The following is a 57,671-nucleotide window of genomic DNA, read 5'->3' as shown; positions in this document are numbered from 1 at the left end:
CGGCTGCGGCTCTGAACGTTCCGCAAAGACCCAAAACACATTCCTTTTTAGAGGAGATGCGGCAAATACCGGGGTTTCTGCCACAAAAGGCTTGCCTGCTCTGAAGGGAGAAAAATGGAGTATCAAACTGGACGCGCACTTTCAGAGTTCTCCGGTAATGATGAAGGATACATTGTATTTTGGATCTGAGGAAGGAAGGTTTTACGCGGTGGATGCCAACAACGGGAAAACGGTCTGGCAAACCGATTTTCCGGGAAAGATTAGGTCATCCGCGGCCGTTCTCGAGGACGATCTGTACTTCACGGACACGACCTCCACTTTGTATGCATTGGAACGGGAGACCGGGAAGCTGAAATGGAAGCAAAAACTGGACGATAGTCTTAAAGATGAAGGACTGCCTGACTTATGGGATTATTATATCGGGTCACCGGCGGTGGACGGAGATTATATCTATGTAGGCGGCGAAGGTCCGAGATTCTATGCCTTAGGACGAAAGGACGGCTCCATCCTCTGGGAAACGGAAACAGCCTCGTACGTACATGGCAAAGCGGCTATTGCAGACGGAAAAATATATATCGCGGATATGAGCGGCGAGGTCACGGCCCTGGACCAGCAGACAGGCAAAAAATTGTGGTCGGCTAACTTCGGAACGGTGCAATCCAGCATCACTTATAAAGAGGGAATCATTTATTTCGGTTCACGAGATCAATATGTCTATGCACTTGACGCCAATACAGGTGATATCCGGTGGTCCCACCTCTCACCGGGCGGATCCTGGGTCGTTTCCTCTGCGGCCGCAAGTGAAAAGCATGTCGTCATCGGTGCTTCCGACTCCAAGGTAGTCCACGTGTTTGACCGGGAAGCCGGCGAGCACAAACTGGATTTCAAGCTGGATAGCCGCGTGTTTGCTTCCCCCGTGATTGCGGATAACATCATGTATTTCGGTTCAGCTTATACCGACGGCGGCAAAGCGAGAGATGCTTTTTATGCGGTTGACCTAGACAGCAGCAAAGAGCTATGGAGATTTGAGGGTACGAAGTCTCCGATTCTTTCCACGGCGGTCGTCGCAGATGGGGCCGTTTATTTTGCTACTCTTGACGGGTACTTGTACGCGCTCCATTAGACGTGTGAAATAATATAAAAAAGACGGCGCTTAGGTTTATAATCCTTGCGCCGTCTTTTTTGTTATCCTTACACTTCGATAAATCTTCGTTACTTTAACCCCATCACTTCAAATCCATAAATCCGCGCGGCCGTATCCCCGCCTTGGGTCGGCTTTTCTACGACAAGCCGGGCATAGCGGGCCGAAGTCAAAGCGATAGCATGCTTGCTGACGCCCTTCGCATTGTCGGTCACCTGCACCGAATCGGTCCAGTTTTCCCCGTCCATGCTGAGCTGGATTCGGAAGCTGCGCGTATTGAAAGCCGCAGCTTCTCCACCCGCTTCCGCGTGTTTGATGACGAACTCGCTGATCTTATGTTCAGCGCCCAGATCTACAGTCAGTGTGTGAGGAGCATCGCCCACCGCGCACCATTTCGTCTTGTCGTCACCGTCCAGGGCAAACGGCGGAGCTTCCTTCTCATTCACATAACTCGAGGCCGTCGCTTTCTTGCCAAGGGCCAGATCGGATACCCCGCCGGCAGCTTCCTTAGTGACGGTGATCATTTGCCGCTTCACCACATCTTCGCCGACTTCATTGACAGCCTTCAAGGTTACTTCGAAGCTGCCTTCTTCCTTATAAGTCACCTTAGGGTTTTGCTCCGTGCTGCTTGAGGGTTCCCCGCCAGGGAAGCTCCACACCCAGCCTTCCGTCACTTCCGAGGACTTGTCGGTAAACTGCACGCTTTCGCCCGGAGCGATTAACGTACGGTCCGCTTCAAAAGCGGCGATCGGCTTCGGATAGGCCGGCCAGTTGAAAGTGACCGAGGCCGGTTTTCCCTGTTCATACTGCCGATTTACGGGAATGACGACCATTTTCGTGGCGGTCTCCTTGTTCAACCGCTTCATTTCAGGCACATAGTAGACCGTGTTCCCGGTCATCCCCATCAACTCATAAGCGCCGTCCGGCTTGACGCGGTAAACTTGGTAATACTGCACGTCGCTGCCGTCCTTCGGCGCTTCCCAAGCCAATCGCGCATCGCCGTAGATCCCGTCCCGGAAGTCGTTCTCCGTCACCTTCAGGCCGGTCACAACTTTCGGTTGTTTGGCCTTATCCTGCTTTTGCGTTACCGCAAGTTCTCCAATAAACGCCTCATACCCGGCTACTGGTTTGGAAGAGACAAATTTGAGCGAAATACTGCTAATCGTGCGGCCCTTATACTTATTGAGCTGGACACTTCCCTCTTTCCACGAACCTTCGTCTCCTGCCGTTGTCCATTTTTTCGGTTGGAAAAATACCGTCTCTTCAGGTGCATCCGAGAAAGATACCCCGATTTGAACCGCTCCCTCCACTGCTGCATTATCCTGATAAATCAGCGATAATTCCGTCGTTGCTGCAACCGGAATATTCGTTTTATACAGTTTCACTTGGGTTGGATTGTCAGAGGACAGATCTCCTGTCACTTTCAACGAGCTGCCGCCGTAATAAGACTTGGTGTAATCGAAGTCCGGAGTCAGCGCTTTCCCTGTGCCGCCCGATTCGGAGATCCAGCGCCATGTCGGCAATATATCCTGCAGGCTTCGATTACTCCAGTCCTTCTCCCGCATGACTTTACCGTTGACCGCAAACATGTGGCCGTTGCCGGTATTGAAATGCGTAATAAACTCGGTTCCGGAAATCACGCTCTTATCGGCAATATCATAGGCGATTCCCCGCCAGGCGTAAGGATCTCCGGCTTTCGCTCCGTCCAGATCCGCAGTTGTCCCCACCGACGGATTACCACCAGGTCCGACCCAGAACATCTCCTCTTTGTCCATATACTGTTCATTCGTCTCCGAGCTGTTAAACGCCCAATCCGGGCGATAGATACCAAGCGATGTAGTTGCTTTTTTTCCGTCCGGGAACAGAATCGGCCAATTGTAGCTGCCCTCATACCCGTTTGCCTCTACGTCGATGCCGGCGAATAAATCGTAAGGACTTCTTCCGAGTTCATTCGCTTTCATCGGGGAGTTCAGATACGGAGTTACGTAATCGTATTTTCCGTTCACTTCATCTTTGTATTGCCAGCGGAAATCCAGGAACATCGAGTCAGATACCCGCTGGGTCCCGTTTTGGAAAAACATCTGGTTTTTGTCGGTCAGCGCACCCTGCCACTTGATGTTACCCTCGTTAATCATGGAATCGTACCAGATGATCTCCAGCTCGGAGCCTTTGATTTTCTGTAAATATGCAAGGAAGCGCTGCATGTCCGCGGCATCCTCTTTGGAAGCTCCCTGCGTCTCCTGATTGATGAACCAGCCGTCAAACCCGTAATACCGGGCTGCCTCCACCAACTTATCCGCCACGGGGAATGTACCGTCTTCCCTTTGTTGCAGCAAATCATGCATCCATTCCAGCTTCCCGCCATGCTCGGTCTGCGGCAAGAAAACGGTTCCATAAACCGGTACCCCGTTTTTATGCGCCGCATCGATCACATCCGCGCTTGGGGAAACAATCAATCCTTCGCCGGCCGAACCTCCCCACATGACGAGCTTGTCGATATACTGCCAGAAGCTGAACGTATACGTGTGAAACTTCTCGGACCCTTGGGAAGGAGCCCCGCTCGTGCTCGGAAACATGGAGGACAGCGCGATGGCCTTCGCCTCCGGCTTGGCGTTTGGATTCACGATCTCCCCAAGGAAGCGGTCTTTTTGAAGCTTCACCGTACCCCGGTTAAACGCCGCGTCTTTATCGGTAGCCGGAGACCATTCCAGCAAAGTATCCGGATACCAGTAAGACGAATGCGGCTGAGCCGCTTCCGCTTTTCCGGGGGTTCCGAGTATTACTCCGGCGAGCAGCATAGCTCCGGCTGTAGTCATCAACCTCTTTTTCCACTTCGTCTTCGTAAAATAGTTCAGCTTCACTCTCTTCATCATTCAACCTCCTGTGTTTTGGGCTATGGAAAATAGAGAAACGGTCGTACCAGCCGCCCGTTTCTCCAAATTTCTATTTTTGCTCGGCTTTCCAGGCATCGAACTGCTTTTGAGCTTCCGCAATGACTTTATCGATTCCGGCGTCCTTGAACTTCTGGAGCGCCTTCGGCAAATATTCGTCCGGGTCTACCGATCCGGTGTACAGCGCCGGAATAAACTCTTTGGCCACGTTCGTGACCGCTGCAACTTCCGTCTTCACGGGCGCGGTATCAAAGTTAAAGCCAAATGTAGGCGCTACGATCGCCGACGAGTTGAATTTTTCAAAGGCATCCCATTTGTCCTTCGGCTCGCCTTCATGCAGGTAAGTCAAGAACATGTTGCCCAGCGCAAAGCCCGGCATCGCATAATTTTCATTCATTGCCGGAAGATCCTCGATGTAAGGGTCCTCCACCTTTTTGTAGTGAACGTCTTCAATCCCGTATTGAATCAGGTTGCGCAGATATGCGTCCGTATTCAGCAGGTTCAGGAACATCATCGCCCGCTCCGGATTTTTCGAGTAGGAAGAAATCGCGAGCATGGATCCTGCGGCAGAGCTGGTGTAAATAATCGGATCATGCATCGGTTTGGTCACGATGTCGTAACCTGCGCTTCTAGACCATCCGAGTTCGGCGTAAGGCTGCGTGATTTCGCGGTCAACCAGCCATTTGCCGGTTTTCATATTGTCGATGCCTTCCAAAGTGGCGACATCCTCGCGGACATAACCCGCTTTGTAATATTTACGCATCGTCTGCAAGGCCGCTTTGAGCTCAGGCGATTCAAGAATATTCACATATTTATTGTCTTTGGTATCGATGTACATCCCGATTGGAATCTCATCTCCCAACACAAAATCGAATGGCAGATACGGCTTGAAATTTTTTGGAACGGCCAAAGGTGTAATGTCAGCCGGCTCGTTCTCTTTAATCGTTTTCAAGAGAGGTTCCAAATCTTCCAGCGTCGTTACGTTGGAAATGTCGAGATTGTATTTATCAAGGTACTTTTTGTTAAAACGCCAAACGAATTGTTGTGCCAATTCTTTGTTGGCCGGAATCCCGTAATTGACCCCGTTCACTTTCGTACCTTCAAGGAAACGCGGATCGAGCACTTCCTTGATGCCTTTGCCGTATTGGTCAATCAGATCATTCAACGGCATGAACGCGCCTTTAGCGGCATTCGGCAGATAATCAAAAGCCCAGGAGCTGGTGAAGGCGATATCATAATCTTCGCCGGAGCTGGTTATAACCTGCATCCGCTGGCTATAGTCGCCCCAGTCGATCATCGTAATTTCGAGCTTGGCATTGATTTTTTCGCCTACGTATTTATTGATTTCTTCCTGCACCTTCGGCAGGTCTTTCTGGCTTGGACCGATCAGGTACAGCTTCAGCGTGACCGGGTCCAGCTTGGAGACATCGATAGTTCCGTCGCTTTGGACGGCTGCTTCTTCCTTGGCCGGCTCACTGCTTTTCTTGTTTCCGCCGCAGCCCGCAAGAATTGCGGACAACGCCAGGATCAGCGCCAAAGCCATAAAAAAGGATTTCTTTTTCATTTTGTTTCCCCCTACGTACAAGTTGTATGAAGAGCATCTATTGAAACCGCTATGTGCCCGGCCGGGCAGCTGCGTGATTCTACGGCCGGGATGACGCGGAAACAACCATGAGTATGCGGCCTGTACGGCCTGGAATCAGCCTTTAACCGAACCTACGGTCAAGCCTTGCACAAAGTAACGCTGGAAAAACGGATACGCAAGCACGATTGGAAGAGTTGCGAGCACCACCATCGCCATTCGCACGGTTTCCGTCGGTAAGCCGGCAGCCGCGTTAAAAGTACCGAGATTCTGGGCGTTCTTAATCAAGAAGTCCATGTTCTTCTCGATCTTCATCAGCAAAAACTGCAGCGGCGGCGTCAATTCCGGTTTGTTGTAATAGAGCAGCGCATTGAACCAGTCGTTCCAATAAGCCAGGCAGGCGAACAGCCCGATTGTGGCGATGCCCGGCAGCGACACGGGAAGTACGATTCTTATAAACGTCTTGAGTTCGCCCGCCCCGTCAATTTTGGCGGATTCTATGATTTCATCAGGAACCGTAGTCTGGAAAAACGTACGCATAACGATGATCGAAAAAGCGCTCAAGGATAACGGAAAGATCAAGGACCAAATCGTATTCTGCAGATGCAGGAACTGGGTCATTACGATGTAACCGGGAACCATCCCTCCGGAAAACAGCATCGTGAAAAACGCCAGGAAGCTGAAGAAGCCACGGAATTCAAAGCTCTTTCTGGATACCGCATAGGCATAGGTCGTTACCAGAATCAAGGTGATCAACGTACCCATAATGGTGACAAGCAGCGTGACTCCGAACGATACTAGCAATTCATGTCCCGTCTGAAAAATATAGCTGTAAGCTTCGGTGCTGAATTTGCTGGGCCAAAGGCTGAAGCCTTCGAGCGCCAGCGTCTGTTCATCGGTCAAAGATATAATAATAACGAACAGGAACGGGAATACGCATGAGAAGGAGAACAGGCCGATGAGGATGTTAAAAAGCACATTCCAACCCGGGGTGATCTCATTGAAATCCCGCTGTTTTTTTACGTCTAACTGAGCTGAATTTGATATCATCTGCTAACCCCCCGCGCTCTAAAAGATCGCATGATCTTTTTCAATTTTTCTGACGATGGCATTGGCGACCAGAATGAGCACCAGTCCGACCAATGATTGATACAAGCCCGCAGCGGTACTCATACCGATATCCCCCATATTGATCAAGCCGCGATAAACGAAGGTATCGATGACATTGGTTACAGGGTATAAGGCTCCCGCATCCTTCGGCAACTGGTAAAATAATCCGAAGTCGGACCGGAAAATGCCGCCGATAGCGAGGATCGTCAAAATAATCATGAGCGGTTTGAGCAGCGGTACGGTAATATAGCGGATTTGCTTCCATTTGGTCGCCCCGTCAATGACGGCCGCTTCGTAATAAGACTTGTCGATTCCGGTGATTGCCGCGAGATAGATAACGCTGTTGTATCCAACACTCTTCCAGATCCCGACGAATACGATGATGAACGGCCAATACTTCGGTTCGGAATACCAGCTGATCCGTTCTCCTCCGAAGAAGGTAATGATCTGGTTCAGCGTACCCTTATCCATGCTCAGGAAGGTAAAGGCGAAGTAACTGATAATGACCCAGGACAGGAAGTGCGGGAGAAACATCCCGGTTTGATATACCTTCGCCATCCGTTTGTTGACAAGTTCGCTTAGGATTATCGCTAAACCGACGGAGATCACCAGACCGAGAAAAATAAGGGCCAGGTTGTACAATATCGTATTTCTCGTAATTACATAAGCATCGCTTGTCGTGAACAAATACTCGAAATTTTTGAATCCTACCCACTTGCTGTTGAACACGCTGGCGAAAAATCCGTCGCGGCTGATTCGGAAATCTTTAAATGCTAGGATTGAACCGAACATCGGCAAGTAGGCAAAGATGAGGAACCAGACGGTTCCGGGTATAACCATGAACAGCAGCGCACGATTTCTGATGACTTTTTTCCAAAATGCTGCCACGTTCATTCCTCCTTTGCCTGCTGTCCCCTCTGGAAGGAATTAAAGCGTTTCCAAGGGATGCTGAAATGTTTGCTGGACACGTGATGAAACCGCTTGGTCATGGATCCCCTAAGATCAAAACAAAGCTTCGGCGGCTGAACCGCCCCTTCTGTTTCGCTTGCCCTTAACTAACTCTATTGTGCCAAGTAAGCGCTATCTTCAACAAGTTGAAAAACCCTAGAATTCCATGGATAAATTAAAGACCGACTTTAAAAAAACAACAAGCGCAACCTTTTCGGTTGCGCCTGCCATGCCGATCCTCTCAGGAAATGAGGACTTATTTAGTATACATATGACGCAGTTCCGTCGGCGAAACTCCGGCATATTTCTTGAACTGGCGATAGAAATAGGAGGTGTCCAAATACCCGACGCTAAGCGCGATCTCCGTCGTTTTGCGGTCCGTATGCATCAGGAGCTGGGTCGCTTTTTCGATCCGGTATTGGTTTACAAAGTCGGAGAAACTATGACCCAACTCCTGCTGGAACAGCTGGCCCAAATAATTCGGATGTAAGCCGACTTTCTGGCTTAATGTCTTCAGTGACAATTCATCGGCATAATGCCGGTGGACCTGCTCAACCAAAAAGGCTACGTGCGGGCTATATTCCCCCCGGACGGTGTCTTGCCTTTCCATGCTTTTGCTGACCGTTGCGGTTACATGCCGGATCAAGGAGGGCAAGGTGCTGATCCTGCTTAACGGACCGAACACCTCGCTGTAGTCGGGATTCTCTTCTCTCTCTTTCGCCGCGAGCATTAATTGCAGAGCTGTGTTGACGCAGGCTTCGCGCGGCGTTAAATTCTCCCGGCAGGCGCTCCAAAGCACCTCCCCGATGAAATGCTCCACCGGCTCCGTATTGCCTTCAATCAGCAGTTCCACATACTTCTCGCTGTTCCACTCGATCATCGGGGACGCAGCTGTACCCTGCTCATCTGCATCGGTAAACCGGATTCGATCCGTTCCAGTGATCAGGAAACGGCGGAATACCGATTTTGCCCGTGCATAGCTGAACTGCACGCCTTTAAAGTCGGCCCCCGGACCCCCTTCGGAAATCCAAAAACTCGCCTCCAGGCTGCCCGGCAAAGCTTGAGCCGTAGCCTTCACCTGCCGTTGAACCGCCGCATCGTCTTTTTGACCACAGGAAGCATAAAGAATCACCATATCTCCGTCCGGGTCCATAAAACTAATGACTTCCGTCTCCCTTGGCTTTAAGCGTTCCATTGCCCGGATAAGCTCCCGGCATGGATCGGCCATTATCGCACCGACTTTCTGAATGATATCACAGTTCTCTGTCAGGATCGGCCGTATGACATACAACCGGTACTTTTCACGGTCTAGCGGCAAGCCCAGCAACTGGGCCCGATGTTTGAACTCCTGGCTTTCGATCTCCCCGCTGACCCATCGCTGAAGAATATTGCTGCGCAAAACCTCCCAATCCTCTTCGAATTGGACCTGCTGAATCTCCTCCCGCTCCCAATCCCCGCGGATATGGCGGATCGTTGACTCCAGTTCCTCGAGATTGATCGGTTTTAAAATATAATTTTCGATGCCAAGCTGAATGCCTGCTTTGACATATTCAAATTCTTCATACCCGCTCAGCACGATGAATTTAGTCTTGTTCTCTTCGTTGTCTTTGATCTTCCGGATTAATTCCAGCCCGTTCATACGCGGCATCATAATGTCCGTCACCAGCAAATCTACGGGCTCCTCACGGATCATCTCCAGAGCGCTTAATCCGTCGTTTGCCGTTCCCGCGATCTCGATTCCATATTTGTTCCAGTCCAAAATGGAGCTTAAGCCCTGAGCAATCAGCGGTTCGTCATCTACAAACAATACTTTTTTCATCACATGAACCCCTCCCTGAGCAGCGGTATTTCAATCCGTATCGCCGTTCCTTTGCCCTCTTCGCTGCAAACGGCGATTCCAAAGTCATCCCCATAGTTCATACGTATTCTTTCATGGACATTGATCAGACCGATGGACGCTTGGGCGCCTCCGGCCGGTTGGGACGGAGAAGCAAGCATTCGAGTGATTTCCTCCAGCCTTCCGGCCGGTATCCCCTTACCGTTATCGACTACCGTAATCACGATTCTATCCCGTTCCAGATCCTTTACGGCATGAAGTGAAATAACATTATCGCTCTCCAGTGAACGGAAGCCGTGCACAATGTAATTTTCCACGATCGGTTGGATAAGCAGCTTGATAATCCGGCAGCCGCCGATTTCGTCGTCCATTTCGATATCCACCTTCAAGCGGCCCTCATAACGTATGCGGAACAGGTCCAGATAAATGGAGCACAGCTCGATCTCTTCCTGAATCGTCACGATTGTATCCTTTTTGACCATGCTTCTGAACATGACGGATAAGCTGTAAATCATTTGCCCCACATCTTTGGCTCCGGAAGAATACGCCTTCATCCGGATCGATTCCAAAGTGTTGTACAGAAAATGAGGATGGATTTGCGACTGAAGTGCGACAAGCTCGGCATGCTTCTGCCGGATTTCCGACGTATACATCTTGTCGATATATAACTCCAACCGCTCGCACATATCGTTCACGCGCTGCGAAATCTGCTGAAGCTCATCCTCGCCGGGCATCTGGATCCGAATGGTGAGGTCACCTTCCCCTATCCGGCTCATGGAACGGATGATACGCTGGATTTTCTTGGAGTATTTTCGCATGATCGTACTCGTAATAATAAAGCTGGCGGCGATGAACAGCAGCGTAACGATAATCAGGCTGTTCCTCAAAGAAACCGTACTGGCGTGTATCGATGATTTGGACACAATCCCGACGACCGACAATTCCGCATTTCCGACACTCAGCACATTCACCTTGGACATTTCGTCGAGTTGAATCCATTTTCCCGTATTACCAAGCTTGGCCTGGTACGGATAAGTCTGTCCGAAGTAGCTATCCGTTGTCTGAGAATCATAAATAACCGTTCCCTGAGAACTCATCACCAGGATCCGGCCATGCACTTCAGGCGCACGGGAATTAAGCCAAGCGGATATTTGCCCGGCATCGAATTCAACCATCATCATCCCCATCTTGTCCAGCGTCCAGGGATCCTGAAGCTCACGGGAATAAGAATACCTCATTCGGGACGCGGCAGGATCGACGGTATCCCAAAACCGCCCATACTGATGAATCGTATCCCAGGCATAAACTTTGCGGCGTTCAAACCAGTTTTCCCACTCGCTCTTGGAACCGGTTTCATATTTCAGCTGCTGGCTTTCCGGACGGATTTGCATGTAAAAGTCTAACGGATAGCTATATATCGTAACCCCCGTAGCCCCCGGATTTTGTTCCAGATAAGATTTCAGAAGCGAGCTGAATGAGCGAATACGCTGTTCTCCCGGCCTGCTGAATAAATTCAGGCGATGGCTCAGATAACTTTCGTACCTGTTATTCAAAAAATAGACCAGGTCATCGCTTAACGCGGCATCGCCGTATATTTGCTGCACCGTGTTCTGTATGTTCTCATACTGTCTATTCAAGTAAATGCTGAGCACATGCGCGGTCTTTAAATTGGCGTCGGTCTCCTCCCGGATGATCCGCTGTACTTGGAACTCGTACGCCATTACGGCGGCAATCAGGAACAAGATCATCATAATAGCGGAATACAGCAAAATAATTTTGTTAAACATTTTCCGTTTCAAGTGATTTAGATAAAAACGGCGAAATTTGTTCAAAGCGGGACACTTCCTGTCCTGACGTTTTTTGGTTCGCGTTTCAGTGTATCACCGCCAAGCGCCTGAGTGCAATCCGTATTTTCTGGAAGCCGATACCAGCTATTTTAATATTTGAATTCTTGGCGGCCCCTGACTATAATAGACCTTGATCCCCTAAGATCACCTCAACATAAAGTTACGAAGTCCGTCATGTGGCTTCGCCTTCCTTTCTTTTCTACGCTTGCCCCTAAGATAATTTAAGGGGGTTCTTTCCTGATGTTTCTCACTCAGCAGAAACTGCAATCACGCATCCACGAGATATCGTCCTACCGGTACCGCGACAGCAGACCGATTCCTTACTTCTACCGTCTTGAAGACGAACGCAAAGAAATCAATCCTTCGATCCCAGCCGTTTCGGACACATGGGACATTATGAAGACCGGAGATACCTGGAGCGGCCGCGACTTGTATTTGTGGCTATCTTCTGAAGTTGATATCCCTCAAGAATGGGCGGGACATAAAATACTTGGCCGCTTTGATTTCGGCGAAACCGGGGCAGGTAACAACTCCGGCTTCGAATCCCTGTTTTATTTGCAGGGTAAGCCATATCAGGGCGTGGATTCCAATCATAAAGAAGTATTCCTGCCGGAGACTCTGGCCGGGACGAAGCAGCAAATGCTTTTCCGTCTATGGTCCGGACTTGAAGGCGGCGGGCAGCCGAGAAACCAGACTCACGGCGTCAAGCTGGCGGAGATCTGCTGGCTGGATGAGGCCGTCGACGATTACTACTACACCATTTTGGCAATTTCTGAAACGGTGAATGTGCTGGACGAGAACCTGCCTGAGCGGGCCAAGCTGCTGCAAGCTGCCGACCAGTCTCTGGCTTTGATCGATTGGCGGATACCCGGATCGGATGAGTTTTACGAATCACTCCATGCGGCAAGAGATTTTCTCAACGACAAAATCGCCGGGATGGATAAATCGTCCCTGGTGAACATTACGTGCGTCGGTCACACTCATATCGACGTGGCTTGGCTCTGGCGCCTGAAGCATACCCGCGAAAAATGCGCCCGTTCCTTCTCCACGGTGATGCGATTGATGGAAATGTATCCGGAATATACTTTTTTGCAGACTCAGCCTCAGCTTTACGATTACGTGAAGGAAGACTATCCGGAGCTGTACGAATCCATCCGGGAACGCGTTGCGGAAGGCCGCTGGGAAGCCGGCGGCGGCATGTGGCTGGAAGCCGACTGCAACCTGACCTCCGGCGAATCGCTCGTGCGTCAGCTGCTGGTGGGCACCCGTTTCTTCAAGCAGGAATTCGGAGCCGACTGCGATTATTTGTGGCTGCCCGATGTATTTGGCTACAGCTGGTCACTTCCGCAAATCTTGAAAAAGTCGGGCATCCATACGTTCATGACGACAAAGATCAGCTGGAACCAGTACAACCGGATGCCGCATGATACGTTCAAATGGCGCGGCATCGACGGGACTGAAATTCTGACCCACTTCATCACAACCACCGAGCCATGGTCCCAGCCGGGTTCCTGGTTCTACACGTATAACGGGCAAATCACCCCGAAAACGGTAAAAGGCAGCTGGGACGCCTACCGCGATAAAGAGCTGAACCAGGAGCTCCTGCTTTCTTACGGTTATGGGGACGGCGGCGGCGGCGTCAACCGCGACATGCTGGAGATGCGGCGCCGGCTCGACAAGCTGCCCGGAATGCCGAATCTCGGCACCGGCACAGCCGGCGATTATTTCCGCAAGCTCGGCGAGACGGTCGAAGAAAGCGACAGCTATGTGCATACATGGGACGGTGAGCTGTATCTCGAATATCACCGGGGGACGTATACGAGCCAGGCGCACAATAAGCGGATGAACCGCAAGCTGGAGCTTCTGTATCGTGAAGCGGAATGGCTAAACGCTATGCAAAGCGCGATGAACGGCAACTGGGCGTCCTACCCCGGTGCGAAGCTGCATGAGGGCTGGAAGATCATTTTGCGGAACCAGTTCCATGACATCATCCCGGGCTCTTCGATCCGGGAAGTCTATGAAGACAGCAAAATCGAATATGAAGAAGCGGAGCAGCTCGGAATGCAGGCATGGGAAGCTGCAGTTAGCGCGGCCGTGAGTCTCGGTACAGCGGGAAATCATAATGATGATGCTGACACGGACAAAGTATCCTCCAGAATCTTTACGGTTTGGAACTCCTCGCCTTGGACGGAAACCCGGCTTACGGAAATTCCGGTTCAGCCCGGCATGGAGTCCGGCATTTGGACCGACGAATCCGGCAACCGATTGTCCGTACAACGCGGCGACAACGTTTGGAGTGTGGAAGTGCCGGATATTCCGTCCCTCGGATTCTCCATTATCCGGTTCAACGCTGCCGCTGCAATCCCTGCGGAGCAGTCATCTCCGTTCATTCTGCGAGAACGCGGAATTAGCACTCCATTCTATGAACTCGACTGGAATGAGCATGGTCAGCTTACCCGTCTATTTGACCGGGAGGAACAAAGAGAAGTGCTTGCCGCCGGCCAGCGGGGCAACCTGTTCCAGCTGTTCGAGGATAAGCCGCTCGCCCATGAAGCCTGGGATATCGATATTTTCTATCAGCAAAAATCGCGGGAGCTCGGAGATCTTCAAGACTGCCGTGTGACCGAATCCGGTCCAATCCGCACCGTGGTTCACTTTAGCTGGACCTACGGACAGTCCAAGATCGAACAGGACATGATCCTGTACGCTGCTAGCCGCCGAATCGACTTCGTCACCGAAGCCGATTGGCATGAACGCCAGCAACTGCTCAAAGTGGCCTTCCCTGTCGACATCCGTTCCACGGAAGCGACTTATGATGTGCAGTACGGCAACGTGAAACGGCCGACTCACTGGAATACGAGCTGGGATGCGGCCCGATTCGAAACCGTCGGCCACCAGTGGGCGGATCTGTCCGACAAAGGCTACGGCGTGAGTCTCATGAACGACTGCAAATACGGATACGACATTAAGGATAATGTGCTTCGGCTGTCGTTGATCAAATGCGCGATTCACCCGGATATCGAAGCCGATCAAGGTTACCACCGGTTCACCTACTCGCTGTTCCCGCATCAAGGGGACTGGCTGCAGGGCGATACCGTACAGGAAGCGTGGCATTTGAACAATCCGCTGCGCGTGTCGGAAGGCGCTGCCGCTTCGACCGCGGCACGCTCCATGTTCAAGCTGTCCGGCCGTACGGCGATGATCTCTGCGGTGAAAAAAACCGAAGACCGCGACACCGTCATCGTCCGCGTGTACGACTTCTCGGGCAGCCGCAAAGCGCTCCAATTGGAGAGCGATCTGACCATCGCCGCTTGGCGAGAATGCGACCTGATGGAACGTTCGGAAGAAGAGTGGCAGTCCACTGCGGCGGTTTCCTTCGTCCTGAACCCTTATGAAATCAAGACGTTCGAAATTGATTTGCGTGCCTAAGTATCGAGTGGCAACGCAAAGAGATTCCTAACACCAGCATGAAAAATCCCCCCTGCGGCATCATTGAAGATGCTGCAGGGGGGATTTGCTATATTGATCATTTGAGAATATGACGGGAACAGCGATTGTAAGAACATTTTACGTACTTGCCCCACATCTATTTGAATAGACCATCTGATATAGCGCCCTACTTATACATTTCCACCGATTGCACGTACTTCCGGCGAACCGTGGCCAGCTCGTTCTCCGTACGCTGCTTAGTCGAAGTCAGTTCGGAGACCAAGCGTCCGATTTCCCGCCGTCTCCCCTGCACTTGCTCCAGTGCATCCTTAATTCTGCCTTGGACCATCCAGTCGGCAATCAAGCCGTCGAAGAAATAGTCCGAGAATTTTAACAACCCGCCTACCTCCAGCCCGGCCGTATTCAAACTGCCGCCCACATCCTGGAGTTCCTTTTCGAACCTCCGCAAATTGGTTTGCGCCGCGTAAATATGATCCATCGCCTCGTCGATCCGGCCGTGTTTAATATGCGTGGAGAGCATACCGCCGCCTAGCATATCGTAAGTTCCCCAATTTCGTGCCGATTGAAGCCCTTCTTCCGCTCGGGCAAGATCGTCCTGAACCGAACGGCCGGCCCGGACAGCCTCGTCCAGTTCCCTGACTTCCACAGTAAGCACAGCTTGACGCTCCGCCAGGTCCATGAGCTCCGGGTCGCTGTCAAGAATCTGCTTCTCCTTGGACTGGAAAATGCGGTCGTAGTCGTTTTTCCAAAACTTGACCTCTTGAAGCTGACGTTCCAACTGCCCGATTTGCTCCTCCGCATCCCGGACCGCCCGATCCGCCTCTTCATATCTTAGCCGGGCCGACACGACCTCCCTCTGCTCCTCATCCAGCTTCTCCATTTTCTTTCCAATCATCGTATACAGCATATTGGACAAAGACATGCCGGTGAGCCGGTCGACGTCCTTTTCTTCCGCTGCCAATCTGTTTCTGGCTTCCTGCCTGGACTTTTCCAAACGGGAAACCTCTTGTTTCAACTGATTCAGACGATTCTCCCACTTTTCCTTCTTGCGTCCCTGTTCCTTCAGTTCGGCCATACGTTCGTTAAGATCTTCGAACAATTGCTTCACATCCTTTCATCTCTTGCTGTCAGCCTGCCAGTTCAATAAACCCAACTTACTAAGTTCCTCCTGTTCCCGCCATTCATACACTTCGCTCAAACGGTACCGACAGCTCCCTGCCGGCACGACGGATCACCAGCATAATCATAAACATGGCGATGAATGTAGCTACGCTGCTAAACAAGACAACCGCTACCTCCTGAGTGTTCAATACGAAAGGATAAGCGATCATGTAAAGAGCGGAACAGCCGAAGTAAAACCGCCAACGAAACCGGATCGAACTGGCCAGGTCCCCTTTTCCCCGGATACTCGCCAGTTTAAAGCTTCCGTCGCAGATACTATAAATGAGAACCCACTGCAAGAGTGTTTCGGCCAGATTGAGAACCAGAAGAAAGTTCAGGGACAATACCGGTTGATTCAAGTGCAACTCATGAGCCTGAAAAAAACTCGGGATCGAGATTACGCTCAGCGCCAACGACGCCCACATCCCAAGAGTAAAGCTGTGTTCTTTTTTTCGTAATTCCGACAAAGCCGACAAGATCATAAGGTACCCAATGACATTAGGGAGCAGGTCCACCACTACTCGAATGTTAAAAATGACAAAAACCATGCCATAACCGATTCGGTAAAATAAAGTCTTCATAGTCCCGACCTCCTGTCTTTCACAAAGTCGGCAACTTCCCGATTGGTCAGATAAGGAGCGAAATCCACGAATATTCGTTCTTTGGACGAAACTCCCTGGTCTGTCTCCAGCTCCATATACAAAAGGAAGCGATATACATCAGTCTTAGCGACCGGGCCGGCGCTATCAGGAAGATCAAGCTGATACGTGACAGTAGCCCATTCCCCGGACTTGAAACTTAGAGGAAAAGGAACCTTCTCCAAGGGGACGCCGCTATAAATACCTTGTGAGGAGAAATTAATCTCCTTTTGCTCCAGATTCCGGATGCTCGCGGCATCCAGGATCACATTTAACCGGTCCGACAACTGCGGCAAATAAGCGGAAGTTATGCCGGTCAACCGGGCATCTTTCGTAAACTTGAACCGCGTATACCCCGCTTTCTCCGATGAAGAGCCCCAGGATGAGCCTTGAAGCGGAGCTTCTCCAGGCTTCGGGTCGGCAGGATGCACCTGGATTTCACCGATTTCCATTTCTTTCGAGGAATTATCGTCAAAATGCGCAACAACCCGATGAATCACCAAAGGTCCATTTTCGGGAAATTCGGGCTGTACCAGATCAAAATCCATAATTTCCACACGCATCGCGCCTTGGGTCTGATGGGTGTAAGTGTTTACTGCCGGGTTCGGCCAAATCTGAACATTGGGAAGCTCGGGAATCTCGATCCAATTTAATTTCGTTTTGGCCGATTTATTCTCCAAATACAGCAGATCAAAGGAGAAGCCCGGTGAATTTTCCACTTCTATATAATGGTTGAAAAAAAACGGCTCCGGCAGCTGGGACTTGTGATAATACCACAAATTACCTCCCCAGCTCCCCGCCACCAATACCAGCACGATAACAAAAATGATTCGTTTCATTGCATTTCCTTTCCTGTTGGAGTCGCAAAAATGCGCGAGGGTATGCAATATAAACGCTTATTGAAGACAAATAGTTGCCCGCTAAATGGATTGGAGCCTGTTACGGCTTAGCGTTTCTCCCAAGGGAATCCGCCGTTTTTCTCCGCATGCTCGACAATGAGATCGCAGATACGGTGACTTTCCAACGCGTCCTTCAGGGAAATGGAAGGCTGTTTATTTTCACGGACACAGGTCAAAAAATGATCGATGATTTGCGTAAATCCCCGGCGGGACAGCACCGGCTCCCAGTCATTGAATTTCTGCCTGGACTCTTCTCCGCCGGCAAAATGGGCCGTCGTGTTCAGACCGTCTACAATCCACTTGTTCCCCGGATTCATGACCTCCAGAATCTCATCATTCGTTCCCGAATCCCGGTTCATAATTCCGGTGCAGACAAAACCGTTCCCTTCCAATTGCAACTGGGCGTGATATAATTTCCCTTCTTGTACGAACGTGGAGATTCGCGGTGCTCCGATAATTTCCCCCGGGGCCATGAACCGGATCGTATCAATAACATGAATGTAATCGTCATACACGAATCTGCGAGCGAAGTCCGGCGAGAAAAGGCGATTTTTTTGCAGCATAACCATGCGACGATCATTCTTCTCCTTCATCGCCGCCACCATCGGGGCAAACCGGCGGTTAAAGCCGACCATGAGAATAACGCCAAGCTGCTCGGCCAGCGCCGTCAGTCTCTCTGCTTCCTCGTAATGATAGGAAATCGGTTTATCCACGTAGACGTGAACCCCGCTGCGCATCAACTGCTCCGCTATGACGACATGCGACTCCGTTGACGAATGAATAAACGCCGCATCAATGCCCGACGCGATCAATTCCTCCACCGTCTGCACCGCTTCCCGGACCCGGAACTTAGCGGACAGCCGCCCCAACGTCTCCCTGTTTCGCGTACAGAACACAAGCTCGATATCCTCCCGCGCCGTAATCACCGGCAAATACGCCTTTTGCGCAATATCTCCTAATCCAATTATCCCGATTCTCATCAAAATTCCTCCTATGAATGTTTGTTATATATGTAGTGATTGAAATACGAGTGTCACTTTGCTGACTCCATTGTGGCATATGGGAGGGTGAGTGTAAACTTAGTAAGAAAATTCGATGAGATAAGTATTACTAATGCTAGTAACACTATTCTATGAGCGTGGACTATACGAAGAGAAATAATCTTGAGCAGATACACCCATAAGGTTCATTTCTATAATCGTTTACACTTACTATGTTCGGTCCCAAGGGTATTTTTAAACAAATTCTATCTATAATAATTAGAGGGCAAGTGACCCAACCTTTACGTTACCTTATGTTAAACTGGCACGTTACCAGAGTGTTCTTGCAAAGTAACATTCGGAACAATTGTTTAGATAGATGCAGAACAAAACTTCTAACACTTTCAATATTTATAGTCAGTACATCTGTCTAAATAGGCGTTACAACTGATCTGCTCACCCACTCTATCGAGACTTGCCTTAATCTGTTGCGATAGTTTCAGAATGTTATTTTTCAGAAAATCCGAGCAAAAACGAAGATGGTAATTCGTAAAAGACATGGCGGTATCTGATGGTTTTAAGGCTATGCTGAGGATGTAGATTAAGAGTAATGGGTTATACTCTCAAGCGTTCTATATGTACTACAGTTATTTCGGAGAAATATCATAACGAGGTGATGAAGGTTAAGTTTTCTCTAACATAGCCGCCCGATTCATTCGGCACTGGGTGGGGTAAAAAAAAGACCCTAAGAATATATCCTCCTTAAGGTCTACAGAGTAGGTTATTCTACCTTTCGGATTATATAGCAGACATTGAACAATACTTTTCCTTTGGCTTGTAAGTCAATGAATTCATCTAATGATAGTACCCCACATACTACTTCTTTATCACCACCTTGATACCTCGACATAAACATAATCGACCTTATTGGAGACTGCTTTATTAAGCCTCTCATCAGATTAAATAAATCGTCCCTGTAAGAATCATTGATTCGCAATGATGTTAAGTTTGATTTGACATCTTCATCATTGACCCAGTAAGGCAAATTACTATCTGTTACAGTTTCAAATTCTGTGTCAAGTATAGGTAACGCACTAAATAAATCATCCTCTTCTACACCTACAATATACCATGTTCCTTTATTCAGGCTCATAAATGGCCAGTATATTGTATTTGAAAGCATTTCATTTGATTCAATTTGTAATTTGAAGGGAGATTCAGTAGGAACAGGCGCAGCAGTCTCTTGTTGTAATACCAAAATGTTTAATTCAAATGACATAGATAACTCCTCTCATTAAGGTAAGAAACTATCAAAACTCCAATCGGTTGGAAGAGTCTTACCAGTCTTAACATCTTTTATTACTATGTTCCCATTCTGATCAATACCAATATCGGGATTATTCCCCATCTTCTTAAAATCTTTACCGTATTTAGAGTCATTCCTTATCTGCTTTAGGATCTCCGGCTTTACTTCTTTATGGAATACCTTTTCGTCTATACCAAATACCTTCTTCATATCTTTGCCAGACTAAGGGAAGGTGAATTTGCATTCGGTATTATGCACCCAAATACCCAAATCCGTTACATAATACGTATGGAAGTCCGCAACCGTAAAGTTGTAAACTGTAACAGGTTCAATCAGTTTTACAAACTCTACCTTATCAATCAACAGATTGCTTCCGTCAGCCTTTTGGAACTTATCCCCCACCTGAAGTTCAGCGGCGAAGACCCAACCTTTTCCTTCCACCAAAAATGGATGGTTGTCGGTCGTTTCGATGACCTGCTCCCCAACGTATAGCTTAATAATATCATCACGTTGGTTGCGGAATAAAGCTGTTACTTCCTTGTAAGCCAACTCCCCATCAGGGTTATTCTCATCCTTGACGAGAACCTTATCTCCGACTTCAATGTCTTCGATATTTTTCTCCCCTTCGTCTGTCATAACTTCAGTTTCAGATGTAAAACAGTTGCATTCAATACGTTTCATTTGTTTCGTGATATTCTTACTTGAATCAAAAATCTTGTCTGTCTTTTTCACCATTTTTACAGCTTTTAGTAATGGGATACTAATAAATAAAATTAAACCCTTATCGGTAAAACTTGTATTCTTATTCATCAGCGCCTTAGCATCATCTTAATATAATTCATCAGTTAATTGCTGACTTACTTTTACTTGAGCATCAATTTTAGTTTCACAATTGCTTATGTCTGTCGCACAGGGTAATGAAGGAGTTGGATAAATAGGCATAATATAATTACCGGATGGATCCATGTATTTCAATGGATTTTTATACACATACGTATACAAATTCAAGCTTAAAGGATTATTAATCTGCCCTTCATACGTATCCTCATTAATAAACCGCCCCTTACTTGGATCGTGCTATCGCGTAAAAATTGAAGATTCGTGGATTTATCCCAATATTCTCCCGAATATCTAAACAGATTGTGTACGGTTTCTGTTGCGGTAAACGTATCTCCCCAAATATCATAGGTGTATTGATTAAGAACATTCCCTGCGCTATCACGTATTTCAACAATATCGCCATGACCATTGGATAAGTAATAGCTTTGTTATCCTGGGCATCTTCGCTCATCATTAATAAATGACCATATAAATAGCTTGTTTTTAAATCCGTGGAACCATCTACCTTTACCGGATGCGGCTTCATTTTCGCTAATTCCAGTGATGTTTCTATTGACGTCATAGCTATAACTGTAGCTTCCCAGCCTCATTCCATTTCACACTGGTTAGGTCATTAATTAAATTATAATCATATGAAACCTCATCCACAAAACTTGAAATCGTTCATTCCGCTCTGGGTAGCTATAAAAAAGACCATAAAGGAATAATCCTCATATGGTCAAAGATATTATTTAGTCATGCAGACTTTTTTCAACTGCTTCTTGAAAATTAATTTTTATATAATTATCAACTTTTAACCTGTATTCCTTGATTTGTACCCATATACCTTTATCTATACTGATTAATGTATTACATCTCTCTGCTATAAATTCAACTGCTTTATACATCGCTCTAAAATCAACAAAACACGCATCTTCATCAATCTCTATTGATAATTGTTGTTCATTATTGATAGTCTCTATTTCAAAATAGAGATATTCTTTGCACTTCGGGTGCCCCCTCCATCTCTCATCATCCAACCATTTATCCCACGATAATGTGAGAGAAGTACCGATTATTAAACTATCTTGTCGTCCCACTCTAGATATATTTACTCCCCTTTTCCACATAATAGCTACTAACTCATCTGCTTCAGGTAGACAATTCTTATCTTTTACTTTTAAGAAAAGTTTCATAATACCCTCCTTAGTTATTTAACCAATCTACAGCTTTTTGTAAATTCTTAAGAAGTTCTTGTTTCTGACCTTTGGTTAAGTTTAATTGCTTTGGCACTTGAGATTCTAATGGTAATTTAGGATCAATTCTTACATCTACTGTTGAATTTTTGCCACCACCTGCTTGTATCTGAATTTTATTACCATCAGGTTCTGCATCAACTCTTAATTTAACCTTTTTACCATTTATCGTTGTTTCTATCGGTTTACCAAAGGTTTTACTTGTTATTTTAATATTACTCCCGCCACCTAAGCCGCCCGCTAGTCCCATACCAAGTAATGCGATATACTCTGCTTCTATTGATTCATAATACGCACTTACTAACTGTTCTCTTGCCCAATCTGATCTACCCTCATTATTTGTATAGGCACTCGTTCCCGTTAACAGACCAAACAAATAATTATACTGATTCGTATCCATATAAGATTCAAAGTCGTAGCGATCCCATATGAAGTCCTTCGCAACCTGATAATACTTACCCTCCTTATCGGAAGCAATCTTATCTCTAGCATCGTTCAGTACATATCTAATCTCCGTAACTTGAGAAGGATCCCATGAGAAGTGTCCTGTCGGATCAATATACTTAAGCGGATTATTCTCCACATACGTATACAAGTTCAAACTCAGCGGATTATTCAATGTCCCTTCATACGTATCCTCACTAATAAACCGAGCATCAACCGGATCATAGTAACGAGCGCGTAAATAATATAACCCAGATTCCTCATCATAATATTCCCCTGTGTAGGTGAAGGGATTGGACATACTCTCTAATTTTGATGTAATTGTGCCCCAGGTGTCATATTCATAGCTGTTTAACAGGTTCCCGGAAGCGTCATTAATTTGTACTACGTCCCCATGACCGTTATACATATAGTATCCAGATTTAGACGAGTTATAATCTTCGCGATGCAGTAATTCGTTGCCCCAAATATTACGAGCTCTAACTCCCGTGACATTTCCTACTTGGTCTAAGGACAGTTCCTCTATGATATTTCCATTTAAATAAACATATCTGGTTCCCTCGTTTCCGCTCGTCTTTGTCGCACGAAGACCATCTCCGTAATAGGTGTAAGAATACTGATTGCCTTCTTGCTGATTTAAATACCCGTTTAACATATTTATTCCATTATAAGAATAAACAGATTGATTCGTTAATGGGACTTCTTCAAATGAAGTATGCTTTTGTTGACGGTTTCCCCGCTCATCATAAACATATTGGATTTGTCCTTGCTTAATATCTTCCTGAATGAGACGATTCAAAGCATCATACTTAAAGCGGTCGACCGAAAAAGATTCTCCCTTACTCGTATTTTTCTCTATAATATTACCTAATCCATCATAAGCGAATGTTTCATTAAATATTGGAGAAGAACCATTTTGATGACTTACCGAAGCCAATTCACCAAAGCCATCCCTTTGAATAATTTGTGAAGTGTTATTGGGATAATTTATTTTGTAACTATTATTGTTCGGTTCGACTAAGTAATCATAAGTAATTAATCCCGAGTTTGCGGATTGAACAGAATCGATTCGGTTCAGATTGTCATAAGAAATGCTTTGGACTTGAGAATCAGGAAAAGTAATACTCGTTAATCGGTCCCAATTATCGTATCCAAGCTGATAGGTTCGCCCAGCAACTGTTTGGCTGTCCATTCGCTTCCACAAATCGTAATTATAACTTATAGATTCAATTTTGTTCTGAACTCCAAATTCAGTTGAAGTAAGGCCGATCAATTCGCGAGTTAAAGTATCGTAAGCGTAAGAAGTCTCATAGATTTTGTTGTTTTTATACGAAGTTTTAACAGTTTCCAGCTCATTTAGATTTGTATAAGTATAGTTAGTAATCTGACCTTTTTTATCAGTGAACTTAGTTCTCAATCCAATGCCATCATATTCATAACTTTCTCTATTATTTGAAGCATCAAGACTGCTCATAAGCCAACCAATTTCATTATAAGTCTTCTCGGTTTGTTTTTTTCCATTAAGATAATAAGTGAGAAGGTTCCCATTATGATCGTAGGCATACTGATGTTGTTGCCCAAGATTATCTTTAAGATAAATCAATTGATGATTGGAGTCGTATCCAAATTCCGTTGTAATGTTCTGATTCGGTAACCCATTATCTTGTGCAATAATTTGTTCTTTGGTTACATCTCCAAATGCAGATACAGTATTTATCGTTGTTCGTATCTGATCCTGCGTTTTTTCGATTAGCTTATTCAACTGACCATATTTATTATAATATTGGGTTTCAATTTTCCCATCAGGGTACTGAATTTCCATAGTTTCCTGCAATTGTGCATCCGCACCTATAGCTATGTTTGCATATAAATACGATGTTGTTTGATTTAAACTATCTGTAACCGTCTTTTTTCTTCCCAACGAGTCATAGGTATATGTTGTTTGTAATGATGACTCGCCGAATGGTTGTTCGGCATCAATCAATTGGCCATCAGAAGTTTGATTTACAAAAGTTACACGAGATGCACCAGACTTTAACTGCTCACCTTTTATAGCTAACCCAAATGGTGTGTAGTGGATAGTTTGAACTTCTCCATCCGGCAGGGTAATTGTTACCTTACGATTTAAATCATCATAGAACAACGATGTGAGTCTACTATTTTTGAAATTTGATGATATTACCCTTCCTAAATGATCATACTTATAATCGTTGTAATCATAAATGGGGTTAGTAATCCGTGTAATGTTTCCCAGAAGATCATACTTAAATTCTGTTGTGAGGTCATATAAGTATGTTCCACTCAATCTTCTTGCTTTAACTATCTCCTTCTCAATCTGTCCTACAGTTGTATACGTGTAATTTCTTTCTGTAATTGGAGGTAAACTTTCGAATTGATCACCGCTTGCTGATTCCATTGTTTGAAGCACATTTCTGTCTTTATCGTATAATTTGTACTCTATAATTTGCGAACCGCTTTTTGTTTGAGAAGGATTTAACGGGTCCTTATATTTCTGGGTAATGATTGTTTTTTTAAGCTGATCCCTTTTATATGTCTCAGGGTCATTACTTGAGTAATAACTTAATTCTTGAACTACTTCCTGTTGTTGATCAACACTCGTTGTTGTTTGTTTTGATAGCTGATGTTGTGGTCCTCCATAGACATAAGTTATTAAATTTCCAATATGGTCAGAATAGGAGTTGACTAATCCCCAATCATCATAGGAATATACTTCTTTAATGCTTGTTTGAGAAGGTGTCGGAGGACGCTGAATATCGTTTACATCGTCAGCATATGACCATACAACACTCGGTTGCTCCGTTCCCTGAACATAGTCATAACTCGTGATAATGTTTTTGCGATTAGAATAATGAACTCCTTGATCAGAAAAATCCAATGGGTTGTAACCTTCCGGGGACACCCATGCAAATTTCAAAACAAAGTTAATGCCTCCAGGTTCATATATATATTGTTTATAACTTAAATTTTGCAAATTACTAACTTGGTTCTGTGTAACGATTGTTTGCTTGTCACCGAATCTTGAGCTATTTAACAAGCGTGGTATATTTTGTTTACTGTTCTTCCAGTATTCATTAAATTGCCAACCATGATCCAGGTGTTTATTAGCATAATAATCCGAAAGCAACTTGGTTCCGTTATTCTCTTGATAGATATAATCCACTCGATCCACTGCATGATAACCAAAATAGGTTAAAGCGTTCGCATCCGTATACAATCTCGTGCTACCTCGATATTGCTCCTTTTGAGTATACTCCTTGTTGGTAGCCCAACTGGCATTATAATTCTGATAATTAAACTTGACAGTCAGTCCATTAAAATAGTTAATGTTCTTTAATAGTAAGTAAGCAATCTCTCCATATTGAAAATTATTTACTTGAACAACACTGTCCGATTCAACGAATTGACCATCCGAGTTCCAGAGCCACTGGTTTGAGTAACATAATTTCGAAGGGTCAGCACATTGATTTGGTTCATATGCTACAGGTGTCCCATCTGCATTTGAGCTATATGCATAATCGTTGGATTTAAAATTAAAATCCGCTAATTTAGTGGAATCAACTGCATAGTAATTATAAGACTCCAAAATTTTAGCGGCAGAAGTTTGATCAATAACACGCTCTAACTGCCAATATCCTAAATTCGGATTTTCAGAGAGTTGGGCAGTTCCTGTAACGTCCGACCACGTTCGGTAGGATATATTTGCGGCTGCACGGGAAACGTCATATTTGATATCTTTTACTACAGATGTCCCGTCCATCACCTTAAAACCTGAAATAATTAAGGGGCTCCCTATGAAGTTAAGATCTCTTTTTCTAAAAATAGTAATCTTACGTTGATAAGAATCCAAAATATTTATATTATCATTCCCGTCTTTTCCATACTCGTTATAGTTAAAGAGCACTATATCCCCATAACGATTTTCTTTGCTGATGATCCTACCAGCTTGATTAAAAGTATATGTAATATCTTCATTAACGGTTAATTTATAGTTGGAATGCTCTTTAGTCATAACAACATTTTGATAAGGATATTGGTATGGAACGCCATCGTGGAACTCGATAGATTCCCCATTTTCCAAAGTGAAAACAATCTTTTCCACTTCGGTAGACTGTAAAGCATATTTTGTTAGAAAACCAGAAATAGGAATGTTCGAATTCGGACTGTCCGCACAAGGATTTTTTATTTCAGAACAGGTAACAATCTCAGGTTTGATCTCCGCTATCTGAGATGCGATCTGCATATTAGGAATATTTAAAGTCCAACCTGTTGCAATGAATCCGTTAATCTCGGCGTTCGAAGGTACTTTCCCAACATTTCCATTACTCACTTCATACTCAGGCGTTAACACTTTACTAAACATAGAATTATATTTTCTGTTCAGAGTAAAGCCTAATCCATGCTTTCCGGTTAACTGGATATCCGTAACGATATGATTTGCAGTTCTGTATAACGGATCAACTAAATTATCTGTTTGAACCGCATAGTTGTATTGGCTATTAAACTCATTAACAAGAAATGGATTCGTAGAACTAATATTATTCTTAAAATATGAATTTGAACTAATAGATTTTTCTGCAAAACTCATTTCAAGTGTTGTATCATATTCTTTTATATAATCTGCTCTATTTTTGACAAAGTTAAAGTTTTGAATCGCAGCAGGAACAATTTTGCCTAATTGGTCTTTTTCTTTCACAGACAACTTGCCAATGATCGTGTTTACATGGTTTTCATCCCATTGAATAACCTCTAACTTTTGCGCATCGGTTAATAAAGCAAATTCTTCCGGTAGGAAATAGGAGAGCAATTGCTTCATTATTGGACTAAAATTCTTTTTAATGTACTGATCCCGCTCTTTGAGGCTTAAGGCTTTGTTCGGATCCTGCTGTTTTGATCTATAATTATTTATTTCCGAGACTTTGTAGGCAATTGACTCGGATTGTCCATCGGATTGATTTATGGAGGATTTTAACTTATTGTCTGTTGATGAAAGATTAGAATCCGCATACACAAATATTCCAGGATCAATAGATGCAAAAAGAACGACTGCAATTAACATTTTTATTAAAGTTTTCATTCAAGACCTCCAAAATACAATATTCAACTAAAATGGCCACTTTCCATTATCTCCTTGAAAGTGGCCATTCTCGTTGGTGTTATGAAATTTCGAATCAAAAAATCTAATTCGTAAATAGATTTACTGAATCAAGGAATATGGATACTGCTGCATCAGATTCCAATGAAGTAACTATAATTTTTACGTTTGCAAAAAAGGTTCCATCTGGGACTATTCCTGATTGTTTAAGGGAAACAAAAGATTCAGTTGGGTTTAATTGTTCAATTGCAGCATTGTCTATGACTTCTCTGTTCTCGTTCATAAATTGAATCGAGAGTTCTATTTTAGCTTTTTGAAGAAATTCTGCTTTTATCAAACTATCAAGATAGTAATTCGCCCCTGTAGTTATTGGAATTTCTTGCGAAATGGAGATATAATCTTCCGAATTTTGAAATGAAGCCGTTATTTTCTGTGACATGGTTTCAGATTTATTGAGTATTCTTTCTCCTTTCAATTCTGTTATTGTTCCGGTTGACTTCTCATTCTTCCACCCATCTGCAATTCCAGAAGAATCTGAGGTGTAATTTTCAAACTCAGGGTTCATTAGTAAATTATGATCTTCGTTCTCCATCTCTTCTGGATTATCTTCAGTAGAAATAATAAATACTTCACTTGGAGCAGATATATTCCCGGAGCTATCTTTTGCAGTAACTCTATAGGTATAAGAAGTTCCAGACTTCAATCCTAAATCCTGAAATTCGCTTATACTGGAAGTCCCCACAAGAATATCATCCCGGTAAATCTGGTATTCAACGATACCTACGTTATCTGTAGAGACCTCCCAAATGAGTTTAATACTGTTTGTATATATTTCAGTACTTGATAAGTGTGTGGGAGCAGACGGATTTTCAATATCCGGTATAATAGTTACAACTAAAGGCATACTAGCGCTTGATTTATTTCCGGCTTCATCCCTTGCTACTATTGTAAAGCGATATGGCGTATTCGGGAGCAGATTAATAGCCCCTCCGCTAGGCATTGTTACACTTGCTGCTAGATTTGTCCCTTCATATATATCATACGCCACTACACCTACATTATCTGTAGACTCATTCCATTTCAGTGTAACCGAAGAGTTGGTTGTACCGACCAGGATCAAATTGGTTGGCGTGCTAGGTTTAGTTGTATCGACCTTAGTTGTAAGTTTAACTACATTGCTACCCTCGGACTGATTGCCTGCATTATCCCTGGCTGTTACATAAAAACTATAAGTTGTATTTGGCTTTAGACTATTAAGCGTATAAGAATTGGTTGTACTAGATGCAATTATTTCAGAACCTGAATCGGAAATTTGGTAAATATCATATCCGATAATACCAATAGTATCAGTTGATTTCGTCCATGATAGTCTTGCACCTGTTACAGTAATTGATGATCCCGCCAAATTCGTTGGAGTTGTAGGTGCAGTATTATCAGAAGATAAAGTAACCGCTAAAGGAGTGCTAAACTCTGATACATTCCCTGCCGCATCCTTTGCTCGAACTGTAAAAATATAAGTTCCTCCCGCAGATAAACCATTCATAGTAGCGGTAAGTTGAGTTGTTACGGCTATTTGTTCCCCATCCTTAAATACTTCATATTCTGTAACGCCAACATTGTCCTTCGAAGCTTCCCATTTCAAAGTCACAGTATCTAGGGTGGATGATGACTTAGTTAGTTTAGCAGGGATACTTGGAGGTTCAATATCCTGACTAGTTTGAACGATTACAGAATTGCTTGGTTCAGAGATATTTCCTGATAAATCAACCGCTTTAACAGTAAATGAATAGTTCTTATTCGGTACAAGTTTCTCTATTAATACTTTGTTAGTTCTCGATCGTAAAAGTTTTGTATCGTAATTGTAAATGTCATAACCAGTTATTCCCGAATTATCGTTGGAAGGTTCCCACTCTAAAGCAATTGTGGCGTCGGTCTGATTTGAAATAACTAGATTGTTAGGTTGAGTTGGGGGTACGGATTCGTACCCTCTTGTCCAAACGGGAATTGGTATAAGACTGTCCTTACCATCTCCAGTTCCAATTTGACCAGATAAATTGTCACCCCAAACCCAAAGAGAACCGTCTGATTTTTGTGCAATAGAGTGTTTATCGCCTGCTGCAATAGATTCTACACCAGTAAGACCGAAAACACTGGTTGGTGTCAATTGCTCCCGAAGGCTCCCATCTAGGCCACTTCCAATTTCTCCATTCCAATTCATTCCCCAAGCCATCACAGTACCGTCAGGTTTTAATGCTAGGGAATGATTTCCGCCAGCGGAAATTGCAGTTGCTTCAAGCCCTGAAACCTGAACTGGAGAGGTTACAGATATAGTAGTTCCATTGCCCAATTGCCCATAACTATTCCTTCCATATCCCCAAACCGTTCGGTCCTCTTTAAGTACAAGTGCATGATCGTACCCAGCAGTAATCGCCTTAACACCATTTAAATTAGTATTTTGAGTGGGTAATAATAATTTTCGAAGACCTGATCCTCCTATATCACTTCCCCATTCCCAAACTGTTCCATCACTTTTTAATGCAACTGAAAAGTTATCTCCTGCTGCTACTGCAATAACATGATCTATATTAACTTGTACAGGAGTACTTTTACTGGTCGTTGTACCGTCCCCTAATTGCCCCACTACATTATCTCCCCAAGCCCAGACAGTCCCGTCATTTTTTAGAGCTAAAGTAAACCCCCTACCAACAGCTATTGAAATAATATCAGTTAGTCCTACAGCTTGAACTGGACTATATTTAAGGCCATTAGTGGTTCCATCCCCTGCTTCTCCATCATAATTATAATAAGTATAGGTCCAAACGGTTCCATCTTCCTTTATCGCTACTAAATGATCATTTTGGTTTCCAACAGCAAGCGACTTAATATTTTCGTATCCTGGCAGTTGAGAGGGCACCCTCGAATAATCTGCTGAACTGTGAGTCCCCCAGCCCCAAACCATCCCATCATTTCTTAATGCATAAGTTACATATAATCCGCCTGCAATTAAATTAACTGGTTTTGGATAGTCAAAATTCATACTATCCGCTTCAATAACTCCAATGCCCCCCATAGAAAGGCCATGAATGGAAATAATAATTTTAGCTTTATTAGCATCCACAGGTACATTTCCTCTTACGGAAATATGCTCATAACTCTGGTTATAATTTTCTAAATCTTCTTCTTGACTTCCCACTAGCTGATTTATAGAATTATAAAATTCCACCTTCAATTGTGCAGTTGCATCTAACAAATTAATGACGTGGTAATAACCACCAAGTATGTAAGGGCGCCCTCCTTGAACCGAAATGGTTTGACTTATCCCAGCAGAATTACCATCGGAAACGTTAGTGCTTATCATTTGTGCCTGTTTTCCAGAAAATGCAGAGCTAATTATTTTATAATCGGGCGACAGCCCCACATCTGTAGTAAATACCTCCCAGTGATCAGCGACCCCATTATTGCCGGAGTAATATTCGAAATCTGAATTCGTTAAACTGTCCAGGTTACCAACTTTCATCTTTTTCAACAGATTTCCGTTAAGATCATACTTATACTCCAAAGTGCTTTTTTCACCTGAAGATGAGGTTACTGTTTTGTTCAATAAATGATTGGAAGAGCCATAATCGTAATATGTAGATGAACCAAATGCCTGTAAAGAAAACGAGAAAACACATAATGTAACAAGAAAAGCCATAAATCCAGTTCGAAATTTGGCCAATCGACACAACCTCCCAATATATTCTTTATAATTACATATTATTCCTAATTATATAGAAACATCATTTATTGTATATAGTTCCAAATACCTATGTCATATAAGTTCCCACCAACCCCAACAACTGGATAAAAATCTCAAAAATAAAAAACCCGACGACACTGTCGGGCTTCATAATTATTGAATACAAAGTTACCAAAGAATTATAAGCTAGTATTCCTACTGTTTCCCCTCCGCCACAGTTCTCACTATCCGCTCCCGAATCTGTTCGTGTACTCTTCAGAATTCCGTCAAGATCTCCTCTTCCGTCCCGATCAATTTGGCGGGGTCGTCAAAACCCCAGTGCCAACGGATGGCGTTCGGGTTTGCCACGGCCAGACAATGCTCATCCTCTTGGCCACATAGCTTAATGATTTAATCCGCACGGTTCAGGATCATGGGATCAATAACTTCGAATGATGTCCGCTAAATATCAATGTTGGTTTCGCTCATTACTTGTACTGGCGGGTTCAGACCATGAGCTTCAAGTGCTTCGTTAAGCACCTCGAATTGGTTGCCGGCCAGTTTTTTCAGGAAGCCAGCGCCCATTTTAACTAAGACAATTGTTGTCAGTGCCAAAAATGTTCACAGTTCTTTTATCCATAAATCATTTTTCCTCACTCTACCTCATCTAATGATTCGCCTATGATATAATTATCAACCAAACATAGAGCCCGCTTAACGTAATGAACAAGGTCGGTACCGTCAGCAGAATACCGGTTTTAAAATACCGGCCCCAAGTAATTTTGATTCCTTTCTTGGACAAAACATGCAGCCACAACAAGGTCGCCAAGGAACCGATCGGCGTGATTTTCGGCCCGAGATCGGAGCCGATGACGTTCGCATAAATCAGCGCTTCCCGCACCATTCCTTCGGTATCTGTACTATGAATAGCAAGTGCATCGATCATAACGGTAGGCAGGTTGTTCATGACCGATGACAATATGGCGGCAATAAAGCCCATGCCGACCGTGGCGGCATATACACCCTGATCAGCCAGCCACTGAATGACATCCCCCAAGTGAGCGGTCAATCCGACATTGCGAAGCCCATACACCACGACATACATCCCGATGGAAAAAACAACAATGGACCAAGGCGCTTCTTTAATCACCCGTCGGGTTTCAACGGCAGGACTTCGACGCGTAGCTAATATAAAGAACAATGCCACTGCCCCAGCTGCCAGCGAAACCGGTACACCGATAAATTCGGCGGACAAGTAGGCGATTAGCAGTAGACCGAGAATGATCCAGGCCAGCTTGAACATGCGCGGGTCGCGAATGGCATCTTGCGGTTTTTTTAAGTGTGACAGGTCATAATTGCCCGGAATTTGCTTACGGAAAAACAAGTACAACACCAGCATGCTCGATCCAAGCGAAACCAGGTTTGGTACGAACATTCGGATCGCATATTCCATAAATCCGATGCCGAAATAATCGGCGGAAACGATATTCACCAAGTTGCTGACCACAAGCGGCAGGGATGTCGTATCCGCGATAAAACCGCTCGCCATAATGAACGGAAGCACCATCCGGTCATCGAATCGAAGCGCCCGGACCATGGCAAGGACAATAGGCGTCAAAATCAGGGCCGCGCCATCGTTCGCAAACAAGGCCGACACGGCTGCGCCAAGCAAAATAACGTAAACGAACATCCGCTTGCCGCTTCCTCCGGCTAATGAAGCCATGTGAAGCGCGGACCATTCAAAAAAGCCGATTTCATCAAGCAAAATCGATATGATTATAATGGCAACGAATGCTAGCGTGGCGTTCCAGACAATAGCCGTTACATCCCCTACATCCGTGAAGCTTACTACCCCAAACGCCAAAGCCAGCACCGCTCCGCCCATGGCGGACCATCCGATGCCGAGCCCCTTGGGCTGCCAGATGACAAACACCAAAGTAAGTAAAAAAATAAATCCAGCAATATACTCCAACTTCAAAGTCTCCTCTACCGTCAATTACAGCACTTAACGTCCACTCTTCGTAGACAAAAACATGAAATTGTCCACCTAAAAGTGGACATTAGGTTTATATGGCTTGTGGCAAATAGAACATCTATATCCAGACACTATCAATTTGAATAACACTATATACGGATATTCAAAATAGTCAGAAGGCAAAAAAACTAATCAGAAAATGTCCACCTTCTGGTGGACATTTTCTTGAAATAATCCGTCTCCAAAGGACAATCTATTCAGAAATAGCCGCCACTCTTCTTTGTGAACCAAAATTCACTTTAAATTACTCTGCTTCACCTTCAATACTCTCTTTCACAGTTCCTACAAATGCCCTCCGGTTAAACCAGCCGACCCCCGCCGCCAATACGCTGATCGCAGCAGCGAACAGATACATATTTACAATACCGAACCACTCGGCCACACCGCTCATAAACAGCAGAGAAAGTCCAGCAACGGTATTTAACAATGTGGACTGGGCGGAAAATACTTTTGGCAGAAGCTCCGGACTTGCACTTCGCTGAATCAAGGTTCTTCTAGAGATAGCGGCAAGCTCCGTAATTGGCCCGGTTAGCAGAACGATAAGCAATGCCAGCGGCGCAAAATCATTCAACGCAAACCAAGCCGTTAATATGGCGTAACCCAGCATACCTAACAGCATCACCATAAAAATTCGTTTTTCCAGCCGTTCCACAAGAGCGACGACCAGCAATCCGCCGATGACGGCTCCCGCAAAATAACTGGCATTAATATAACCCCACCACTGCTCATCTTTAAGCAGGATTTCATTAACGAAGACCAGCATAAAAGCTCCGGCCCAAACGGATCCGCCAAGCATGTCGGTCATGTCCATCAAGGTCAATGATCGCAGACGCGGTGATTTCCACAGGGCAACCCAGCCTTCTTTTAGCGTATCCCAGCGGGAAGATAATTTGATCTCTGCCTGTCCAGCACCTTCATCAAGCCCGCCAATCCCCTTAGTACGGTCAACTTGATCTCTCCCCGTGCGCACATCCCAAACACTACGGCGTTTCGGTTCAGTTGGGTCCTCGATCAATAAAGTGACCGCCATGGCTAAACCGTAGCCAGCCGCAACGACAACGAGAATCGGAAAGGAGCCGAACGTTGCGACCAGCACGCCACTGATCGCCCACCCAGCAAATTGTACGATCTGGTCGGTCGTAGCCACTATGCCATTCGCCTTCATCAGCGCTTGATCAGCCACGAGCCGCGGCACCAACGCATTGCGGGCAGGAGTCGTCCAGCCGTCGAGAAACGAAATACAGATGATGATCGTATAGACCGGCAGGATTTGCTCCCCTCCGACCCATGGCGACAGATATCCCGCCAGCAGGACGAACAGTATAAACTGACCGCACTGAGATACAGTAAGCAAGAACGGGAGCCTGTATCTATCCACCATCAGAGGGGCGATTAACCCGCTGAACAATTGTGAGGTCACCCGCAAAAAAGGTACCAGCGTCGCAAAGACGACGGAACCCGTCCGATCCAGAATAAAGGTAGTAAGTGCAACCAAATAGAGGACATCGACGGTGTTGGACAACGTCTGCGACCCCCATAAATAGTAAAAAGACCGTTTGAACATACTTTGTCCGCTCCTTATTCAATTGTGTAGTTAGTTCCCGGGTGTAACGTGTAAATTACCCGGGACTAAGAATGAATTTGAAGAAGCGATAAACTCAAATCGGTCTCATTAGTATAATTAACTCCTTAATATTAATTTGGCTAGGCCAACTCGATCACGCTTGACCCGCTGCGATTTGCTTAATCAGATCCGGCATCCAGTCCATCACGTTATCAAATTCATATCCTGCTGCCTTCGCTTTGGAGGTATCCATCACCCAGGAGGAAGGAACGCCAAACGGCGACTCGTTCTCAGGCTCAACCTCTTTCTCGGAAAGAAGTCTCGCCTCTTTCCCGGTTTCCCTTTCAATCATAGCAATCATACGGGAAATCGTCAGTTCCCCGTCAGAGCTGGCATTCACCGGACCAGTCAAATCCGAGCCTCCCAGCCATAGAAGGAACGCCGCCGTTTCCGCCGATGTAATGAACGACATCGCGGCCTCCGGATTCGGCAGACCGATCGGCGTCCCGTTCATGACACGCTCCACATGGAAGTGAAGTCTCCGGGTGTAATCATCCGGCCCGAGCACGATCGGAATCCGCATGGCTGCCACGGGAAAACTTGCCTCTTGAAGGAACGCCGCCTCAGCCTGTCTTTTGGCTTCCCCGTATTCCATCTCGCCCCGTTCTCCTGCAGCCCACTTGTATTCATAGGGGTTAAAATCCTCTTCACTCAGCGGAGACTTGCCGAAGCCGTATACGGACAGCGTGGAAGTTAGAACATAACGCCCCACCCTTCCTTCAAAAGCGCGCACCGCTGCCATCGCTTCATTCGGCGAATAACAGATGTTATCGTAAATCACATCCCACGGACCTGCTTCCGCCGCTTTGGCCAGGGATGATTCATCACTGCGGTCCAAGACCAGCCGGTTCACCGGTCCCGCAAATTCCGCATCCGTCAATCCGCGAGTCGCCACCGTTACTTCATGAACGCCTTCCTGAAGCAGCAAGTTCACCAGTCTTTTGCCAAAATACCTCGTTCCGCCCAACACGAGCACTTTTCCCATTCCGGAATCCCCCGTTCTCCTTAATATATTGGCAATACTTCCATACCCTGCTGATTACCTTCCGGTTATAACTGCATTGCAATTTCTTAACGGCTGCCGAACAAGCTCTTCATCAATCCCAGTCCGCAGAGCATGGAAAAATAGAAATATCCCTCTTGGGCCGCCACATCTTTATATAACGAGTAATAGGGCATTTTTAGGTACAGGTTCAGCACTGGATAGAGCATTAAAATTAAACTCGGGATGACCACGAAAAAGAAAAGCGGACGATGAAACTTTCTTTTGTTCGGCAAGCCTCCAAGCAGGCTGACATAAGCACCGAGAACAAGGCCGTAGACGATATTGCCGATCAGGCTGTAACTGATTTTCAGAACCTTCTCCGGATTTTGTTCCATCATCCCCACAAAACGGTTGCCGTAGTAGACCAGGACAAGCGCGCCGAGAATCCACAGCAAATAATAGAAATATCCTTTGGATTTATTCATGAACCGACTCTCTCCCATGTATCAATTTGCGAATCGCTAGTTCCCCGTCATCCCTGCTTTTACCCGTTTCAACTGCGCGACGATGATTATGCTGATGACGACGAGCAGGAACCAGGAGCTGATTTTGCCGATATGCACGAGCCGCCATACCTTCTCTTGATCCGGATAGCTCCAGGCTCCGAGGAACGTCGAAATATTTTCCGCCACCCAGATAAAGAAGCCGATCAGCAAAAAAGACAACGTCAACGGCATCCAATAGGTTCTGCCCAGCACCGTGAAATGTACGCGGGTCCGAATAAACACAATCACCAGCAGTCCCGTCAGAATCCATCGGTAATCTCCGATAAAATGATGCGTAAAAAAGTTAAAGTAAATCGCCGCGCAAAGCAGCACCGAATAAATCGCTCTGGGCCAACCGGTCATTTGCAGGTCCATCCTGCGCCAAGCCTGGCAAATGTAACTTGCAACGCTGGCATACATGAACCCGCTGTATAGCGGAACTCCGCCTACCTTGCTCCATCCTTCCCCCGGATACGACCAGGAGCCCATATGTACTTTGAACAATTCCAGCCCGAGGCCGATCAAATGAAACACGCAGATGACCTTCAGTTCGTCCATCGTCTCCAGTTTAAACACGACCATGCCCACTTGAGCAAGCAAACAGATCAGTAAAATGAGATCATACCGGTGCAGACCGGGAATCGATACCACTTTCGTCAATGCCAGCGTCCCGAAAATAACGACCGGAAAAACGCAGCACAACGCCTGCAGCCAGGCGAATTGCAATAAACTGCGGATAAAAGTCATAATTCATTCTCCCTTAACGCTACAACCTGAAGGCTCGGCCAGATCCGCAGCCACTCCTTATCTCTGATCCTGTCCATAAAAACGTTGCGATTCTGAAAAAACGGACTTTGCCTTACTTGAAAACCAAGTAGATCATCCAAGCCGAACGGTGCCACAATATCAATATTTACACCATCTGTGCCGTCTTTTAGCCGGGCACCTATGGCAGTTGCCGTCTCAGGCCAGTGCAGCATGGCATCCTCGACCGAACGGTAGGGAGGTTCACCGTTTTTCAGATGCATCCGTGCCTGATTTTTGACCGACCAATTCAGCGCCGAATTTATTTCTCGTAAGCGGGCGTCGTATTCTTTTTCCGCCTCTTCCTCCAGGAAATCCGGGTCGTAATAAAGCACGTCGACATCATGTAGCGAAGTTCTTACAGTGTAGGCATGCAAAACATCCCAGACAAAATTGCGGAAATATCCCGCTGCAATGCAGCCCTGGGGCAACCCTAGCGCAGCAACCGCCTCCAGATCAGCCATCATTTCCGGCTGTTTGCCGATCGCTCTTTTCAAGTCATCGACATTGGAAATATGAAAGTCAGCCATGAGCTTTACGTTCTGCAACCCATCCCCTCCTCCCTAACTAAACTTCCGAAACCAACAGTTCCTATATTATACATCAGAAAAACCGGAGGCTGGTACATTCAGTTTTAGATTACTCTTCGCTTCTTCTTTGTGTAGCTTCCTTCTTAATCCTCGCTTCCTTCTTTATCGACAGCTCCTTCTTTATCTACGCTTCCTCTTAATCTGCGCTTCACCTTAATCCACACTTTCTCTAATCCACACTTCTCTTAATTTACACTTCTTCGTTATCTACGCTTACTCTTCGACTTCTAACGGACACACGGGACTCTATTGAAGTCAAAATCACTTGGATTTCAGTTTAACGGTCACAGGAGACCTTATTTCCATCAAAACAGCGTCAAAGTCGATACAATCCAACGTTTAACGGCTCTCCTGTCCGTTAAATTCCTAAACTCGCAAAATAACAGGAATTAACGTCCGCTATGTCCGTTACATTTGGCTCATTGGCTTTTCTATTGCTGGCTCCCGACCACCTACCCTCATTAAACACAAAAAAGCGGCTATATCCTCATCGGAACATAACCGCATTTCGTAAAACTGTACTTGATTGGAGTGATCAGTGATCATACCGCCGACTTCAACGCTTCATCCTTGGGCAGCAGCACGGTCAGTAACCCGATCAACGGCAAGTAGGAGCAAAGCTGCATGATGAAGAAGATGCCCCACTGGTCTGCAAAATGGCCGAGCACCGCCGAGCCGAGACCACCCAGGCCGAAGGAAAGTCCGAAGAACAGGCCGGACACGAGGCCGACCTTGCCCGGAAGCAATTCCTGCGCATAGACGACGATAATTGAAAAAGAGGAAGACATGATGAACCCGGCCAGCACGACGAGTACGCCGGACCAAAACAAGTTGGCGTAAGGCAGCAGCAGCGAGAACGGAGCCGCTCCGAGAATCGAGAGCCAGATGATGTTCTTGCGCCCGTAGCGGTCGGCCATCGGGCCACCGAAAAACGTTCCTACGGCGGCGGCCGCAAGGAAAGCGAACACGTACCACTGAGCTGCGCTTTTGCCAACGCCATAATGATCCATCATGAAGAAGGCGTAAAAGCTCGAAATGCTGATGGAGTACACATTTTTGGAGAAAAGCAGCAGAATCAGCACGGAAATCGCCAAACCTACTTTCCTTTTGCTCAGTCCGGTTCTCTGTGTCTCGCTCGGGTTCTGGGCAGCACGGCGCGGACGGGGCCGCACATTCAGTGACGCATACCAGCGGGCGACAAAAAACTGAATAATGATCGCCGCAATCGCCGCAAAAGCGAACCAAACCACGCTGCGTTGTCCCAGCGGGATAAAGATGAGAGCGGTCATCAGCGGCCCTAGCGAAGTGCCGATGTTACCTCCAACCTGGAAAATCGACTGTGCCAAACCGCGGCGCTCCCCTGCTGCCAGATACGCAACTCGGGAGGATTCCGGATGAAACACGGAGGAACCCAGCCCGATCGAAGCCACAGCCAGCAAAATGATGCTATAGGCTGGGGCGTATGCCAGCATCACGACGCCGATCAGGGTAAAGCATACCCCGAGCGGCAATATGTACGGACGGGGACGGATGTCCGAGTATAGCCCGACCAGCGGCTGGAACACCGATGCCGTAATATTCATGGCGAACGAAATCCAGCCGATCTGTCCGTAGCTTAGCGTCAGCGAGTCCCTCAGAATCGGAAACAAAGCCGGAATAGCCGATTGCATCGTGTCGTTAAGTAGGTGTACCATGCTGATCGCAAACAGGATCGGATATACCGTCATTGCCTGCGCAGTAGGCTTGCCTGCTGCCTCTTTGTTCATGTCAATCTCTCCATCCGATCTTCTATCTTTGTCTATAAATTAGAAATTAAAATTGTCCGGATCCGACCCGAACCGTTGATTCAGGTTCAAAGCATCGATAGCCGCAATATCCTCGGCGCTTAACTCGAAATCATAAATGTCGGCGTTCTCTTTAATCCGTCCTTCGTTGACCGATTTCGGAATCGTAATGACGCCAACCTGCAAATCCCAGCGCAAAATAACTTGTGCCGCGGTTTTTCCGTATTTTTTACCGATGGATACCAGGGTTTCGTTCTCAAGCAGATTGCCCTGTCCGAGCGGGGACCAAGCTTCCAGTACAATGCCCTTCTCCTTTGTGAACTTCAACAGTTCTTTCTGGGTTAACTGCGGATGAAGCTCCACTTGGTTTACAGTCGGGACAACCTCCGCGTCAGCCAGCAAATCCTCCAAATGATGAATCTGGAAGTTACTCACGCCGATGGCGCGAACTTTACCTTCTTTATAAACTTTTTCAAGCGCACGCCAAGTTTCTTTATATTTGCCCTTCACCGGCCAATGAACCAGGAACAAGTCGATGTACTCCAAGTTCAATTTCTTTAAACTGGTTTCAAAAGCTTCCAGAGTCGTTTCATAGCCTTGCATGTTGTTCCACACTTTAGAAGTCACAAAGATTTGGTCCCGGGACAATCCGTTCTCTTCCATCGCTTCGCGGATCGCCTGTCCGACGCCCTCTTCATTATTGTATGCAGCAGCAGTATCTATACTGCGGTAGCCGGCGCGAATCGCCGCTTTGACTGCTTGGATGACTTCTTCACCTTCCTGAGCCTTGTATACCCCCAAACCAAACCATGGCATCTCTACTCCGTTGTTAAGTTTTACAGTGTCCTGCAAATTGTTAGGCATGAATAATTCCTCCTTAGGTTGGGTTGTGTTAAACAAAATGTTCCAAGTCTATTATGACCGACATCGGTCCAAATTTAAAGCCGTCTAATACAATCGGCATTGTTGTATCGTTTGCCGCAACATCTCCAGCTCCATCTCTTCCATTTCATAGCCAGTCCCATTCATATCATGGGCAGCCTCCCGGGGGATGATCCCTTGCAGTGCGAGACACCACAGCATCCGCAAAATATATTTGTCCATCGGCTGCGTAAACGTCGACATCGCATAAGCGTCCACTCTGGATGACAAATCCATAAATAGGGGGTAATCCTTGCTGCGGTAGGCCGTGATCAAGTCGCTTTGGATATTTGGAAAAGCGGCTCCCAAGCCGACCAGTGCTCCGGTTGCCCCGCACATCAATGAATAGCCGAACATCCGGTCCTCCCCGGTGATGAGCAGCTTGCCCGGAAATTCGGACGAGAAGAGCGATGACACTTCCTGCAGCGTCATCACGCTGTCCAGCGCGGCCATTTTCATGCCGACGACAGACGGCATGCCGAGCAGCTCCCTCAGTACCTCCTTCGAATAGGCGAGTCCTCCCGCTTCTTCATACAAATAAAATAGAATCAACGGAACGCCAAGCGCTGACAGCTCGCGATGATATTCGATGATCGCGGCATCCCGCCGGGAACTCTCTAATTCCTTAAAAATCACCGGGGGAAAAACCAGCAGCGCATCGGCTCCACCGGAAGCAGCCTCTTCCGCCATAGTGATACTATTTTGCCGCCATTTTTGCAGACGAAGAGGTTCGGATAACGTAGTGTCAATTAATGAACCTACTCCGGCAACAAGCAATTGCGCTTCATTTAAATGTGACTTCCAGGATTGAAAAATTCGTTTTCGCTCCTCCGCCTGCAAATGAAGTCCTCTGCCTGTATGAACCCATACCGCGACACCCGCGATTTGTTGCCGGCTCAGATATCCCGCGTAAGCCTCCTGTGCCTCGCTGTGGATTTCTCCGTTTTTATGTCTGGGAACAGGGACTGCCGGAATAAGCCCGCCGGTCATGGCTTGGACGGTTTTAGCCAATCTTTGCTCCATCGTCAGAACCATGCTGCCGCCTCCTTAATTCACTATTTCCTACTAACTATGTATAGTTGTCACGACTGCCTCAAAAACCAGTCTCTTCCCTTATCCCTGTACCAGGAAGCCACATCTTTAAACGAGGTTACATTGGCCGCGTCGACCAGATCCTCGGAATTCCGCAAATGAAGCATCCATGCTACGAGACCGTGCTCCGGATGAAAATAAAGATCATGAAGCGCCCGTTCCGTTTTTGAGCCCTGTTTCATGCTATAGGCACTGCCCGGCTTTTGAAAAACCGTATGCATTTGCAGGCTTTCCGCCCCGCGCAGCGCATATTCCAGCGCCATCTTGCCGGTTCCAACATTCCCGGTACCCGACACCGGCGGCACCGGCTTCCGAAGGTCTCCTTCCAGTTCGAGTCTCCGGAGCGCCGTGAGGATCCGTAAATTCCGCCGGCTTAGATCGGGACCGCCATAAGCGGCGCCCACTTTTCCGGCAAATTCACGTCCCTGGTCATAGAGCCGGTTGGCGTAAACGACATAGTCCGGCACACTTTCCCCCTCTTCCAAAAGAGCGCGGAATGCGTTCAACTGGAATTCGTCTTCAAACACCGTGTTCATCAGCTTGATGCCAAGCACGAGTTCGCCGTCCGGAAGACAGGACTTGATGCGGTGCGGCACTTCACGCAGCCAGCGGAGCACGGTATCCTGCTGTTTGGCCCGGCCTGAACCGGCCAGCGTAGGGCTGAAGTCTTTTTCCATTTGCAGCGGGCCCGGGAATCCGCACTCCTTCCAAACTTCATATAAACCTCTCGTCGTGTGATGGTACTCTTCCATGCGGAACTCGGCTTCTTCCGGACCCGGCAAGTGATATTTGCAGGACGGAACGACCACCATACCGGCCGTTTTACCAATCTCCAGCGCTTGACGGGCAAATTCCAGGTAACTCGGGAACGAGCCGTGCCATCCCCTCCCTTGCCAGGTGACGTTCCAGCCCGGCTCCCCCGTCTCCTTGCCCGTGATTGTGTCCACAATCATCCGGGTTTCCTTCACCGCCCACTCTTCCATGGAGCGGGTGCCTGCCGCATTTTCCGCAATCACTGTTTTAAGCACGACAAAGCCGAGTCCGGCATCGGCATCATCCTGAACTTGACGTAAATTTAACGACAATTGGCCCGACGCCTTGCCGAACGGATTCCGGATGGCATGAATTCCGTAGCGGGAAGAGACGTCGAGCCCATAAGTTTCAAGCAAATAAGATTCGACTCCGGACGGAAGGCCGCCCTGAAACCGTTCATAATCCTTAATTATTCGGGAAGCGTCCTCATTTGCAAGCAGAGGACGGGCAGGCAGAATCAAACCGTTGTTCATCTTCATCCCCCTATATCGGATTGGTTCCGGGGAGACAATTTCTCCCCAATGAAGATTCTATTCCACAACCGGCATTAACTGTCCTGCCCTGAAGCCCTATTTTCAAGCAACAAAAAATCTCGGGCAAACTCTGCCAGAAACGCGGCGCCGCCTGTCAACGCCTCTTCGTCGATGGTCATTTGCGGATGATGCAGCGGAAATCCGCCATGACCGGCTCCGCTCGCGCCTACGAGAAGAAAAACGCCGGGCACCTGTTCCATGTAGTAGGCCATGTCCTCGCTAGTCATCGGCGAGCGGACCAGCACTTCAATCGCCTCCGGGCCGTAGAGTGCCCGGAGTGCGGCTTCGGCGCGCCGGATCAGGGCGGGGTCATTGACGGTCGGCGGGTAGCCGAACTCGTAATCGACCTCGGCCCGGGCGTTCATCCCTCCGGCGACCGCCTCCGCCAGCGCGGTGACCCTGCGCTGCATCTGTTCGCGCGCCGCGTTGCTGACGGCGCGCACGGTTCCGCGGATCTCGACGCGATCCGCGATAATGTTGGGCAGGCTGCCGCCGCGGATGGAGCCCATGCTGAGCACCACGGGCTCAGCGGGGTCGACCTCGCGGCTGACCAGCACCTGCAGCGCCGTAAGCACCTGCGCGGCAGCGATGATGGCGTCGACGCCCTGATGCGGGGCGGCGCCGTGCCCGGCACGGCCATGGACCGTGATGCCGACATGATCCATGCTCGCCATCACGGTCCCGGCCTTGACGCCGAAGCGTCCGGTTGGCAAGTCCGGCCATAAATGCAGGCCGACTATGCCGTCCACGCGCGGCGACTCCAGCACACCGGCCTCGACCATATGCCGGGCTCCGCCCAGCATCTCCTCGGCCGGCTGAAAAATGAACTTGACCGTCCCGCGCAGCTCCTGCTGCGCAGCGGTCAGCATCGCGGCGGCGCCGAGCGCCATCGCCATATGCCCGTCATGGCCGCAGGCATGCATGACGCCGTCATGCCGCGATGCGAAGGGCAATCCTGTCGCCTCTTGCAGCGGCAGCGCATCCATGTCCGCGCGTATAGCGATGCACGGCCCCGGTCGTCCGGTGTCCAGCAGCGCGACAACCCCGGTGCCGGCTACGCCCCGGCGCACTTCCAGTCCTAGCTGCTCCAAATAATCGGAAACAAATGCGGAGGTGATCACCTCTTTGAATCCAAGCTCCGGTACCTGATGAAGACGGCGGCGAATTGAAACGATTTCCTCGCCAAACGATGCGGCGGCCTCACGAAAATTCACTTTATTCATACTGCGCTTCCTCCAGATTCAGCGTATAGATCTGTCTCGGGCGTCCTCGTCCGGCAGGCTGCTCTTCTCCGACGATGCTCGCCATCTCATATTTCTCCAGTGCCGCCATGATTCGGCGCGCGCTTCGCAGCGTAATTCCAAACCCTTCGGCAAGCTGGGAAGCCGTAAAAGTTGACGTCCCTAGCCGACGGCAAAGCGACACCAGCTTGTTGATCGTGCCTACGCTGAGTCCAACTTTTTTAGCCATGGAAATCAACTCGGGATTCTCGCTGCGGGCGGAATACTCCAGCGTCAAATCTGATCCGAGCGGACCATAGACGATTCCGTCCTGCATGATCAAATAACAATTTCCCCCGCCCCCGGATTTCGCCTTCAACAGCGCCTCCTTGGCTTTGCCTTCGGCTTCGTTCGCGGTCCGGCCGATCCCGATCCCGATGCTGGCATTCCACTGGAGCCTTTCCATCACCTCCAAAAGCAAGGGAGCATCCTGGAACTTACGGGTAACCTGCTCGATGATGCCTCGAGTCGTAATAAAAGAAACCTCGTCCGAATCGCTCCACTTAATAAGCGACTGCGTCTCCTCGCCGAAATCGACGAGGATTTGTTGCAGAATGATCTTTTTCCGCTGAATCTCGTATTCGGAGGCGGCCTCCTTGGCAACCTTGGCAAAATTATCGATATTCATGATCCCTACGGCGATTTGAGTGCTGCTCAAGCGGACACTTTTTCCTTCCAAAAGAGCCCGGTTCAGGCAATCGCGGATAGCGGACTGAGTCGGAACTACCCGGTAAGCAGGCACGCCAAGTTTCTTCAGCTTCTGGTATACCGAGGTTACGCACGTAACGGTCACGGAAACACGGCCGTTTTTCCATAACTCATAATGATAGGAAACCAGTTCCTCGTTGGTCATACCGGATTCATAGGTTTTGACCAGGAGCTCATCTACCGGCAGGCCGATCTCCTGCAGCGGTTCCTCTACTTCGTTGTATTGCAGGACATCCATGCTCAGCCTCAATCCCTTTTGCATATCCAGTACGTCTTGACGATAGAGATCGAAAAGCACTTTATACAGGGCTGTTCCCGAATAGTAAACGTGTACCATCGGCTTGTCGGGAGCTGCCGCAAGCGCGATCCGGTACGGGATCGGACCGGTAAACAGCAAAATATCCGCCTGGTCCCTGATTCGGTCGACCACCTCGAGCGTTTCCCGCTCATGTTGATATGGCGCCGGAAACATAGCCAATTCCGCAAAATAAGAACCGAATTCCAGTACAGCTTCCACCAAATCCCGGGGCCCAATCACCGCAACCCGCAGCTTGATCGTCATGGCCGGCACCTCCCGCTCCCTTTTTTAAGCATCGTCAACAATGACCCACAACCCAATCAGATATATGGGATGACTAAGCCTCTAACTGTTCGCCAAAATCTCTAACCTCGGCAAGTGACCGTTTCGTGTTTAAAACGACTTGTTCGTAGTCGCCCATATACTCGAATGAAATGTATCCTTCATACCCAAGGTCCAACAATTTTTGCAAAATTGCGGCATGACCCGCATCCCCTTGCAGCACCGGTACCGGCACACTTTGACTCCAGTCTTGATGGTTCCACCTATAATCTTTGAAATGAACATGATGAATATCGTAAAAAAACTGCTCCAACACCGAAATCGGCTCCAGATAATCGACAAAAAGATTAAAGCCGTCATAAATCAGCTCCAACCCTTGCCCTTCCCCCTGACCTTCCCCGGATACGTCCCTCAGCAATGCCGCCAGGCTCTCTGCAGTATCCGCAAAAGTATTGTTGTGAATTTCAACCGCCAATCGAACTCCTTGCGCCCTGCATATGTCCAATGCTTCATCCAAACCGGAAACCACATCGTCCCATTCCACGGCCAGCGCTTCTCTCGACGCTTTGTGTCCGGCAAAAGTTCTGATCCTCGGGCAACCAATCTCTGCGGCCCACTCCGCCGCCCGCCGGATCCGTTCCAGCTCCCCCTTCCTTTCCTCTTCCCCTTTGGAAAAATAGATATATTCGCTGATGGCCGGAACTTCAAGTCCGCGGCTCTCAAGCAGTTTGCGCATGTCTTCCGGCGTTCCGCCGCGTTTGCTGTAGCTTTCCAGGTGGCCTACCCACAGCTCCACCCCTTGCAGTCCTAGGTCCTGCGCCAAATCCAGCACCGCTTCTATCGGCGCCTGCTTCAAACCGGTCGAACACATGCTGAAACGAATACGGCCCTCTCTCGCAACATTCTTCCGGTTCCATCTCGCGAGTTCAAATATACTGTTGCCCCTTAGCTCCACCCCGTTCCGATCCACGAGTTCATGCTTTCTATCGCTCTTTTTATCCCCGGGTTCAAACATGCTGTTCCACCCCCGTCCGGTCCGAGCGGTAAACGGCTTCCAGCGCTGCGATGACCGACCTGGCATATTCGCCGCTGCTGTCCGGGTCCTGTTCGTTCCCGATCGCTTGAAGCAAGTCCTTGAATTGAAGCACAAACGGGTCCTCTTCGGGAATCGGTTCCACTTGCTCGTACTCTCCCCCCTTGCTGATCCACAAGCCTTTTGCGGAAATCAGCTTGGCCATGCCGTGGGAGAAAATCAATTCCGTCTCATCCTTGGGCGGTCCTTCATATCCGGATTGAACAATAACACCGCTGAGTCCGCTATCCGTCTCCAGAAAAATACAGCCACTGCCCTCCACATCGCCTCTAGGTCCTTCATAGGTTACCGAAGCCTTCACTCGATGGACACGGCTATCCGTCAACCATTGAATTTTGTCGATGGAATGGGCGCCCAGATTCATCAGAATCCCGCCTCCGGCCTTGGCTTTTTCCAGGAACCAGTCCGGTCTGTTGTCCCGATAGTAATAGAGGTGCCGGGTATCGTGAACAGCCAGCAATCGGCCGAGTTCGCCGCTTGCAATCAACTGCTTCGCCTGAATATTGGCCGGCCAATAATGCTGCGTATGCCCGACCATCAACTTGACGCCCGCGGTTGCAACCGCTTGCAGAATTTCATCACATTGATCAACATTTAACGCCATCGGCTTCTCCAGCAGCAAATGACAACCCTGTTTGGCGCACCATACCGCACAGGAGGCATGCAAATGATGAGGCAAAGCAATTACCGCGATATCCGGCTTCTCCTTGGTCACCATTTCTTCATAATCCCGGTAAAAAGAGATCCCATACTCCTCCGCCAAAGCCTTCCCCTTGGATTCGTCCGTATCGGCTACAGCCGCAGCTTCCAGCGTCCCAACCTGCCGGATCGCTTCCAGATGATTACGCGAAATAATCCCCGCTCCAATCAATACTACTCGGTAGACCATATAGTTACCTCCTCTCATCGCGAAGTCATGCTTTCCTTCTCTCTTGTATCTCCCCCATACATTCTTTCGTTGTTATCCCTTAGTCCCGTCTTCCTCACATGGACAAATGACTGAAATGTCCACCTAAAAGTGGACAAAGAGGACTTTTATCTCAAACAAGCAAATTGTCAATATTCAGTATCCTACTGCTCCAAATCCACTTCATAGAACATCATCCGAATTCGGTGCCAGACACCCGTTACTTGATCCCCGCAGAGTTACTGCCTTGCACAAAATATTTCTCCGCGAACAGGAAGACAAGCAGGATCGGAATGAGGCTCATGAGCGCGGCGGCGACCATGTACTGCTCGTTGCCGGACCATTGACCAGCCATGGACAGGATGCCGATCGGCAGGGTGAAGTTTTCCTTGGAAGTCAGGAAAATGGCCGGCGACAGGATCTCGTTCCACTTCGTCATAAAGGTGAAGACGGCCAAGGTCGCAAACGTCGGTTTGCACATGGGCAGGAAGATGCGCCAGTAAATCTGGATCGGATTACAGCCGTCCAGCTTCGCCGATTCCTCATAATCCTTCGGAATAGCCAGAAACGCCTGGCGCATCAGAAAGATGCCAAACGGCTGAGCCAGCCACTCGATAATCCAGAGCGGAGTTAAGGTGTCCAGCATATGCAGAGATTTGAAAATAACAAACTGCGGAATGATCAGCACGACCGGCGGGATCATCATCGTGCCAAGCACGACGAGGAACAGCGTATTTTTCAACGGAAATTTCAATCTAGCAAAAGCATAGGCCACCATGGAACAAGAGAACAGCGCGCCGACTACGGACAGCACCGTAACGATGACGCTATTGGTCGTATACTGTCCGAACGGACCAAGCTTCCAAACCTCGGCGTAGTTGTTCCACTGTACGGGATCCGGGATCCATTGTGGCGGCACCATGGTATACTGAGCGTATGATTTTAGAGAGTTAAAAATGGTAGTAAGAAAAGGCATCACCATGATCAGGGAGCTCAGAATGATGACGGTGTATCCTGCAATTTTTCGGGTTCGGTTCAGCTTCATGACGTCACTCCTCCCTTCCTCATTCGTAATGCACCCATTTTTTCTGCAAAAGCATTTGCACGACGGTAAGCACAAACAAGATGACGAACAGCACCCAGGCGATCGCGGAAGCGTAGCCCATGCGCAGGAACGAGAATCCTTCCTGATACAAATAAATCATAAGCACGAGACTTGCTTTATGAGGTCCGCCGGCCGAAGAAGCATCCATTGCGCCTCCGGTCATGACGTAGATCTGTTCAAACGCCTGGAACGTAGAAATCGTACTTAGAATGAGCACCAGAAACGTCGTACCGGAAATAAGCGGTACCGTAATGTTCAAAAACTTGCGGAAGGTGCCCGCTCCATCGATTTCCGCAGCCTCATATACATCGCTTGGAACGTTTTGCAATCCCGCCAGAAAGATTACCATGATGTACCCGATCCCCTTCCAAACCGCAATGATGACCAGCAACGGAATGACGAGATGCTCATCCTGCAGCCATTTTTGCGGATCGAGGCCGATTTTGATCAGAAATGAATTGGCGAACCCGAATCTAGGGTTAAAGATTGCATCCGATACATACATGATGACAGTCCACGAAGAGATCACGGGAAGAAAATGCGCCAGCCGGAACAGCTTTAACGCACGCAGCTTCTGGTTCAGCGCTACCGCCAAAATCAAAGCCAGTACGGTTTGCAGCGGCACAAACAAAATCGTGAAATAAAGCGTGTTCCACAGGGCCTTCCAAAATACAGGCTCATGAAACAGCTTCGTATAGTTATCCAGCCCCTTCCATTTCGGCGGATTCAGGATATCGTAATCCGAGAAGCTGAAATAAAGTGATGCGAGCAACGAGCCTAATACAAAAACAACAAAATGGATGAGATAAGGGGTCACCATCAGGAGCCCCCACTTGCCGTCACTGTTCAGTTTTTTCCTTCGGATTTTCTTGGGCTCAATAGCGCGACCCCTTTCAGCCTTTACAGTTCCTGTGTTTTCTACCATGCTCATCACACTTTCTGTAGCGATTTAAGGGGCGGAGGCCGAAGCCTCCGCGCATGTTATCCTATCCTACTTTTTATAGAATTCGTCCAGAACCTGTTGTACCTCAGTATCCGCTTGTTTCAAAGCCTGATCGGCAGGAATTTCTCCTTCGAACGCCCGGTTGATATTGTCGTTAAACTTTCCGACCCATTCGCTCCATACGGCATTGACGTCCAGCGTCCCGGCAAACTCGAAGCTGTCGAGGAACGCCTGTTTATTTTCCGGTTTCCCGCTTAAGAACTCCTCGGAATTCGCCACTGATTTTTTCACCGGAACCGCTTCGCCCAGGGAAGCCCATTCCTTCTGGACTTCATCCTCCGTCGCCCAGAATTTCACCCATTCCCAAGCCGCGTCGCCTTTCGCCCCTTCGGCCTTTTTATTGATGACCCAGGAGTTCGCGATGACCGGCGAAAAGCGTTTTCCGTCCGGTCCCTTCGGCAGCAGCGTCACATCATAGTTCAGCTCCGCCGCGTTAGCATCGATGGTCCGGGCGTAAATCCCGATCCGCATTGCGGCCGCCTTGCTCGGGAATGGCGCCATGTTGCTCTGGAAGCTCTTCAAATCGGAAGGCGTCGGCAACAGCTCCCGCTGCATTCCGTCCACAATCCAGTCCAAAGCCTGCTTGTTCTCCGGCGTATTGATCACCGATTTCGTAAGCGTCTCATCCAGCACGCCGCCTCCGTACGATTTCAGCACCGTCATCCAACCTTCAGTAATACTGAAGAAGGTAAGTCCATATTGGCTCACTTTATTTTTGTCGAAAGCCGAGTCATTCGCGTACTTCCCGGTGGAATCCTTGGTCAGTTTCTCGGCCGCCGCCTTCAAATCGTCCCAGGTCCAATCCTCGGTAGGATACTCCACCTTCGCTTCGTCAAACATATCCTTGTTGTAATAGAGCACCGCGATCTGGATGCCCTGAGGTACGCCCCAGTATTTTCCGTTTGCGTCTTTATTGAAATCCAGACCGAAGTAATCGTCCTTTTTCAAGTCTTTTTCGATCAAAGGCGTCAGATCCTTCAGCACCCCGCGCTCCGCATATTTCGGTACGAGCACCCCATCCGACAACCATAGATCCGGCGCGCTTTCCGCAGCGATTTGCGTGTCGAGCTTCTGGAAAAACTGATTATATGGCGATGATTCCGTCTTGATCGTAATATTCGGATGCTCGGATTGGAATTTGTCGATCAGTTCCTGCATTTTGGCATCGGACTGGGCGGAAGAATAGAAACCGAGCTTAAGCTCCACCTTTTCCGCTTTTCCGCCTTTATCGCCGTTTCCTCCCGCTCCCGATTTACTCTTTCCGTCGGAGCAGGCTGTCAGGAGCAGGGCGGATACCAGCGTTATACTGAGTAAGAAAGTACCCCATGATTTAAACTTCCTTTTCATTACTTGACCCCCTAATCATTGAGTTTCCCACCAATTAAAGCGCTTTCTAAAACTTGTGACTAAATTGTGAACTTAATCTAAAGTTAAGGTATCTTCAATTAAAGGTCAACGTCCTTAAAAAGACCGTAAACCGTTTTGATCCCGTTAGACCTTTACGATATAAGTATCTTCATGTTCCTCTGATGGGGTGTTATTTTCCCGCACCAGCAGGACTTCCCCGGTCATATGCCTTCCGGCAAATTGATACCCGCGAGGACCTTGATGGGAAAAAAGAGCATGAACGCGTTCGGCTCCATTCTGTATGGTCAATGCTGTTACCAGCTCTTCGGAAACGGTATCCCCATAACTGTCCAACACCTCAATCTGGGAGATGTCGGGCTGATCACAGTCCCGAGTGCGGCACGGATACAGGACGGTCACAAATTTGGAAAGCCCGCTCCCTTTTTGCCGGAACATTGCTTTCAGCGAGGTGACTTTATGGTTATAATCCCGTGCTACCCATGACGCATCCACCAGCGCTTCTCCTGACTTGACCGGAATGATTCGCAATGCCGGCTCCTGTCTCGAGGAGGAAGCAAGCAGGGTTCCGTCAGCTTCCACTTCAACGTTCAATCCCTCGGCAAAATGAAACGGCAAAGTATATTCATGTTCCCCATTACTTTTGCAGGTATCAACGACAATCCAGTAATCCGGCTTAATGAACAAAATCTGTCTTCGCACCAATACCGGATCGTTCAGACGTAAATACCCGTCATGCGATGCCTGGACATAATCGTAGATATCCGTCTCCGATCTCCAGAAACGGTCCAATGGATTGGCAACATGATTCCAGTTCCAGGAATCCACGTACTTTGAAATCGTCTCTCCGTCCACAGCTACCGTGTTATGCTGCAAGGATTCCTTAAAATATCGCCTGAAATCATTTTCCATGTACGTGTACCGGCCCGGATCGGTCAGAAACTCTCTGCCGTAAGCAAACAGACTGATATGCAGCAAATCGTCATGCCCGTGCGCCCGAATGACATCCATATGACCGGCGTCAAACACCAGATACCGGGCATCCGGCTTCCAGTCGGTTCTCATCACATAGTAGCCGCTTTGCGCCAATTCCACAGAAGCAGCCTTCGGCTCTTGAATGTGGAGTTGCTCATAGCGTTTGCAGCCTTTTTCTCCGTAGTACCAGATTCCCTCGTAATCCAGCTTGTCGTATCCCATCCGTTTCAGATCGCCCCTTGCGAACAAAACGGCTCCGCGCGTCAGTACATCCCGAATATCCGTTCCGTCGCTGTCTCCAAGCATCGGCTGGCGGCCGTCCGGTTGCACCAAGGCTAGCGATGCGCTGTACATGCGGTCTAGCGAATTCCGCAGCTCCGGCGGGAGCGGTACGTCGTTCAGTTCCGCCAGCCATACCGGTTCAAACAGACAATGCAACACTTCATGGTGGTACATCGTACACTGTTCGTTATGCATACCGTCCTCAAAAACCTGGACCGGGCACATTTCGGCCAATCTTTGCACCGCTTGCTTCAGCCACGTCTCCGATTCCTCGATATCCGGGAACATCAGCGCAAGCTGGAAGAGGCCGTTCGTTTCGAGGAATCCCCAATTGCTCTGCCGGTCATGCGGCGTGTAGGCGATATTCAGATACATACCGTGCCGCCGAACGGCTTCCCGGAATAACGTCTCTTCTTCGCTTTGCCACAATGAGGATTGCCGAACGCAATAATAACCCTTCAGCCAATTCACAATCCGAATTCCGCTGTCCAGCTTGCGCCATGTATCCTTGACGTTATAGGCCCGGCTTTGGCTAGCCAGAACTTCCTCCTCCGTCAGCGGGTTTTGCCGAATCCAGTCCTTCATTAGCGATATATACGCTTCGGCGTACCTTTCTTCACCTGTCAGCCAATAGGCCTGCCCCAGCTCGCTCATATACCTGGCCCGGTTCAGCATGACCATCCACTCGATGTCTTCGTTATGGCGATAGCTCCAGTTGATCCCGTCCGGAAAAGCCACCTCGGTTTCACACCGTTCCATATCCCAACGATGCGTATATATAAACGTGCAGCGGCAGGCAAGATCGGCCCGGTACAGCACTTCAGCGGCTTCCTCCGGCCACTCGCTCAGACAAGTATCCACAATAAACGAACGATCCGACGACTCCCAAAAATAGACTCTGTCATGCCGTATTGCCGGATTCATCAACTCTCCCCCTTCTGTTCAGCAAAATGCCTTAATGGTCGCCTAGCCACTCCTTCAAATGGCGCCTTACGAACTCGTCATCATTAAGATGCGGGTAGGCTGTATAGACACGATCAATCTCTTCCAACTGGCCTGGGGACAGCTCCTCATCGGGATTCAGGCACCAGCGCCCTTCCAGCAGACCCTGACGCCGAAGCACTTCATGGATCCCCGGAATACTTCCGCTAAATCCATGGGACGGATCGAACAAAGCCCCATTGACGTCCGTTATCTCTTGGCCGCGCGTCAACAGCTCTACCGGAATCGGCCCCTTCAAGTCCCGAATCGCATGAATTTCTTCCATCAGCGCTACGGCCTTGGCCGTCCATACAGCCCAATGTCCTAACAAACCGCCGACGATGCGCTTCTCAACGATTTCGCCATGGACCGGAAAACGGTAAGTCGTCAGCAAATCGGAGACGATGTTATCGTCGTTACCGGTATACAGCGCTACTTCGTCCCTGCGACTCGATTCGCATACGGCCCGGACTACGTCGATCGTTTCATAGCGGTTGAACGGCGCCATTTTAATCGCCTTCACTCCAGGCAGCTCGGCTAACCGGCGCCAGAACGAGTAGCCAAGACGTCTGCCGCCAACCGCAGGCTGAAGATAGAAACCGAATACGGGAATGACCTTTGTAATCGCTTCCATTCTTTCGAGCAGCTCGTCTTCATTCCATTCCTTCAGTCCGCCCATGCTCACAAGCCCCAGATTATAGCCGAGCTTTGCCGCCAATTCCGCCTCCGCCAAGGCCTGCTCGGTCGGGCCGCATATTCCCGCAATTTTCAGAAACGGACGTTCGAGCCCGGCCGCGTCCACTTCTTCTGCCGCAAGCCGCAGCACCGGCTCATAGAGCCCGATTCCCGGATCCCGAATTTCAAATTGGGTCGAATGCACCCCAACCGCCATACCTCCGGCTCCCGAAGCGATATAATACCGGGTCAAAGCACGCTGCCTGGCCTCATCCAGCTCACGCGAGGCATTCAGGGCCAGAGGATGTGCCGGGATCACGGTCCCGCGTTGAAGCAGCTCTTCAGCTGCCTGGGATAATTGCTTGGCCTCTTTCATTAAAACGCACCCTCCCGCTCTTGAAAATGCGTCGGTTTACCTAAAGTCGCCCCGCCGGCCAGGACCCATTCCACCGTCCACTGAATCATTTGTCTCAGCGGTACGCTCGGATAGCCCAGGAGGTGATGACTATTCGAAGCATTGCTGAGCAGCGCCGTCAGCCCTTCTTCTCCGGTAAATACCGGCTTCGTCCCGAAGGCTTCACCGAAGCGCTCGGCCAGCCACCGCACGGACACCGCTTCCGGCCCGGTCACGTTAAGCGTCACCGGCGGGGAGCCGCAATGAAGCAGCGAACGGATCGCCATCTCATTCGCATCTCCTTGCCAAATGACGTTCACAACTCCCATGTTCAGATCGATCGGACGCCCTTCTTTTACGGCCGTAGCTACCTCTAGCAGAATCCCGTAGCGCAAATCAATTGCATAATTTAACCGGAAATTCAGAACAGGCGTCCCGTTTTTACGCGAAAAATATTCGAACACCCGCTCCCGGCCAAGACAAGACTGTGCGTATTCGCCCACCGGCGAAGGTGCCGTCTCCTCCGAAGCTCCCCCAAGGGCAACTTTCGTGAACGGATAAATGTTGCCGGACGAGAAAGCGACGATTCGCGAATCCTTAAACTTCTCGGCCACTCTTCCCGGTAAATAGGCGTTCATCGCCCATGTAAAATACTCCTTGCCTGTCGTGCCGAATTTATTTCCGGCCATATAAATCACATTAGGGATGTCCGGCAGCCCGGACAGCGCCTCTTCATCCAATAAATCGGCCGCGATCGTCTCAATACCCTCGGCCTCCAGCTCTTCCTGTAACGTTCCCGACGAGAAACGGGAAACTCCGATGACTTTGGCGTTTTTTCCGGCTTCCCGGATACCTCGTTGCGCAAGCTTCGCCAGACTCGGTCCCATCTTGCCTCCGACCCCGAGAACGAGAATATCCCCCTCCACTCCTGCCAGATCCCGGATCAGCCGATCGGAGGGCGTGCTCAGCTTGTTCTCCAGCTCACTTATTGTTTTCATTCCATTCACCTCTTCTAGTCGATGGATGCTGATGCGAATAAATTTACCTGTTCACATTTCCATGTTAGGATCCGCCCGATTAAAAGACAACGACTTTAAATGGTCCTTAAAACGGTGTGCAAGCCAAAAAAGCTTACAGGGCAAACACAAAAAAGGCCGAGAAAGATCTCCCGGCCTTGCCATATGGCTCGAAAGTAGAGACACGCGTCTCCGCCTTTCGTTAAAATGAAATCATCGCGCCTGTTTCGTCGAAAATCGCAGACGGATTCCAGCAAACTTCCCACACATTATACTCGGGATCGGCAAAATAGGCCGAACGACCGCCCCAAAATGCCTCTTCGGGCTCCTTGAGGATCACCGCCCCGGCTTGCCTTGCTTTATCGATGGCCGCATCAACCTCTTCCGGCTCTTCCACATTCACCGCCAGCGTGATCCCCCGAAATGAGGGTTTTGCATCCGCCGCCGGCACAGGGACCGAATCTTCCAGGTTGGCGTCCTTCACCAATTCTCGGTAAGGGAACAGGCTCAGCAGCACTCCGGCCGTTGTGAAAACACAGTAATCGTCAGAACTGGTCGGGGTGTCTTCCCATCCTAATCTTGTGTAAAAAGCTCTAAGCGCCGCAAGATCCAACGCGCCTAAAGTGACCAAAGTAACCCGCTGCGGTATCATTCGTATCCCTCCCAATCGATATTGTATTCTATATCCTACATCAAAATTTTCCGATTGACTAGGCCGTCTCTCTGCCCTTCCTTAATTTTTGTCTGGCCCGGTAAAGAATGATTTTAAAATGCGATAAAGGAATTCCCATCAAATCAGCCGATTCCTGATATGAAAATCCGTGGATATCGTATAACAATACGGCGTGCTGCTGATTAGGAGGCAGCATCGATAGCATAGCGTGCAGTTCCTGCCGGCTTTCCCCTGTAAGCACGCTGGCTTCCGGGGTTTCCTCGCTCGGAACATTGTGGAAAAATTCATTTTCATACACTGAAGAACGGCTCTCCTTCCGCAATCTGTCAATATAGGCATTATGGGCGACACGAAGCAGCCACGCCTTTGTTCTTCCGCCTTCCAAATTGTCCAGCCGGCTGCATGCACGGTAGAACGTTTCCTGCATCAAGTCCTCTGCATTGTGGTGATTCCGGCAAAGATAATACAGATAACGGTAAACATCGTTCTTATATTCACGGTAGATCATATCCATAGATGACTTATTCATATGGCCCCTCCTCAAATTCTGAACCCGTAGTCGAGCAGCTTGACCGTGTCTGACCAGACACCCTGCTCGGTGGAATGAAGCACTACGGTGATCAGTTCTCTCTCTTCCCGGGTAGCCGAGCCTACCAAACAATACCCGGCTTTTTCTGTGTATCCCGTCTTAATTCCGTTAGCCCCTTGAAAAAACCATTCTCCGCTGCTGTTCAACAGCTTGTTCCGGTTCTGGAATAAGTGCTCTCCCTGACCTTGGGCTGCTGCTGCATATTCGGATTCCCCAACAATTTCATTAAATTCTTCGAGCTTCATCGCTTCTCTGGCAATCAGAGCCATGTCGTAAGCGGTCGAATAATGATCCGGGTCATGCAAGCCGTGCGGATTCACAAAATGGCTCTTGACCGCCCCGAGTTTCTTCGCTTTCTCATTCATTAATTCGGCAAAATAAGACATGGCTTGTTCCGGGCTTTGCTGTGTCCCAGTCTCCAGTTCAGCCACATAAACGGCGGCAGTTCTCGCCGCATCGTTGCCCGAAGGGAGCATCATGGCCGCCGTCAAATCCCTGACCGTCAATCGCTCGCCTTGCACAAGTCCGGCCGAGCTTTCGTCCGACGTTCTCAGCAATACCTCGTCCCCGACCGTTACCGTATCATCCGGCGAGCTTCTCTCCAATAAAATGAGCGCGGTTAAAATTTTCGTAGTGCTGGCCGGATACATCTTTTTCTTTCCATTATCGCTGTACAGCAGCTCGCCGGAATCCCGGTCCATAATCAGTACGGCCTGCCCTTCCACACCTGCCAGTTCAGGGGTTCGCACGCCGCGCCATTTTTGCTCTACTTGTTGAATGAAGGCATTACCGTGCTTCTGCACGTTTTGAAACGATAATTTGTCATGAAACAGGAATATGAGAATAATAAGAATCAGTAGAAAGTAACGCTTTTTTCTAAACAAGCTGCCAACCCCTCTTTATATCCAAAACGTTGTTTATGTTTAACATTATGCCGCCCAGAGTTTGCGTGCCGGATAAGAAATTCTTAAGATTCCCTTAAGATTTCACTGCGAATTCCTTAAACTGGAACTAAAACCCATAATGATGAAGTGATTATCCATACAAAAAACAATCATAACCACCCGTCCAACGGGTGGTTTGCTCTTGGGGTATAACCCCCTGTTGCCAAACTGCGCCTAAAGACGCTAGCCTGACAATAAAATTGTTCAGGCTCAGTGTTTTTGTCACTTTCACTTA

Annotated in this window: 44 protein-coding genes (1 of these 44 running past the window's edge); 2 read left to right on the top strand and 42 right to left on the bottom strand. The window is 48.0% G+C overall.

The genetic code is table 11. The features are described 5' to 3' along the window. Nucleotides 1-1,123, top strand: partial view of an outer membrane protein assembly factor BamB family protein gene (locus KB559_RS19150; RefSeq protein ID WP_211024014.1) — the 3' portion only. Its footprint begins 65 nt before the window's first position; only the last 1,123 of its 1,188 coding nucleotides appear in the window; its start codon lies beyond the left edge, outside the window; it ends in the stop codon at nucleotides 1,121-1,123. 89 nt (nucleotides 1,124-1,212) lie between these two features. On the opposite strand, the gene KB559_RS19145 is transcribed toward KB559_RS19150, so the two are convergent. The 6 genes from KB559_RS19145 to KB559_RS19120 form a co-directional block, all read right to left on the bottom strand. Beyond that, nucleotides 1,213-4,011 carry an endo-beta-N-acetylglucosaminidase gene (locus KB559_RS19145; protein ID WP_211024012.1) on the bottom strand — a complete coding sequence of 933 codons (2,799 nt, stop codon included), beginning with the start codon at nucleotides 4,009-4,011 and terminating at the stop codon, nucleotides 1,213-1,215. Between the two features lie 73 nt (nucleotides 4,012-4,084). Further along, nucleotides 4,085-5,596, bottom strand: a complete 1,512-nt coding sequence (locus KB559_RS19140; protein WP_211024010.1) for an ABC transporter substrate-binding protein — start codon at nucleotides 5,594-5,596, stop codon at nucleotides 4,085-4,087. A gap of 135 nt (nucleotides 5,597-5,731) precedes the next feature. After that, the gene (locus KB559_RS19135; RefSeq protein ID WP_211024008.1) at nucleotides 5,732-6,664 is read right to left on the bottom strand and encodes a carbohydrate ABC transporter permease; all 933 of its coding nucleotides are present in this window, start codon (nucleotides 6,662-6,664) and stop codon (nucleotides 5,732-5,734) included. A gap of 18 nt (nucleotides 6,665-6,682) precedes the next feature. Then, entirely contained in the window at nucleotides 6,683-7,612 is a 930-nt protein-coding gene (locus KB559_RS19130) for an ABC transporter permease (RefSeq protein WP_211024006.1), read from the bottom strand. A gap of 316 nt (nucleotides 7,613-7,928) precedes the next feature. Then, the gene (locus KB559_RS19125) at nucleotides 7,929-9,491 is read right to left on the bottom strand and encodes a response regulator transcription factor (RefSeq protein ID WP_211024004.1); all 1,563 of its coding nucleotides are present in this window, start codon (nucleotides 9,489-9,491) and stop codon (nucleotides 7,929-7,931) included. Then, nucleotides 9,491-11,341, bottom strand: a complete 1,851-nt coding sequence (locus KB559_RS19120; protein WP_247681954.1) for a cache domain-containing sensor histidine kinase — start codon at nucleotides 11,339-11,341, stop codon at nucleotides 9,491-9,493. The genes KB559_RS19125 and KB559_RS19120 overlap by 1 nt, the downstream gene beginning before the upstream one ends. 255 nt (nucleotides 11,342-11,596) lie before the next feature. Here KB559_RS19120 and KB559_RS19115 point away from each other — a divergent pair, with 255 nt between their 5' ends. Then, nucleotides 11,597-14,785, top strand: coding sequence for an alpha-mannosidase (locus KB559_RS19115; RefSeq protein WP_211024002.1), 3,189 nt, complete (start codon nucleotides 11,597-11,599; stop codon nucleotides 14,783-14,785). A 187-nt stretch (nucleotides 14,786-14,972) separates the two neighbouring features. Here KB559_RS19115 and KB559_RS19110 read toward each other — a convergent pair whose 3' ends face one another. The 36 genes from KB559_RS19110 to KB559_RS18940 form a co-directional block, all read right to left on the bottom strand. Beyond that, entirely contained in the window at nucleotides 14,973-15,914 is a 942-nt protein-coding gene (locus KB559_RS19110; RefSeq protein WP_244861434.1) for a coiled-coil domain-containing protein, read from the bottom strand. 73 nt (nucleotides 15,915-15,987) lie between these two features. After that, the gene (locus KB559_RS19105) at nucleotides 15,988-16,548 is read right to left on the bottom strand and encodes a hypothetical protein (RefSeq protein WP_211024000.1); all 561 of its coding nucleotides are present in this window, start codon (nucleotides 16,546-16,548) and stop codon (nucleotides 15,988-15,990) included. Then, nucleotides 16,545-17,444, bottom strand: coding sequence for a hypothetical protein (locus tag KB559_RS19100; protein WP_211023998.1), 900 nt, complete (start codon nucleotides 17,442-17,444; stop codon nucleotides 16,545-16,547). The genes KB559_RS19105 and KB559_RS19100 overlap by 4 nt, the downstream gene beginning before the upstream one ends. Before the next feature lie 107 nt (nucleotides 17,445-17,551). Further along, complete coding sequence (locus KB559_RS19095; protein ID WP_211023996.1) at nucleotides 17,552-18,484, bottom strand: Gfo/Idh/MocA family protein; 933 nt, start codon at nucleotides 18,482-18,484, stop codon at nucleotides 17,552-17,554. Nucleotides 18,485-19,265: 781 nt separating this feature from the next. After that, entirely contained in the window at nucleotides 19,266-19,763 is a 498-nt protein-coding gene (locus KB559_RS19090; protein WP_211023994.1) for a hypothetical protein, read from the bottom strand. A gap of 15 nt (nucleotides 19,764-19,778) precedes the next feature. Further along, the gene (locus KB559_RS19085) at nucleotides 19,779-20,000 is read right to left on the bottom strand and encodes a hypothetical protein (protein ID WP_211023992.1); all 222 of its coding nucleotides are present in this window, start codon (nucleotides 19,998-20,000) and stop codon (nucleotides 19,779-19,781) included. Between the two features lie 12 nt (nucleotides 20,001-20,012). Continuing rightward, nucleotides 20,013-20,600 carry a polymorphic toxin-type HINT domain-containing protein gene (locus KB559_RS19080; protein WP_211023990.1) on the bottom strand — a complete coding sequence of 196 codons (588 nt, stop codon included), beginning with the start codon at nucleotides 20,598-20,600 and terminating at the stop codon, nucleotides 20,013-20,015. Nucleotides 20,601-20,618: 18 nt separating this feature from the next. Beyond that, nucleotides 20,619-20,816: a hypothetical protein gene (locus KB559_RS25495; protein ID WP_348772940.1), complete on the bottom strand. Its 198-nt coding sequence runs from the start codon at nucleotides 20,814-20,816 to the stop codon at nucleotides 20,619-20,621. 37 nt (nucleotides 20,817-20,853) lie between these two features. Next, nucleotides 20,854-21,192: a hypothetical protein gene (locus tag KB559_RS19075; RefSeq protein ID WP_211023988.1), complete on the bottom strand. Its 339-nt coding sequence runs from the start codon at nucleotides 21,190-21,192 to the stop codon at nucleotides 20,854-20,856. A gap of 169 nt (nucleotides 21,193-21,361) precedes the next feature. Then, nucleotides 21,362-21,805 carry a hypothetical protein gene (locus tag KB559_RS19070; protein ID WP_211023986.1) on the bottom strand — a complete coding sequence of 148 codons (444 nt, stop codon included), beginning with the start codon at nucleotides 21,803-21,805 and terminating at the stop codon, nucleotides 21,362-21,364. 10 nt (nucleotides 21,806-21,815) lie between these two features. Further along, nucleotides 21,816-27,404 carry an RHS repeat domain-containing protein gene (locus tag KB559_RS19065; protein ID WP_211023984.1) on the bottom strand — a complete coding sequence of 1,863 codons (5,589 nt, stop codon included), beginning with the start codon at nucleotides 27,402-27,404 and terminating at the stop codon, nucleotides 21,816-21,818. Nucleotides 27,405-27,507: 103 nt separating this feature from the next. After that, complete coding sequence (locus KB559_RS19060; RefSeq protein ID WP_211023982.1) at nucleotides 27,508-31,140, bottom strand: RCC1 domain-containing protein; 3,633 nt, start codon at nucleotides 31,138-31,140, stop codon at nucleotides 27,508-27,510. A gap of 462 nt (nucleotides 31,141-31,602) precedes the next feature. Further along, nucleotides 31,603-31,755, bottom strand: a complete 153-nt coding sequence (locus tag KB559_RS25490; protein ID WP_348772938.1) for a low molecular weight phosphatase family protein — start codon at nucleotides 31,753-31,755, stop codon at nucleotides 31,603-31,605. A gap of 64 nt (nucleotides 31,756-31,819) precedes the next feature. After that, nucleotides 31,820-33,112, bottom strand: coding sequence for an arsenic transporter (locus KB559_RS19050; protein ID WP_211023980.1), 1,293 nt, complete (start codon nucleotides 33,110-33,112; stop codon nucleotides 31,820-31,822). Between the two features lie 307 nt (nucleotides 33,113-33,419). After that, the gene (locus KB559_RS19045; RefSeq protein WP_211023978.1) at nucleotides 33,420-34,739 is read right to left on the bottom strand and encodes an MFS transporter; all 1,320 of its coding nucleotides are present in this window, start codon (nucleotides 34,737-34,739) and stop codon (nucleotides 33,420-33,422) included. A 154-nt stretch (nucleotides 34,740-34,893) separates the two neighbouring features. Then, complete coding sequence (locus tag KB559_RS19040; protein ID WP_211023976.1) at nucleotides 34,894-35,784, bottom strand: NAD-dependent epimerase/dehydratase family protein; 891 nt, start codon at nucleotides 35,782-35,784, stop codon at nucleotides 34,894-34,896. An 86-nt stretch (nucleotides 35,785-35,870) separates the two neighbouring features. Further along, on the bottom strand, nucleotides 35,871-36,269 hold the full coding sequence (locus tag KB559_RS19035) for a hypothetical protein (RefSeq protein WP_211023974.1): 399 nt from the start codon (nucleotides 36,267-36,269) through the stop codon (nucleotides 35,871-35,873). Between the two features lie 36 nt (nucleotides 36,270-36,305). Further along, nucleotides 36,306-37,076 (bottom strand): DUF817 domain-containing protein, encoded by a 771-nt coding sequence (locus KB559_RS19030; RefSeq protein WP_211023972.1) that lies wholly within the window; start codon nucleotides 37,074-37,076, stop codon nucleotides 36,306-36,308. Beyond that, a complete protein-coding gene (locus KB559_RS19025; protein ID WP_481856473.1) occupies nucleotides 37,073-37,681 on the bottom strand; it encodes a nucleotidyltransferase family protein in 609 nt (202 codons plus the stop codon). The genes KB559_RS19030 and KB559_RS19025 overlap by 4 nt, the downstream gene beginning before the upstream one ends. Before the next feature lie 584 nt (nucleotides 37,682-38,265). Next, complete coding sequence (locus tag KB559_RS19020) at nucleotides 38,266-39,489, bottom strand: MFS transporter (protein WP_211023970.1); 1,224 nt, start codon at nucleotides 39,487-39,489, stop codon at nucleotides 38,266-38,268. Between the two features lie 39 nt (nucleotides 39,490-39,528). Then, the gene (locus KB559_RS19015) at nucleotides 39,529-40,371 is read right to left on the bottom strand and encodes an aldo/keto reductase (RefSeq protein WP_211023968.1); all 843 of its coding nucleotides are present in this window, start codon (nucleotides 40,369-40,371) and stop codon (nucleotides 39,529-39,531) included. 84 nt (nucleotides 40,372-40,455) lie between these two features. Continuing rightward, nucleotides 40,456-41,463 carry a dihydrodipicolinate synthase family protein gene (locus KB559_RS19010; RefSeq protein ID WP_211023966.1) on the bottom strand — a complete coding sequence of 336 codons (1,008 nt, stop codon included), beginning with the start codon at nucleotides 41,461-41,463 and terminating at the stop codon, nucleotides 40,456-40,458. A 47-nt stretch (nucleotides 41,464-41,510) separates the two neighbouring features. Beyond that, a complete protein-coding gene (locus KB559_RS19005) occupies nucleotides 41,511-42,806 on the bottom strand; it encodes a hypothetical protein (RefSeq protein ID WP_211023964.1) in 1,296 nt (431 codons plus the stop codon). Nucleotides 42,807-42,880: 74 nt separating this feature from the next. Further along, the gene (locus tag KB559_RS19000) at nucleotides 42,881-44,089 is read right to left on the bottom strand and encodes a M20 metallopeptidase family protein (protein ID WP_211023962.1); all 1,209 of its coding nucleotides are present in this window, start codon (nucleotides 44,087-44,089) and stop codon (nucleotides 42,881-42,883) included. Continuing rightward, the gene (locus KB559_RS18995; protein ID WP_211023960.1) at nucleotides 44,082-45,416 is read right to left on the bottom strand and encodes a helix-turn-helix domain-containing protein; all 1,335 of its coding nucleotides are present in this window, start codon (nucleotides 45,414-45,416) and stop codon (nucleotides 44,082-44,084) included. The genes KB559_RS19000 and KB559_RS18995 overlap by 8 nt, the downstream gene beginning before the upstream one ends. A gap of 73 nt (nucleotides 45,417-45,489) precedes the next feature. Continuing rightward, nucleotides 45,490-46,449, bottom strand: coding sequence for a sugar phosphate isomerase/epimerase family protein (locus KB559_RS18990; protein WP_211023958.1), 960 nt, complete (start codon nucleotides 46,447-46,449; stop codon nucleotides 45,490-45,492). Continuing rightward, nucleotides 46,442-47,416: a Gfo/Idh/MocA family protein gene (locus KB559_RS18985; protein WP_211023956.1), complete on the bottom strand. Its 975-nt coding sequence runs from the start codon at nucleotides 47,414-47,416 to the stop codon at nucleotides 46,442-46,444. The genes KB559_RS18990 and KB559_RS18985 overlap by 8 nt, the downstream gene beginning before the upstream one ends. A gap of 238 nt (nucleotides 47,417-47,654) precedes the next feature. Beyond that, nucleotides 47,655-48,479 carry a carbohydrate ABC transporter permease gene (locus KB559_RS18980; RefSeq protein WP_211023954.1) on the bottom strand — a complete coding sequence of 275 codons (825 nt, stop codon included), beginning with the start codon at nucleotides 48,477-48,479 and terminating at the stop codon, nucleotides 47,655-47,657. A 19-nt stretch (nucleotides 48,480-48,498) separates the two neighbouring features. Continuing rightward, nucleotides 48,499-49,464 (bottom strand): carbohydrate ABC transporter permease, encoded by a 966-nt coding sequence (locus KB559_RS18975; protein WP_211023952.1) that lies wholly within the window; start codon nucleotides 49,462-49,464, stop codon nucleotides 48,499-48,501. A 66-nt stretch (nucleotides 49,465-49,530) separates the two neighbouring features. Continuing rightward, nucleotides 49,531-50,889: an ABC transporter substrate-binding protein gene (locus KB559_RS18970; protein ID WP_211023950.1), complete on the bottom strand. Its 1,359-nt coding sequence runs from the start codon at nucleotides 50,887-50,889 to the stop codon at nucleotides 49,531-49,533. Nucleotides 50,890-51,033: 144 nt separating this feature from the next. Then, nucleotides 51,034-53,088 carry an alginate lyase family protein gene (locus KB559_RS18965; RefSeq protein ID WP_211023948.1) on the bottom strand — a complete coding sequence of 685 codons (2,055 nt, stop codon included), beginning with the start codon at nucleotides 53,086-53,088 and terminating at the stop codon, nucleotides 51,034-51,036. Between the two features lie 31 nt (nucleotides 53,089-53,119). Beyond that, nucleotides 53,120-54,196, bottom strand: coding sequence for a dihydrodipicolinate synthase family protein (locus KB559_RS18960; RefSeq protein ID WP_211023946.1), 1,077 nt, complete (start codon nucleotides 54,194-54,196; stop codon nucleotides 53,120-53,122). Beyond that, a complete protein-coding gene (locus tag KB559_RS18955) occupies nucleotides 54,196-55,212 on the bottom strand; it encodes an NAD-dependent epimerase/dehydratase family protein (protein ID WP_211023944.1) in 1,017 nt (338 codons plus the stop codon). The genes KB559_RS18960 and KB559_RS18955 overlap by 1 nt, the downstream gene beginning before the upstream one ends. A gap of 220 nt (nucleotides 55,213-55,432) precedes the next feature. Continuing rightward, the gene (locus KB559_RS18950) at nucleotides 55,433-55,882 is read right to left on the bottom strand and encodes a VOC family protein (RefSeq protein ID WP_211023942.1); all 450 of its coding nucleotides are present in this window, start codon (nucleotides 55,880-55,882) and stop codon (nucleotides 55,433-55,435) included. A gap of 58 nt (nucleotides 55,883-55,940) precedes the next feature. Continuing rightward, nucleotides 55,941-56,432, bottom strand: coding sequence for an RNA polymerase sigma factor (locus KB559_RS18945; protein WP_211023939.1), 492 nt, complete (start codon nucleotides 56,430-56,432; stop codon nucleotides 55,941-55,943). Between the two features lie 11 nt (nucleotides 56,433-56,443). Continuing rightward, nucleotides 56,444-57,376 (bottom strand): D-alanyl-D-alanine carboxypeptidase family protein, encoded by a 933-nt coding sequence (locus KB559_RS18940; protein ID WP_211023938.1) that lies wholly within the window; start codon nucleotides 57,374-57,376, stop codon nucleotides 56,444-56,446. Between the last annotated feature and the right edge of the window lie 295 nt (nucleotides 57,377-57,671).

The sequence above is a fragment of the Paenibacillus sp. Marseille-P2973 genome, assembly GCF_018101095.1.
Classification (GTDB): Bacteria; Bacillota; Bacilli; order Paenibacillales; family Paenibacillaceae; genus Fontibacillus; species Fontibacillus vini.
The sequence above is the reverse complement of the archived record's forward strand: the minus strand, read 5'-3'. Positions and strand labels throughout refer to the sequence as shown.

What these genes read in the sequence shown, in the direction of transcription:
- KB559_RS19145 (WP_211024012.1), bottom strand. Translation starts at nt 4,011, where the DNA reads ATGAAGAGAGTGAAGCTGAACTATTTTACGAAGACGAAGTGGAAAAAG.
- KB559_RS19140 (WP_211024010.1), bottom strand. Translation starts at nt 5,596, where the DNA reads ATGAAAAAGAAATCCTTTTTTATGGCTTTGGCGCTGATCCTGGCGTTG.
- KB559_RS19135 (WP_211024008.1), bottom strand. Translation starts at nt 6,664, where the DNA reads ATGATATCAAATTCAGCTCAGTTAGACGTAAAAAAACAGCGGGATTTC.
- KB559_RS19125 (WP_211024004.1), bottom strand. Translation starts at nt 9,491, where the DNA reads ATGAAAAAAGTATTGTTTGTAGATGACGAACCGCTGATTGCTCAGGGC.
- KB559_RS19115 (WP_211024002.1), top strand. Translation starts at nt 11,597, where the DNA reads ATGTTTCTCACTCAGCAGAAACTGCAATCACGCATCCACGAGATATCG.
- KB559_RS19105 (WP_211024000.1), bottom strand. Translation starts at nt 16,548, where the DNA reads ATGAAGACTTTATTTTACCGAATCGGTTATGGCATGGTTTTTGTCATT.
- KB559_RS19100 (WP_211023998.1), bottom strand. Translation starts at nt 17,444, where the DNA reads ATGAAACGAATCATTTTTGTTATCGTGCTGGTATTGGTGGCGGGGAGC.
- KB559_RS19095 (WP_211023996.1), bottom strand. Translation starts at nt 18,484, where the DNA reads ATGAGAATCGGGATAATTGGATTAGGAGATATTGCGCAAAAGGCGTAT.
- KB559_RS19090 (WP_211023994.1), bottom strand. Translation starts at nt 19,763, where the DNA reads ATGTCATTTGAATTAAACATTTTGGTATTACAACAAGAGACTGCTGCG.
- KB559_RS19085 (WP_211023992.1), bottom strand. Translation starts at nt 20,000, where the DNA reads ATGAAGAAGGTATTTGGTATAGACGAAAAGGTATTCCATAAAGAAGTA.
- KB559_RS19080 (WP_211023990.1), bottom strand. Translation starts at nt 20,600, where the DNA reads ATGAATAAGAATACAAGTTTTACCGATAAGGGTTTAATTTTATTTATT.
- KB559_RS19075 (WP_211023988.1), bottom strand. Translation starts at nt 21,192, where the DNA reads ATGACGTCAATAGAAACATCACTGGAATTAGCGAAAATGAAGCCGCAT.
- KB559_RS19070 (WP_211023986.1), bottom strand. Translation starts at nt 21,805, where the DNA reads ATGAAACTTTTCTTAAAAGTAAAAGATAAGAATTGTCTACCTGAAGCA.
- KB559_RS19065 (WP_211023984.1), bottom strand. Translation starts at nt 27,404, where the DNA reads ATGAAAACTTTAATAAAAATGTTAATTGCAGTCGTTCTTTTTGCATCT.
- KB559_RS19045 (WP_211023978.1), bottom strand. Translation starts at nt 34,739, where the DNA reads ATGTTCAAACGGTCTTTTTACTATTTATGGGGGTCGCAGACGTTGTCC.
- KB559_RS19040 (WP_211023976.1), bottom strand. Translation starts at nt 35,784, where the DNA reads ATGGGAAAAGTGCTCGTGTTGGGCGGAACGAGGTATTTTGGCAAAAGA.
- KB559_RS19035 (WP_211023974.1), bottom strand. Translation starts at nt 36,269, where the DNA reads ATGAATAAATCCAAAGGATATTTCTATTATTTGCTGTGGATTCTCGGC.
- KB559_RS19030 (WP_211023972.1), bottom strand. Translation starts at nt 37,076, where the DNA reads ATGACTTTTATCCGCAGTTTATTGCAATTCGCCTGGCTGCAGGCGTTG.
- KB559_RS19020 (WP_211023970.1), bottom strand. Translation starts at nt 39,489, where the DNA reads ATGAACAAAGAGGCAGCAGGCAAGCCTACTGCGCAGGCAATGACGGTA.
- KB559_RS19015 (WP_211023968.1), bottom strand. Translation starts at nt 40,371, where the DNA reads ATGCCTAACAATTTGCAGGACACTGTAAAACTTAACAACGGAGTAGAG.
- KB559_RS19010 (WP_211023966.1), bottom strand. Translation starts at nt 41,463, where the DNA reads ATGGTTCTGACGATGGAGCAAAGATTGGCTAAAACCGTCCAAGCCATG.
- KB559_RS19005 (WP_211023964.1), bottom strand. Translation starts at nt 42,806, where the DNA reads ATGAACAACGGTTTGATTCTGCCTGCCCGTCCTCTGCTTGCAAATGAG.
- KB559_RS19000 (WP_211023962.1), bottom strand. Translation starts at nt 44,089, where the DNA reads ATGAATAAAGTGAATTTTCGTGAGGCCGCCGCATCGTTTGGCGAGGAA.
- KB559_RS18995 (WP_211023960.1), bottom strand. Translation starts at nt 45,416, where the DNA reads ATGACGATCAAGCTGCGGGTTGCGGTGATTGGGCCCCGGGATTTGGTG.
- KB559_RS18990 (WP_211023958.1), bottom strand. Translation starts at nt 46,449, where the DNA reads ATGTTTGAACCCGGGGATAAAAAGAGCGATAGAAAGCATGAACTCGTG.
- KB559_RS18985 (WP_211023956.1), bottom strand. Translation starts at nt 47,416, where the DNA reads ATGGTCTACCGAGTAGTATTGATTGGAGCGGGGATTATTTCGCGTAAT.
- KB559_RS18980 (WP_211023954.1), bottom strand. Translation starts at nt 48,479, where the DNA reads ATGAAGCTGAACCGAACCCGAAAAATTGCAGGATACACCGTCATCATT.
- KB559_RS18975 (WP_211023952.1), bottom strand. Translation starts at nt 49,464, where the DNA reads ATGGTAGAAAACACAGGAACTGTAAAGGCTGAAAGGGGTCGCGCTATT.
- KB559_RS18970 (WP_211023950.1), bottom strand. Translation starts at nt 50,889, where the DNA reads ATGAAAAGGAAGTTTAAATCATGGGGTACTTTCTTACTCAGTATAACG.
- KB559_RS18965 (WP_211023948.1), bottom strand. Translation starts at nt 53,088, where the DNA reads ATGAATCCGGCAATACGGCATGACAGAGTCTATTTTTGGGAGTCGTCG.
- KB559_RS18960 (WP_211023946.1), bottom strand. Translation starts at nt 54,196, where the DNA reads ATGAAAGAGGCCAAGCAATTATCCCAGGCAGCTGAAGAGCTGCTTCAA.
- KB559_RS18955 (WP_211023944.1), bottom strand. Translation starts at nt 55,212, where the DNA reads ATGAAAACAATAAGTGAGCTGGAGAACAAGCTGAGCACGCCCTCCGAT.
- KB559_RS18950 (WP_211023942.1), bottom strand. Translation starts at nt 55,882, where the DNA reads ATGATACCGCAGCGGGTTACTTTGGTCACTTTAGGCGCGTTGGATCTT.
- KB559_RS18945 (WP_211023939.1), bottom strand. Translation starts at nt 56,432, where the DNA reads ATGAATAAGTCATCTATGGATATGATCTACCGTGAATATAAGAACGAT.